The organism is Acetobacterium sp., assembly GCF_039830195.1.
GTDB lineage: Bacteria > Bacillota > Clostridia > Eubacteriales > Eubacteriaceae > Acetobacterium.
Window position 1 is genome coordinate 1 of record NZ_JBDODG010000044.1, and the last position, 57,671, is coordinate 57,671.

General features: G+C 43.4%; 46 protein-coding genes (1 of these 46 running past the window's edge). 8 read left to right on the plus strand and 38 right to left on the minus strand.

What is annotated here, in order from left to right; translation table 11 throughout:
- Positions 1-15: 15 nt before the first annotated feature.
- The 4 genes from ABGU93_RS13820 to modA all read right to left on the minus strand — a co-directional run bounded on the left by ABGU93_RS13820 (position 16) and on the right by modA (position 3,571).
- Positions 16-654 (minus strand): CHAD domain-containing protein, encoded by a 639-nt coding sequence (locus tag ABGU93_RS13820; RefSeq protein ID WP_347414021.1) that lies wholly within the window; start codon positions 652-654, stop codon positions 16-18.
- A 162-nt stretch (positions 655-816) separates the two neighbouring features.
- Positions 817-1,890, minus strand: coding sequence for a sulfate/molybdate ABC transporter ATP-binding protein (locus tag ABGU93_RS13825; protein ID WP_347414022.1), 1,074 nt, complete (start codon positions 1,888-1,890; stop codon positions 817-819).
- A gap of 3 nt (positions 1,891-1,893) precedes the next feature.
- The gene (gene modB, locus ABGU93_RS13830) at positions 1,894-2,577 is read right to left on the minus strand and encodes a molybdate ABC transporter permease subunit (RefSeq protein WP_347414091.1); all 684 of its coding nucleotides are present in this window, start codon (positions 2,575-2,577) and stop codon (positions 1,894-1,896) included.
- Between the two features lie 211 nt (positions 2,578-2,788).
- Entirely contained in the window at positions 2,789-3,571 is a 783-nt protein-coding gene (gene modA, locus ABGU93_RS13835) for a molybdate ABC transporter substrate-binding protein (protein WP_347414023.1), read from the minus strand.
- 314 nt (positions 3,572-3,885) lie between these two features.
- On the opposite strand from modA, the gene ABGU93_RS13840 reads away from it, so the two are divergent.
- Positions 3,886-4,407, plus strand: a complete 522-nt coding sequence (locus ABGU93_RS13840; RefSeq protein ID WP_347414024.1) for an excisionase family DNA-binding protein — start codon at positions 3,886-3,888, stop codon at positions 4,405-4,407.
- A 76-nt stretch (positions 4,408-4,483) separates the two neighbouring features.
- On the opposite strand, the gene dxs is transcribed toward ABGU93_RS13840, so the two are convergent.
- From dxs to ABGU93_RS13900, 12 genes are all read right to left on the minus strand, one after another.
- Entirely contained in the window at positions 4,484-6,370 is a 1,887-nt protein-coding gene (dxs, locus tag ABGU93_RS13845; RefSeq protein ID WP_347414025.1) for a 1-deoxy-D-xylulose-5-phosphate synthase, read from the minus strand.
- A 152-nt stretch (positions 6,371-6,522) separates the two neighbouring features.
- Positions 6,523-9,240 (minus strand): EAL domain-containing protein, encoded by a 2,718-nt coding sequence (locus ABGU93_RS13850; protein ID WP_347414026.1) that lies wholly within the window; start codon positions 9,238-9,240, stop codon positions 6,523-6,525.
- A 227-nt stretch (positions 9,241-9,467) separates the two neighbouring features.
- Positions 9,468-10,862 carry an APC family permease gene (locus ABGU93_RS13855; protein ID WP_347414027.1) on the minus strand — a complete coding sequence of 465 codons (1,395 nt, stop codon included), beginning with the start codon at positions 10,860-10,862 and terminating at the stop codon, positions 9,468-9,470.
- Between the two features lie 366 nt (positions 10,863-11,228).
- On the minus strand, positions 11,229-11,759 hold the full coding sequence (locus ABGU93_RS13860) for a hypothetical protein (RefSeq protein ID WP_347414028.1): 531 nt from the start codon (positions 11,757-11,759) through the stop codon (positions 11,229-11,231).
- A 74-nt stretch (positions 11,760-11,833) separates the two neighbouring features.
- A complete protein-coding gene (locus tag ABGU93_RS13865; protein WP_347414029.1) occupies positions 11,834-12,640 on the minus strand; it encodes a methyltetrahydrofolate cobalamin methyltransferase in 807 nt (268 codons plus the stop codon).
- A gap of 54 nt (positions 12,641-12,694) precedes the next feature.
- Positions 12,695-13,612, minus strand: a complete 918-nt coding sequence (locus ABGU93_RS13870) for a GTP-binding protein (protein WP_347414030.1) — start codon at positions 13,610-13,612, stop codon at positions 12,695-12,697.
- A 61-nt stretch (positions 13,613-13,673) separates the two neighbouring features.
- Positions 13,674-15,023 carry a uroporphyrinogen decarboxylase family protein gene (locus ABGU93_RS13875; protein WP_347414031.1) on the minus strand — a complete coding sequence of 450 codons (1,350 nt, stop codon included), beginning with the start codon at positions 15,021-15,023 and terminating at the stop codon, positions 13,674-13,676.
- Between the two features lie 106 nt (positions 15,024-15,129).
- Entirely contained in the window at positions 15,130-16,014 is an 885-nt protein-coding gene (locus ABGU93_RS13880) for a DMT family transporter (protein WP_347414032.1), read from the minus strand.
- 351 nt (positions 16,015-16,365) lie between these two features.
- A complete protein-coding gene (locus ABGU93_RS13885) occupies positions 16,366-16,989 on the minus strand; it encodes a corrinoid protein (protein ID WP_347414033.1) in 624 nt (207 codons plus the stop codon).
- 23 nt (positions 16,990-17,012) lie between these two features.
- Positions 17,013-17,867, minus strand: coding sequence for a 3-methyl-2-oxobutanoate hydroxymethyltransferase (gene panB / locus ABGU93_RS13890; RefSeq protein ID WP_347414034.1), 855 nt, complete (start codon positions 17,865-17,867; stop codon positions 17,013-17,015).
- Between the two features lie 149 nt (positions 17,868-18,016).
- On the minus strand, positions 18,017-19,234 hold the full coding sequence (locus ABGU93_RS13895; RefSeq protein WP_347414035.1) for an NAD/NADP octopine/nopaline dehydrogenase family protein: 1,218 nt from the start codon (positions 19,232-19,234) through the stop codon (positions 18,017-18,019).
- A gap of 440 nt (positions 19,235-19,674) precedes the next feature.
- Positions 19,675-21,315, minus strand: a complete 1,641-nt coding sequence (locus tag ABGU93_RS13900) for a BCCT family transporter (RefSeq protein WP_347414036.1) — start codon at positions 21,313-21,315, stop codon at positions 19,675-19,677.
- A 671-nt stretch (positions 21,316-21,986) separates the two neighbouring features.
- Here ABGU93_RS13900 and ABGU93_RS13905 point away from each other — a divergent pair.
- From ABGU93_RS13905 to ABGU93_RS13920, 4 genes are all read left to right on the plus strand, one after another.
- Positions 21,987-22,766: an aspartate/glutamate racemase family protein gene (locus ABGU93_RS13905; RefSeq protein ID WP_347414037.1), complete on the plus strand. Its 780-nt coding sequence runs from the start codon at positions 21,987-21,989 to the stop codon at positions 22,764-22,766.
- A gap of 40 nt (positions 22,767-22,806) precedes the next feature.
- On the plus strand, positions 22,807-24,255 hold the full coding sequence (locus ABGU93_RS13910; protein ID WP_347414092.1) for a trimethylamine methyltransferase family protein: 1,449 nt from the start codon (positions 22,807-22,809) through the stop codon (positions 24,253-24,255).
- Positions 24,256-24,283: 28 nt separating this feature from the next.
- Complete coding sequence (locus tag ABGU93_RS13915; RefSeq protein WP_347414038.1) at positions 24,284-25,699, plus strand: trimethylamine methyltransferase family protein; 1,416 nt, start codon at positions 24,284-24,286, stop codon at positions 25,697-25,699.
- A 123-nt stretch (positions 25,700-25,822) separates the two neighbouring features.
- Complete coding sequence (locus tag ABGU93_RS13920; RefSeq protein ID WP_347414039.1) at positions 25,823-27,277, plus strand: sigma 54-interacting transcriptional regulator; 1,455 nt, start codon at positions 25,823-25,825, stop codon at positions 27,275-27,277.
- A gap of 90 nt (positions 27,278-27,367) precedes the next feature.
- Here ABGU93_RS13920 and ABGU93_RS13925 read toward each other — a convergent pair whose 3' ends face one another.
- Both ABGU93_RS13925 and ABGU93_RS13930 read right to left on the minus strand, forming a co-directional pair.
- Positions 27,368-28,291 carry an alpha/beta hydrolase gene (locus ABGU93_RS13925; RefSeq protein ID WP_347414040.1) on the minus strand — a complete coding sequence of 308 codons (924 nt, stop codon included), beginning with the start codon at positions 28,289-28,291 and terminating at the stop codon, positions 27,368-27,370.
- Between the two features lie 7 nt (positions 28,292-28,298).
- Positions 28,299-28,919: a TetR/AcrR family transcriptional regulator gene (locus ABGU93_RS13930; protein ID WP_347414041.1), complete on the minus strand. Its 621-nt coding sequence runs from the start codon at positions 28,917-28,919 to the stop codon at positions 28,299-28,301.
- Between the two features lie 298 nt (positions 28,920-29,217).
- On the opposite strand from ABGU93_RS13930, the gene ABGU93_RS13935 reads away from it, so the two are divergent.
- Entirely contained in the window at positions 29,218-30,294 is a 1,077-nt protein-coding gene (locus tag ABGU93_RS13935; protein ID WP_347414042.1) for a DUF1611 domain-containing protein, read from the plus strand.
- A gap of 39 nt (positions 30,295-30,333) precedes the next feature.
- On the opposite strand, the gene ABGU93_RS13940 is transcribed toward ABGU93_RS13935, so the two are convergent.
- Positions 30,334-31,071 (minus strand): flavin reductase, encoded by a 738-nt coding sequence (locus tag ABGU93_RS13940; protein WP_347414043.1) that lies wholly within the window; start codon positions 31,069-31,071, stop codon positions 30,334-30,336.
- A gap of 222 nt (positions 31,072-31,293) precedes the next feature.
- Here ABGU93_RS13940 and ade point away from each other — a divergent pair, with 222 nt between their 5' ends.
- On the plus strand, positions 31,294-33,009 hold the full coding sequence (gene ade / locus ABGU93_RS13945; RefSeq protein WP_347414044.1) for an adenine deaminase: 1,716 nt from the start codon (positions 31,294-31,296) through the stop codon (positions 33,007-33,009).
- Positions 33,010-33,049: 40 nt separating this feature from the next.
- On the opposite strand, the gene ABGU93_RS13950 is transcribed toward ade, so the two are convergent.
- The 8 genes from ABGU93_RS13950 to raiA all read right to left on the minus strand — a co-directional run bounded on the left by ABGU93_RS13950 (position 33,050) and on the right by raiA (position 44,064).
- Positions 33,050-35,416, minus strand: coding sequence for a homocysteine S-methyltransferase family protein (locus ABGU93_RS13950; RefSeq protein WP_347414045.1), 2,367 nt, complete (start codon positions 35,414-35,416; stop codon positions 33,050-33,052).
- A 45-nt stretch (positions 35,417-35,461) separates the two neighbouring features.
- The gene (locus tag ABGU93_RS13955) at positions 35,462-36,193 is read right to left on the minus strand and encodes a UPF0280 family protein (RefSeq protein ID WP_347414046.1); all 732 of its coding nucleotides are present in this window, start codon (positions 36,191-36,193) and stop codon (positions 35,462-35,464) included.
- A gap of 2 nt (positions 36,194-36,195) precedes the next feature.
- Positions 36,196-36,597, minus strand: a complete 402-nt coding sequence (locus ABGU93_RS13960) for an NIL domain-containing protein (RefSeq protein ID WP_347414047.1) — start codon at positions 36,595-36,597, stop codon at positions 36,196-36,198.
- Positions 36,597-37,763: a homocysteine biosynthesis protein gene (locus ABGU93_RS13965; protein ID WP_347414048.1), complete on the minus strand. Its 1,167-nt coding sequence runs from the start codon at positions 37,761-37,763 to the stop codon at positions 36,597-36,599. The genes ABGU93_RS13960 and ABGU93_RS13965 overlap by 1 nt, the downstream gene beginning before the upstream one ends.
- A 53-nt stretch (positions 37,764-37,816) precedes the next feature.
- Positions 37,817-38,909, minus strand: a protein-coding gene (prfB, locus tag ABGU93_RS13970) for a peptide chain release factor 2 (RefSeq protein ID WP_347414049.1) whose coding sequence is annotated in 2 segments (ribosomal slippage) — positions 37,817-38,833 and positions 38,835-38,909 — 1,092 coding nt in all. Because the reading frame shifts where the segments join, the coding sequence is not laid out codon by codon here.
- A gap of 32 nt (positions 38,910-38,941) precedes the next feature.
- On the minus strand, positions 38,942-41,452 hold the full coding sequence (gene secA / locus ABGU93_RS13975; RefSeq protein WP_347414050.1) for a preprotein translocase subunit SecA: 2,511 nt from the start codon (positions 41,450-41,452) through the stop codon (positions 38,942-38,944).
- A gap of 148 nt (positions 41,453-41,600) precedes the next feature.
- On the minus strand, positions 41,601-43,286 hold the full coding sequence (locus ABGU93_RS13980; protein ID WP_347414051.1) for a DUF5317 family protein: 1,686 nt from the start codon (positions 43,284-43,286) through the stop codon (positions 41,601-41,603).
- Positions 43,287-43,533: 247 nt separating this feature from the next.
- On the minus strand, positions 43,534-44,064 hold the full coding sequence (gene raiA, locus ABGU93_RS13985; RefSeq protein ID WP_347414052.1) for a ribosome-associated translation inhibitor RaiA: 531 nt from the start codon (positions 44,062-44,064) through the stop codon (positions 43,534-43,536).
- Between the two features lie 492 nt (positions 44,065-44,556).
- Here raiA and cls point away from each other — a divergent pair, with 492 nt between their 5' ends.
- A complete protein-coding gene (cls, locus tag ABGU93_RS13990; protein ID WP_347414053.1) occupies positions 44,557-46,020 on the plus strand; it encodes a cardiolipin synthase in 1,464 nt (487 codons plus the stop codon).
- 36 nt (positions 46,021-46,056) lie between these two features.
- Here cls and hydG read toward each other — a convergent pair whose 3' ends face one another.
- The 11 genes from hydG to ABGU93_RS14045 all read right to left on the minus strand — a co-directional run.
- Positions 46,057-47,475 (minus strand): [FeFe] hydrogenase H-cluster radical SAM maturase HydG, encoded by a 1,419-nt coding sequence (gene hydG, locus ABGU93_RS13995; protein ID WP_347414054.1) that lies wholly within the window; start codon positions 47,473-47,475, stop codon positions 46,057-46,059.
- A gap of 51 nt (positions 47,476-47,526) precedes the next feature.
- On the minus strand, positions 47,527-48,567 hold the full coding sequence (gene hydE, locus ABGU93_RS14000; RefSeq protein ID WP_347414055.1) for a [FeFe] hydrogenase H-cluster radical SAM maturase HydE: 1,041 nt from the start codon (positions 48,565-48,567) through the stop codon (positions 47,527-47,529).
- Positions 48,560-48,838, minus strand: coding sequence for a TM1266 family iron-only hydrogenase system putative regulator (locus ABGU93_RS14005; RefSeq protein WP_347414056.1), 279 nt, complete (start codon positions 48,836-48,838; stop codon positions 48,560-48,562). Before ABGU93_RS14005 ends, hydE begins: the two co-directional genes overlap by 8 nt.
- 594 nt (positions 48,839-49,432) lie before the next feature.
- On the minus strand, positions 49,433-50,224 hold the full coding sequence (locus tag ABGU93_RS14010) for a DUF169 domain-containing protein (protein ID WP_347414057.1): 792 nt from the start codon (positions 50,222-50,224) through the stop codon (positions 49,433-49,435).
- A 13-nt stretch (positions 50,225-50,237) separates the two neighbouring features.
- Positions 50,238-50,831, minus strand: coding sequence for a methionine ABC transporter permease (locus tag ABGU93_RS14015; protein ID WP_347414093.1), 594 nt, complete (start codon positions 50,829-50,831; stop codon positions 50,238-50,240).
- 73 nt (positions 50,832-50,904) lie between these two features.
- A complete protein-coding gene (locus ABGU93_RS14020; protein ID WP_347414058.1) occupies positions 50,905-51,912 on the minus strand; it encodes a methionine ABC transporter ATP-binding protein in 1,008 nt (335 codons plus the stop codon).
- Between the two features lie 86 nt (positions 51,913-51,998).
- Positions 51,999-52,823 carry a MetQ/NlpA family ABC transporter substrate-binding protein gene (locus ABGU93_RS14025; protein WP_347414059.1) on the minus strand — a complete coding sequence of 275 codons (825 nt, stop codon included), beginning with the start codon at positions 52,821-52,823 and terminating at the stop codon, positions 51,999-52,001.
- Between the two features lie 400 nt (positions 52,824-53,223).
- On the minus strand, positions 53,224-54,465 hold the full coding sequence (locus ABGU93_RS14030) for a DUF1015 family protein (RefSeq protein ID WP_347414060.1): 1,242 nt from the start codon (positions 54,463-54,465) through the stop codon (positions 53,224-53,226).
- A 71-nt stretch (positions 54,466-54,536) separates the two neighbouring features.
- Entirely contained in the window at positions 54,537-55,706 is a 1,170-nt protein-coding gene (locus tag ABGU93_RS14035) for a phosphoglycerate dehydrogenase (protein ID WP_347414061.1), read from the minus strand.
- A 29-nt stretch (positions 55,707-55,735) separates the two neighbouring features.
- Positions 55,736-56,824: a 3-phosphoserine/phosphohydroxythreonine transaminase gene (serC, locus tag ABGU93_RS14040; protein ID WP_347414062.1), complete on the minus strand. Its 1,089-nt coding sequence runs from the start codon at positions 56,822-56,824 to the stop codon at positions 55,736-55,738.
- A gap of 144 nt (positions 56,825-56,968) precedes the next feature.
- A protein-coding gene (locus ABGU93_RS14045) for a CdaR family protein (RefSeq protein ID WP_347414063.1) crosses the window boundary here: on the minus strand, positions 56,969-57,671 show its 3' portion. The gene runs 512 nt beyond the window's last position; only the last 703 of its 1,215 coding nucleotides appear in the window; its start codon lies off the right edge, out of view — the gene reads right to left on this strand; its stop codon occupies positions 56,969-56,971.

Consider the following 57,671-nt stretch of genomic DNA (forward strand, 5'->3'; position numbering starts at 1 on the left):
GAAAAGTCTTTTGTATCAACGTTTTAAAGTGTTTTTAATGTGCGAAGTTTGAGTTGATAATTGTAAATCCGGTGCCCCCGCTTCCCAGGGATCATTGAGCATCCAGACCCAGATGTCCAGCAAATCCAGGGCAAAGGCATCGGTTTTAAGACTCGTCAATAAATGTTCAAAGGCGCTATCCCGTTTGCCTTGCAAATGGTCTCTAAGCTTCACGAAATCACTGATTTCAAAACTGCCGTTTTTTTCGATTTCAGAAATTCCGGAAAGCAGCACATCCAGTTGCCGGACTTCGCCAAATTGCTGTCCCATTTTCCGCAGCGTATCCTGTTGTCGCTGGTAGTTTTCAGCTTTGAATAGTGGTCTGAAAAAAGCCAGGATCGCCCGAAACTTACGGATTCGAACCCGTACCTGATGAACCCCTTCCGGATCACTGGGATTTTCGAAAAATCGATCGTAGGCGTTTAAGATTTCATTAAATCCGCTATTCATGATGATCTCGACCGCCACGGCCACCTTCTTTTTAGCTTTTATATTCAGGCTTGTTTGATTAATAACCCACACTGATTTTATCGGCGGTATCTGGGGCAACAGCAAACCTTTTTCATAGCGCCCCTGATTTTCCATTAATAAGATCGCCAGTTTTTCCATCATCATCACTTTTTCCAGCCTTTCAGATTTTATTATTCCATCGTTTTAATCTATATACCCATCGGTGCCTTAAACCCATGACTAAATCGATTGTTTTTATCGAAAACAAAAACAGGAAATCAACGATGCTGATTTCCTGTTAAACATTTTAAGACTACTCTTATTAATTTATTGATCAACAAAAAACACAAATTCCGGATTGATATAAATGATAAAGGGTTCACGCAGATTAGCTAAGTGATTGCGTTCTTCCCTGCTGATTTCGCATTGAATATGGAAATCGTCCCGACTTTTCGGGTGAGAACCTATTTTTAAATAAAGTGATGTTCGGAAAGGACCATCGCTTTCATCTGCGATCCAGACCTTAAAACAGTTATCCTGCTGACCATCCTGCTCGTCCACCAGTTTAACCTGATTGGCTCTGATCCCCAGAAAACCGTTATCGTGTTCTATTTTTATGACCGTGGTAAGCGAAATATTCCACTGTGGGACATGCAGGCGGTTTTCGGCCAGTCGGGTTGCTGCCACGATATTTTTGCAGCCGGTTATTTTAGCCGTTTCCAGCGATGCCGGCCATTTGAAGATGTCATCTTTCTGTCCATAGATCTCAACTTTGCCGGTGTTAAACACGGCGATATAGTCAGCCAGGCGGTATGCTTCCTCGCGATTATGGGTGACAAAGAGGGTCATTCCCTGAAAATCCTTTAATAACTCAGACATTTCCCGCATCATGTGATTACGGAGATGTACATCCAGGGCTGAAAATGGTTCATCCAGTAATAATATGTCGGGATCGACAGCAACTGCTCTGGCCAGAGCTACCCGTTGCTGTTGTCCCCCGGATATTTGAGTCGGGTAACGTTTCCCTATATCACCCAGATGATATTTTTCCATCAGCGCGTTGACCCGATTCTTTTTTTCATTCTTAGGTATCTTATCAAGTCCAAAGGCAATGTTTTGTTCAATGGTCATATTGGGAAAAAGGGCGTAATTCTGAAAAAGGAACCCGACCTTTCGCTCCCGCATCGACAGGTTGATTTTTTTTTCGGAATCAAAAAATGTTTTACCATTAATAATAATCTGGCCTTCGTCGGGCTTTACCAGTCCGGCGATGCACCGCAGTAACATACTTTTCCCCGAACCGGATGCCCCTAAAATGCCAATGACTTCTTCGGTTGATTGAAGTTTTACGTCAAGTTGGAATTCATATAGTTTCTTTTTTATATCAATAAGGAACTCCATCGGTCAACCTCCAAATCCACGCTGCTGGTTTTTTTTGTAACTTTCCCAGTAATTATTAATGACTAGAACAGTAAGTGAAATTGCGAAAATAATCATAACCCAGATTAGCGCAATTTTCATTTCTCCGCTTTGCGTTGCAAAATAGATAGCAACAGGAATGGTTTCCGTTTTTCCCGGAATACTCCCAGCTACCATCAGGGTTGCACCAAATTCGCCAAGACATCGCGCAAAGGTTAATGCTGTAGCAGCGGCGATCCCCGGCCTGGCGACGGGAACTGCCACCTGCCAAAAAACCTTTCTTTCTGATGCACCAAGGGTACGCGCGGCACTGAGGATGTTTGGATCGATTTGCTCAAATGCACCCATAGTCGTTTTGTACATCAGTGGGAATGCCACTACAATGGCGGCTATCACTGCCGCATACCAGGAAAAAATAATATTAACCCCAAAGATTGATAAGAAATTGCCAACTGGTCCATTTTTTCCAATCAAAAGGAGGATAGCAAATCCTGCTACTGTTGGCGGCAAGACCAGCGGAAGTGTTAAAATACCATCAATCAACCCTCTCCATCGGCCTTTATAATTTGTCATCAACCATGCAACAGTGATCCCAAGAAAAAAATTAATCGTTGTCGCTGTTAAGGTGACTTTGATTGAAATCAAAGCTGGCGTAAAATCAAAATTGATACCTATCACTCCCTTCCTTGTTATTAATTAAAATAATTTCTAACCAAATGTTATTGCTTTGATTTTATCAAACAATTTTATAATATTAAAACGAACCATTTGATAAACGGCTCGTCTTCATCGATTTTTAAATGTTATTGGTTATTTTTCATTACTGGATATCGGTTCTTATTATAATAATCTTACCAATGTTGTCTGTTATTTGTCAAATTTATAGTGTTTTAAACCCATATTTAACAAAAACTTCTTTAGCTGCATCGGTACTTAAAAAATCAATGAACGCTTGTGCCGCTTCTGGATTTTTACTAGTCTTGATCACAGCTGTTGGGTAAATAATAGCCTTATGCGATTCATCCGAAGCTACTGCAATGGTCTTAACCGAATCGGAAACTTCCGCATCGGTCGAGTAAACAACACCGGCATCCACATTTCCCGTTTCAACCCATGTTAATACTTCCTTAACATCTTTTCCATATACAAGTTTATCGGTAATTTTATCCATTACATTATAGAAAGTAAAAACATCAACTGCATATTGACCAGCTGGTACTGTTGAAGGCTCTCCAATTGCGACTTTTGTAATGGAGGGATCAACAACTTGGGCAAAATCTGTAATTGTTGTTGTTGAATCTTTCGGGACAATCAAAACAACGTCATTCTCAAGCAACTCTTTGATCGTATCGTTGTTTAATAATTCGGCATCTTTTAAATTATTCATATACTTTGTCGATGCTGATAAAAAGACATCCACATCAGCACCTTGTTGAATTTGTTCTGCCAGTGACCCAGAACTTCCAAACGTAATCGCTAGTGTGGCATCGGGTTCCTCCTTCGCATATAAATCTTGAATTTCTGTCATCGCATCTTTTAAACTTGCAGCCGCAGAAATAGTTAATGCTACCGGTTCTGATTTGGTAGTTGTCTGACAACCAGCCAAAGCAAAGACCATTGACAATAATGCAACCACTACAATTCCTCTTTTAAACAATTTCATCTCACTTCTCCTTTTTCTTTCTTTAGTTATGTTTTGTTTCGTTTGACTATTTTTCATTATACAAAACAGGATTGTTCAAGTCAAATTATTCTGCTGTTTTTTTTTAGTACATTCAGATCACACTTTTTCTAAATTAACCTCTTCAGCGTGTTTAATTCCTTTTACATTCAGCCAAGATTGGTTATAATAGATAGTGCAATCAATTGCGAGAAGGCAGTCAGTTTCACTGTCTAGATTAATATGCAATAATTTACTGAAGCTTTTATAGTATCGCAATTAGTCAATAAAACATAAATCAGGAGGAGGCGATCACAGTGAATGACGAACTTTTATTCACCCCAGAAGAAATCAGCAAAAAACTTAAAATAACAAAAAATACGGTTTACGAGATGATCAAACGGGGGGATCTTGATGCGCATCGTTTGGGTAAACATCTGCGCATTTCCCAGTCTCAGTTCGAGAACTATTTATTAAAATCAAAGGGTTCCGCCAATCAGTATCAGGGGTCGGTGTTTGTGGAACAGGATGAGCAATTCGTCAAAATTGATGATGTCAAGATCCATGTTCATACCGATTTGACCGGAGACGTGAGGCTTTCCATCCGGCCGGAAGATATTATTCTCAGTCTTGAACCATTTACCAGCAGTGCCCGGAATATTTTTAAAGGCACCGTGGTGGATCTCATTGAAAATGATGATGGCGTCAGAGTTGTCCTGGACATCGGTATTCCATTGATGTCAATGATCACTAAAAAGTCAATGGAAAGCATGAACATTTCCAAAGGCTGCGAGCTTTATGCGGTTTTTAAAACCATGTCCATTAATGTCTACAAATAGCAAATTCCATCGCGTTGCTGATGTTATTTGATGACTAACAAATTATAGCAATAAAAAACGGCTTGCGCCGTTTTTTTTATGCATTGCCTGATAGCTCAACAATCTCTTTAGCAATCTGCGCTGGCGAAAACCCACAGTAATCATATAAAGACGGGAGATCCCCCTGTTCCATCAAGGGGTTTTCAATAGCGTGAATGCGCACCTTGCCGGGCTTAAATTCCTCATTCTGAGCGATTGCAGCCGCCAGCTTTTCACCGATTCCGCCGCTTCTGATCCCTTCTTCCAGCACGTAAACCAGCTTTGGCTGCCCCATTAGGGCCAGAATTCTTTCCATCTTTAACGGGTAAACCTTGACCAGTTTGATTAACCGGATCCGGTTGTCTGCCTTTAAAAATTGAATTGCCTCATAGGCATTTTTTGTAATTCGGCCATAGGTCAGAATTACAATATCCGGATGCGCAGCGTCTTTACCCGCTTCTGAAAAATCCTGATAGCTGAGATCCCCATCATCAATAAAACCGCTGCGGTCATATTGCTGCTGGGCTCCTTTGGGGTAACGGATGACGGCCAGATTTTTATTCTCTAAGCACTGCTTAAAACTCAGTTTCATTTCGTCATAGGTTTCCGGACTGAAAATTTCCATTCCCGGGATGGACGACAGATAGGAACAGTCGTAAATACCCTGATGGGTAATCCCGTCTCCAGGCACCAGCCCGCACCGATCCAGAGCCATAATCAGCGGCAGCTTTTGAATCGCAGCATCATGAATCAGTTGATCATAGACCCGTTGGACAAAGGTTGAATAAATAGCGCAGACCGGGGTCTTGCCATTGGCCGAAAGACCGACCGCAAAGGTAACGGCATGTTCTTCGGCAATCCCCACATCGTAAAAACGCCCTGAATGCGTCTGGCTGAATTGTTCCAGTCCGGTGCCGCCGGTCATGGCAGCGGTAATGGCACAAATGGAATCGTTGGTGTTGGCCGCTTCAACCATAATTTTCCCAAACACGGCTGAATAACTGTCTTCTGATTCTTTTTTTTCAATCCCTTTGACCCGATCAAAGGGACCTGACGAATGATACATTTCTGGATGTTCCTCAGCGTGAGGATAGCCCTTTCCTTTGATACTGTGGATATGAACCAGACAGCAGTTGGTTTTGCTTTTTGCTTCATTGAGCACCGATTCCAGTTTTTTGAGATCGCAGCCATCAACCGGCCCCAGGTAGTCCAGGCCCAGATGTTCAAAAAAGTTCTCGGCAACTAACCGTTTTTTAATGTGTTTTTTAAGTTTTCGGGTACCTTCAACCAGACCATCCCCGACTAAGGGTATTTTGTGAAAAAACGACTGGGTCTGATGTTTTAAATTAAAATAATTCTGACTGTTTCTGATTTTTGATAAATAATTTGACAGTCCGCCGACATTTTCCGAGATCGACATTTCATTATCATTCAGAATAATAATCAGTTTCAAATTTTTTTTATTGCAATTATTTAAGGCTTCATAAATCATTCCATTGGTGAATGATCCATCCCCCACCACAGCAATGACATAATTTTCCTTACTGTCCAGTTGATTGGCCATAGCCAGACCCAGCGCCGCCGAGATCGAAGTCCCACTATGGCCGGCCCCAAATGCGTCTTTGTCGCTCTCTTTGCGATTGGTAAAGCCGGAGATTCCGTTCCACTGACGGAGAGTATCAAATTCCTGTTGTCGCCCGGTTAATAATTTATGGGCATAGCATTGGTGACCCACATCAAAGACAATTTGATCGTCGGGGTTATTAAAAACCCGGTGGATCGCCAGGGTTGTTTCAACGATACCCAGATTTGAAGCCAGATGACCGCCATTCTTTGATACCGTTTCTAAAATTCTCTGGCGTAACTCCCCTGCCAGATTTTGAAGATCGCCATACGATAGATTTTTTAAATCCGCGGGGGACAAAATATTTTTTAATAAAGTCACTTTGAATCCTTTCACTGTTTCTTTCCCTCGATAATATAACAACAGGGATTATCGAAACTATTGCCATCAATCACAGCATTTTTTATTTGGCAGATTCCTTATTGCGAATCCGACTTAATTGTTAATCATATCACATCAATAGTTATTTTTCTTTAATCCTCGGAAAACGGAATCTTATCTGTTATCAACATTTCAAAGTCCTTTGTCAATAGCGGTTTATGAAAATAATACCCTTGAACTTCATGACATTTGTTTTCTTGTAAAAACAGAAATTGTTCATGGGTTTCAACTCCCTCGGCAATCACATTTAAGTCCATTTGATTAGCCAGATGAAGAATCGTTTTGGCAATGTTTCCAGTATCATTTTCCGGATAATCTTTAATAAACTCCCGATCAATTTTCAGTTTGTCAAAATTGAGATTCTGCAGGTATTTTAAAGATGAATAACCGGTTCCGAAATCGTCAATGGCGACCTTCACCCCCAGCGCTTTGAGCTCCTCCAGCTGACTGCTGGTTCCTTCCATATTTTCCACCAGAATACCTTCAGTAATCTCAACTTCTAATAATTCTGCCGGCATATCATATTTTTCCAGAAGGCCTTTGATAATTTGTGGTAGATCTGATTTTTTGAATTGAATGGGGGATAGGTTAACCGCAACGCCGAGTTGACGTTTGGTCAGTTGCAGCCATTTTTTGTTTTGCTTAATTGCTTCCTCTAAAACCCAATTCCCAATCGGGATGATCAGCTCGGTTCTTTCCGCCACCGGGATAAATTGCCCCGGGCTTACCTGTCCCAAATTCTGATTATTCCATCGTAGCAGCGCCTCACTGGCGATGATTTCTCTCGTGTCAACCTGAACTTGCGGCTGGTAAGCTAAACTGAGTTCATTTTTTTCAAGCGCACTCCGTAATTCCGTTTCCAGCTTCAGATTATTGAGATAATTCTCCTTGATTTCTTTCTCGTAATAAACATAGGTATTGTCTCCGGTTTGAAGGGCATAGTTTTTAGCAATATTTCCGTATTCAATGAGTTTTTCCAGATCTGCACTGTCCTCCTGAAAAACGGCGATACCAATAGATACATTTAAATAAACCTTCTCTTCATCAATTTCAACCGGTTCTTTAAGATAGGTCATCATTTTATTCATTAAGTGTCCCATTTCCAATTTGTCATTACTGTTGATTCGGGCGATGATGAATTGGTCTTTATGAAGAATCCCTAAAAGATCCTCATCTCTCAAAAATGTTTGAATCCGTCGGGATACTTCGTTGATTAAAATAGTCCCTGATTTTTTACCTAAATTATCATACAGAGCATTAAGATTTGTAACCTGAAGGACAATAATAGCCATGTGATCATATTGTTTAATGAATTCCCGGGTTTTAAGTTCAAAAAGCGCCTGGGTCGGCAATCCGGTGACCTCATCGTAATGTTTGATTTTATTAATGGCCTCTTCGGTAATTTTCGCATTGGTTAAGTCTTCAAAAACCTCCAGATAATTGCTCAAGGTATCGCTTTTGCTGTCAAATATTTTCGAGATGGTAATATATTTGGGATAGGTGGTTCCGTCTTTTTTTGCATCTACAATTTCGCCCTGCCAATTGCCTTCTTCATTTACGGTTTTCCAGATATTACCGTAAACCCTTCTCAGATCTTCCCCTGACTTAAAATCGATGGGTTTTCTGCCCATGACTTCATCCTCGGGATAGCCGGTGATGGTCGAGAACGCCTTGTTGATATAGACAATCCGCATTTCGGCATCCATAATCATGATCCCTTCTTTGGAATTTTTGAAAATGCCGTCGGTTATTTTTTCTCTCGAGCTGGCTTCTTTTTTGATCAGCAGCAACCAGGAAACAACCAGGCTGATGATACCTAAAATCAGAATCAATAAGGCTGAAATGAACACGATGGTCCGGTTATCCTCATTGGTAAAAACACCCAAAACATTTAATGGCGCCGCTCCGACCAATACCCAATGCAGGTTCCGATACCCTTCCAGAGGATAAATGGGGGTATACGAGTAGATATCTTTCCCATCATCGTAATAGCCATTCACATTATTCGAGATGGCCTGCCAGATTTCCGGATTTTCCTGACTGAATGAGACCCCCTTTTGATCGTCGTACATAAACGAAAAGTCCTTGTTACTGTTCTCGCTTAGTAAATAATAGCCATCCTCATTTAACAACAGAATTTTCATTTCCATGTTGCTTTTCGAATCATTTTCGATTTGATCCAACATATTTTTCGCCAGATAGTTTAAAATCAGGATTCCCTGTCGTTCATTTTTATCATTAAATACTGGCAATACCAATCGCATCACCGGTTTGATCGGTGTTTCAACTTCATCGCCATTCATGCTCAAATCCATGGGCGAAATAAAAATTTCGTCCGAATTAAGCATCATCCCTTCCGTAAAATAAGTCTGATCACCTTTGTATTCTAATTCACTGTCGGCTACAGCTGTAGTGCCATTGTCAGCATCATTGACCCGAACTTTCTCATAGCCATCAACGCCAACAAAGCGGATCGAATCATAGATTTTTTTATTGGTCATCATATTAGCGAATATTCGTTTTAATTCGTCCCGACTGAGAGCCGCTGCCGAATTACCAACATAGGCCTTTATTTCACTGGAGTTCAGGATAATATTTCCGTCTGACTTGATATCTTCAAAGATCGAATTGACATTGACGCTGACAATTTCACTGTTGTTCATCTGTCTGATTTTGATAATGTTTTTTCCGTTTTCAATATTAATATTAATAAAGATCCCGGCCAAAACCACCACTATCAGTAATCCCGGCAAAAATATCATGACAAAATTCTTGAGCATTTGTTTTATTCGTTTATTTTTGGAATCCATCATAACCACCCTTCCAGTTTTACTTACAAATCATTATACTAAACTAACTGAAGTGATGCAATTAAATACAAATCCGCACGTTCAATTTAAGATTCTGAAGTAATAAACCAAATACAAATAGCCTCCTCTCATTTTGAAAGGTGGCTATTTGTATTTGATTTATTTTTTATATTGTGATAAGTCTAAATAATCTAGATTTGTAGAGGTTCAATGAACACATTGATATTTTAAACACTCATTCCAGCTTCGGTTTTACATCTTAAATTCATTTCATGAACATCTGCCGTTTGGAATAACGATATTTTTTTGATCACTTTTACCCAAACCACTGAGTAGGCAATCAGGACGGCAAACAGTCCAAAGAATATTTTGTAGACCAGGATTCTGGCATCACCTTCGGCAATATTCCAGATCATATAGATATTGCCAACAATACAAAGGAGCTGCGGTATCCCAAAGAAGGTCAGCTTTTTATTACGCCCAGGCATGTCCGGATATTTTTTTCGTAGTACCAGTACTGAAATATTGACTAGAATATATGAGGTTAACCAGAAACATGATGCTGCCAACAAAATCGTCGCCAAACCTGAAGACTGGGTAAATCCAGTGATCAACATGGCCAGATCGCCAACAAAAATCAACACCAGACCGGCTACCGGGATATTATTCTTATTCTTTTTGGCAAAAATCTTTGGCATCATATCATCTTGTGCCATTCCCGACAGTATTTTACTCACACTGCCCAGTACCGTATTGGCAGTACTGATCCCTGCCAGCAGGGTCACAATCCCCATCCAGTAAAGTCCGACATCGCCCAACAGGTTTTCGGCAAATAGCATATGAGGCATCGCTGAACTGGCCAAGGCTTCCAGGGTAACATAATGGGTCATCCCAACACCGAGCATCGCTTGGACGCAGAATAATAAGATCAAGCCCAAAATCATCGACAGAGTCACATCCCGTTTGGGATTTTTTAAATCTTTAGCCATCGGGATAACAAATTCAATACCGATGAACAACCAGAATGCTAACGCGGCCAGAGAAGCATAACCACTGATCCCGGTTACCGGCGGTGGTGTTTGCTGGGCAGCAGTGATCACAGTTCCGGTCCCCAGATTAAAGAAACTGATAACCCCCAGGGCAATCAATGAACCAATCAGTAACACGACCACCACATTCTGGACTTTGGCAAAAATATCCACCCCTTTGTAATTAACTAAAAACAACACGGCCAGCAACAGCGCACTGAGAATTGGGGCTGGGATCATTGGTAAAAAGATCTGATTGATCACCATCCCGCACATCGCCATTTCTACCGAAGATGCCAGAATCATGGTAATCACATAAGCTGACAAGTTAGAAATAATTGAAGCCACCGGACCAAGTCCCGCCAGGGTATATTGACCAAGGCCGCCTTCCACATCTGGCATGATCGCATGAAGTTCGCCAAATGTCAGCGATAGCATCACATTTAAAAAAAGTACAATTCCTAACGAAATAATAAATCCCGAACCTGCTAGACCCATTCCCTGACCCAGTAAAAGCAAACAGCTTGTTGCCACAATCAAACCCACACAGACTGATACCGCACTGCCTAATCCTAATTTTTTTTGATTTTCCATAATAATCTCCTTCTAATGTTTCTTCGCACTTTACTTCTTCATTGAAAAAAGTGCCTTGATGGTGTGTTGTTAACTATATAAAAAGATGCCCAAATATCACATCAGGATATCTGAGCATCTTTGCTCCCGTTATTATTCCGTTAACACTATACTAAAACATGATGAGAAACACCTAGTTGCATTTCTCATCGCTCCCGGAAAAACGATGCCCACACGCAAGCTTAGCTTTCCGATAAAATTAAAAAGACAAAACAGTTGATTTCCCATCGGGAAATCAGACTACTTTGTCTTTCTGATCTTACTATACTCTACTTCTTTCTGCTTTGATTGTAAAAATCGGAACTCTTTAAAATTTTTTCAGGCTTTTTATTCGATCGGTATGGTAATCTGCGCAATCTCTCTGCCTTTTCCTCTGACAAAGGTAACGGTGAGTTTTTTACTATCCGTTTCCAAACCATAAGCAATGCTTGCTGAGCAGCTTCCGCCAATGGGTGTTTCCTCGATCATCCGGTTGGGATCTTTAATATTATAAGCTTCCAGGACATGTCCTGCTTCATCGGTAAGCACAAAATCCCCCTGGGCTAAAAAGAAATCCATATCATTTCTTTTTTCGTAACTGAAATTTTCGTATGTATAATCCAGAAAGACCACCTGCCTGGGATCAGACTCAGAGTTTGGATTTCTTTCCGTGGTTGTTCGCGCCCCGTTGATGGTGAGACCGTAATCACCACTGACGGTGGTTACTGTAAAAGGTTCGTTTAATACCATTTCCGGTAGCTTTTGAGCTTCGCTTCCGGCAGTGTTTCCTTGATTATCGAAATACGCTGCTATTCCGCAGCCAGTCAGTCCCAAAACCACTAAACTCAAAACCAAAAGTATTATACCTGTCTTTTTCATCCTCGCCCTCCGTATGCTTAAATTATAGCCCCGTTACATAGGGAAGGCAAGGATAATTCAAATAAGTGATTTTCTTACTTTGTCAGCGCTCCGATTTTTCCAGCCCGGTATGCTTTACTGTACTTTCGGCAATGTTTATCCAGTCCTAACAATGCCTCGGTTGCAAAAATGGTCCCTATCATGTCGCGGTTCAGGGGGTCCATCACAGCTGAGTCCATCCCGGCCTGAATGGCAAAAGCCAAAGCATTTCGATTAATCAGCGGCCGAATTGGCAACCCGAAAGAAATGTTACTGATAGCACCGGTGACATGAATGGTCGAAAACAGTGTTTTGATGGCGCGGATCTCTTCAACAAAATTCAGCAGTGAATGATTGTCGGTTGACAAAGCCATTACGCAGGGATCAATATGAATACGATCCTGAGTAATTCCATATCTCGCTGCTTTATCGACCATCTTTTTGGTAATATCCAGCTTTGTCTGCAAATCGGCGGGGATGCCGTTGTTGTCGCAGGTCAGTCCCACCACTTCCCAGCTATTGCCTTCCATCAATGGCAGCAATACCTCGCACTTGTCGCCTTCTTCCGAAATCGAATTGAGCATTCCCGGTTTGTTGGCATATTTGAATACTGCTTCGATAACCCGGGGATTGGGACTGTCAATACATAAGGGGGTATCGGTAACATCCTGCACTACTTCAATCAACCATTTGAGAGTTTCAATTTCATATTCTGGTGCAGTACTGGCGCATACATCAATGTAATTGGCGCCGGCCTCGGTCTGTTTCACGGCCCGGTCGGCGATAAAGGCTGCATCTCTTTTTTCAATGGCTTCCTTCACGGTTGGGATGGTGCCATTGATTTTTTCTCCAATAATAATCATCTGTGTCTCCTTGTCTTTGTTGTATAAATCGATCTCTAAACTGAATCCTTGATTTTAAATACTGACCGGGGTATCTCCAAAATACTTTTTCCAGAGTCTCAGCAAATCACTGATCAACCGGATGCCCACTGCCGAAATCAGCACGATTTCGGTTTGTTCAACCGGTTTGTTCCAATGATTCAACACCGCAAAATCATTGACGCTGCTGACTTCAAACACCCCCTGATCGGTTTGAACAAACCCTTTGATCCGATGGGTTGACAGTTTTATTTCATTCAGAAATCTTTCGAATGTATGATAATCCAGGATTACGTCCGTTTTTAAAACATGGGTATGAGGACGACTTTCCCAGGTATTTACGGAAGGACTGGCTGTGAACGCTGTTCTTTTCATGGTCTTGACCAAATCAACCAATGGCACCGTACAAAAAGACGTCTGATAGACTTCCGCCGCCGGATTTATGCCATTGATTTTTTCTGCAATAACTTGAAGGGTTTCGGGATTTTGAAGATCGGCCTTATTGATGATAACCTTACTAGCATACATGATCTGTTTTTCCAGTGCGGCAATCACGTCAAACTGTTTAAGAAAATAGCGTCCATCCACAATACATATGGAACCGGCATAATCATAGACCTGACCGGAAATTTTTGAGACCGTTTCAAGAATAATCCCCATATTCGAAGGATCAGCCACTCCGGAGGATTCGACAAACACAATTTCCAATGGATGGTGTAAAAATTCCGCCAGTCCTTTGATGAAGTTTTCTTTCAGGCAGGCGCAGAAAACCGATCCGTTATTTAATTCAATCAGATCAAAAGCTTCGTTTTTGATCATTTTTCCGTCAATTCCGGTTTCCCCAAATTCGTTCATCAAAACGCCGATTTTACGGCCTTCGTATTCGGTTAACAATTTTTTCAACATCGTAGTTTTCCCGGCGCCCAAAAATCCGGTCAGTAAGATCAGCTTCATTCCATTTCTCCTCGTTTTCAGCAGGGCGGCATTGACAGCCGCCGCTTCAGACCGCTTTTGACTATAGATATTTGCCGACCACTTCAATTAATTCTTGCTTGCTGGGAATAATCGATGACCACTGAAGTTGGCCATTGATATAGGTGGATGGCAGGTGCTGAACGCCCATTTTTTTAGTCCGGGCAATATCTATTTTATTGGTGTATTTAAATTCTTTAATCTCAATCCGATCACCAAACTCTTCTTCGGCCAGCATGATTCCCTTGACCATGTAGGTACAGGCCGCACAGGTAGCCGAATCCAGAGTAAAGATTTCAATCAGTGGTTTTTCCAGCTTGTCATAATCTGGCAGTTCCACCGGGATATCTTCATCAACTGCCTCATAGTTTTCAATCATTTTGCGGACCGTTTCCGTTTGTTTTATCGCCTGAACAATCGCTACCGTATTATCAATGGGGACATTATAGGGCATATCACAGCCGGGACTGACAATCAGATTGTGATGGTCGATGTTATCCAGCATGTCGACAATAAATTTCATATTGTCCTGTTGATTGCCGAACAGCAGGGTGGTTGTCAGCGGAATATTTCCGCCAATGGTAATATTGTATTGGTCGGTGATTTTCTTGGCTTCATAAATATTGACATTCTCATCAATGGAGATCCCGTCGGGATTGGTTCGACACATCACCTCCATCTGAACAGTAGCATCGCCGCAGACAAAGAAACTGCTTAATGCCCCCTTGCTGCGAATAAAATCAAAGGCCGCCTGGAAGGGCTCCATAAACAAGGCCTCAATCGATTTCGGTGAAATCTGGCTGATTAGCGGATCAACCAATGCAATGACATCCATCCCGGCATCAATGTAGTAGCTTGACATGGCATTACACACTTCCACGCAGAATCCTACCAGTTCTTTGACATACTCCGGATACATGACAATATCCATAAAAAATTCGCTGCCGCGGATATGGGAGGCCAGGGTGACTGGCCCGCAAATTAAACCATAGAGAGCGGTGTCATCCCCCACTGACGCTTTCACCCGTTTCATCACATCCACTACCATCGGAATGCGACCGTCGGTAATTTTAGGAATCTTGCATTTGCACGGCACGGTCAATTCACCGGCATAGGGGTGACTCATTACCGATGGCGGATTATCTTCCGCCCATAACAACTCGCAGCCAAGTATTTCTGCTTCAATTTGAAGATCGAAGATTACCGGCATTCCGTCCGGGGCATAAAGCTTGTGGACTTCCATCAATGAATCAAATAATTTATCGCCGTCAGTTAATACCTCCCGAGCTGTATAGCTTTTCAGAAAGCCGGCATGGACACCGCTGAAAGGAATCCATGGTACCTCATTGACCGTTTCGTGTCTTAATGTCTTTAAAATTAGATCTTTTCCCATTTTTTACCTCATTATTGTATTTTCAATTTTTATTTTTTATTTCCGTAACTGTGATGCTGCTATTTGCTGATGATCGTCGTTATTCCGTTTTACCAAGCTCATTGCCTTAATCTCGAATAGATAAAGGATCGGCATCCGCTGTTTGACTGACCAGGATTACCGCAATCAGCATCAAACCGGCCCCGACAAAGGTATTACCATTCCATGGTTCGTTGTATACTAAAACGCCCAGCACTAAAGTTACCACCGCCTCAAAAGCAATAATCAGTGATGTTTGCGTCGATCCGATTCGCTTAATGGCAAAAGTGACCATCTGCAAAACAAAGATGGTAATCCCGCCCAATGCCAGAGTAAAGAGCACGCCTTTAACCGGTAACGCTAAAAATTCTGAATTACCCGAAATAATCCAACCCTGAATGCCAAAAAATATGGTGCAAATCCCACCCAGATAAAAGATAATCACCCGGTTTTCAAGCGTCTTAAGACTGCTTTGCTGGAGACTGACCAGGTAAATACCATATGCCAAGCCTGATCCCAGCGCTAATACACTCCCCATATTGATTAGATCGAAATTGAAATTCATCAGAAATAAGATCCCTGCACTGGCAATGATCAAAGCACTGATCTTCGTCTGGTTTGGTTTTTCTTTAAAAACCATGGCCATAATGACAACCACGAAAAGCGGATAAGAGAAATACAGCATGGTTGCCAATCCCATCGGCATATAATTAAAGGACCGGGCCAATAAAAAAGTGGATCCACCATATCCGACAGCTGAATAAATAAATAGTTCCAGGGCCTGTTTTTTTGTTACCCTGATCTTTTCTTTTTTTAAGATAAAGGTTAGCCCCAAGCCCATAAAAACAACAGCATACCGATAAAATAAAATGGTGGTGGCACCCAATCCATCCAGCATTAAAGCCTTGGTTAATACCGGAATGAGACCTGCGGCCAATGCGGCTGCAACGGCTGCAATGATTCCAATTGACATGTTTGCCTCTTTTTCTTAATTTTTAAAAAGCACTCCTGAGTCGGAGTGCTTCAGACTGTCAAAAAAGATAACCTAGTACCGACAATTGTTACATCATGTTGTACGCATCGGAGCGGACACGGCAAAGCCTGTCCGATTCTGCGCGAAGGTAACGAGCCAATCACAAGCTTGCTTGTAGTTGGCGACTGCCCGCGACCAATGCGAAAGGAGCAAAGCGGATTTCGCATGGCGCGGCGAACAACAGATTAACAATTGGTCGGTACGGCAGTTAATCGATAACCTCAAGCACTCCCGATTCGGAGTGCTTTATTTGTCATAATCTTTAGTGTCTCCGTCTATTTTAATGCTTAGCTATGCTGTTAATGCTTTGGCGGTATCCACTGCTCCCGATGCATCGGCAGCGTAAATGGCTCCTAATTTTTCGCTGTATGCAGGTGATAACGGTGCTCCGCCAACCAGATATTGTACGGTTAATCCTTCATCCTGGCAGGCTTTGATGACTTCCTGCATATAGGTCATGGTCGTCGTCAGCATCGCTGACATCCCGACGATGTCGGCGTTATGTTCTTTGACTGCCGCCACAAATTGCTCAACTTTGGCATCAATCCCCAGATCGATAACCTTGAAACCAGCGCTTTCCAGCATCATCACAACCAGGTTTTTACCAATGTCATGCAAATCTCCTTTGACGGTTCCAATCACGATGGTACCCAGGCTGGGCATGTCTTTATCGGCGATCAGCGGCTTGACAATATCCATTCCGGCATTCATCGCCCGGGCTGCCATCAGCACCTCGGGAACAAACATATCTCCGGCTTTAAATTTTTCACCGACAACATTCATCCCACTTAACAAACCTTCATTGATAATCGCAATGGGATCGGCTTTGGCTTCAACCAGAAGATTAACATTTTCAATAATCCCCGGTTCGTTTCCATCGATGACAAATTGTCCTAAATCTGCTATATTAAACATTTTTTTCACCCTTTTCCGTTTTTTTATTTAATTTCTGCTAACAGTTTTTCCAGTTCTGCGGCTTCTTCATCAGCGATTACATAGGTGTGCACCCCATCATCTGGAAACGCGCCATTTCTCACTTCGTCGCAAAATGCGGTAAATCCTTTTAATAACTCAGCTCCCACATTGGCGTATTTTTTTACAAATTTAGGGGTGAAATCATCATAATATCCAACCATATCGGCATAGATCAGTAACTGACCGTCGGTAAATGAACCGGCTCCAATGCCCAGAACGGGAATACTCAGCCGCTCGGTGATGGCTTTACCAACTACCGCAGGAACCCCTTCAACCAGAATAAAGGATGCGCCGGCGGCTTCAATTGCCAGCGCCTGTCGCAATAGTTCCATCGCTGCCCCGGCGCTTTTACCCTGGGCCTTATAGCCACCCATTTGAGCAGCAAACTGTGGTGTCAGGCCGATATGACCCATGACCAGGATCCCAACATCAGCGATGGCTCTAATCCGCTCGCAAACCGATTCGGTGCCGCCTTCCAGTTTAATGGCATCCACCAGTGATTCTTTAGTAAACCGACCGGCATTGAAAACCGCTTCTTCATTGGAAATCTGATAAGACATATAAGGCATATCACCAACAATAAAGGTATTGGGGGCGCCCCGTCTGACAGCAGATGAATGGGCGATCATATCATCCATGGTTACCGGGAAGGTGGTTTCATAACCCAAGGTTACCATCCCCAGGGAATCACCAACCAGGATCATATCGACGCCGGCCCGTTCTTCATATTTGGCAGTTAAATAATCATAGCCGGTAATGTATACAATTTTCTCTTTCTTCTCTGCCATTTCTCTAAAATTAATAATACTTTTTTTCATCATTTGCTCCTTAGTGTTTTTATTATTTTATCTTCAGACCAGTCTTCATATCAGACCATCCACCATCGCACGCTCGTAAAGCGTGCGAAAGGTTGAGGGTCTTGGTTTATCTTATTTTAAGGGGTGGCTGAGGACTATTAAGGGGGAAACTATTTCAGTTGTCCGGTTCTTAAATAATCGTTTAATTCTTCTTTGGTCATGTTGTCAATACCAATGTATTCCAGGGTATAGCCATTGGCGGTCAGGTCTCGGCCCAGAATGGCACAGGCCAGACTGATCATTGAGTCGACAACCGGGGTATTGACGCCATAAACATCACCCAGTTGCTGATACACATAACAGCCGACGGGAATATCTTCAGTAATGTAACGGTTTTCCATCGTAAATGGACCAGTACCGTATTGGATCGGATCCTGTTTGTCAAAGGGAATCAGGTAATCCAGTCCCATGTATTCCTGTCCCAATACATTTTCCCGGGAGAAGAAATGCTCTTTTTCATAGGGTTGAATGCCGACCCCAATGGTATCTGCCAGGGTACATTCTTCCTGATAGAAGGTGTATTGAACCTGGGAAATCGATGGACAATAGGCGTGGGAATAAATTGAGAATTTAAATTTATCTTCGCCGAAAATGGTACCGAAGTTTTCCATCGTCGAAACACCGAGAATTGCTCCGGGACAATGGAGCACGGGATTAACATTTGAGAACCCGGTATCTAAAACGGTGTCTCCAGCAACGGCGCCTTCGCCTTCGGTGACGGCATCCATTGATGGCAGATATTTTGAACTTTCAATAAAGGCTTCGGTATCTGTAGCTGGCATTGCGGCCCCACGCAGGGTAATCGCCCGGTAATAGACCCGAATTTTATGGGTAATGACGCCACCCGGCATTTCCACCCGGCTGCCGTAGGTTGAGCTTGACCAGCCGCCAATGATGACATTTTTGGTACAGCCGGCTTCCCGCATCATTTTGCGCAGGATTAAGGTACCAAAATTGTCGGGAAAAATATGAATAACCTGTCCATCTTCCAGACAGGAAATCAGTTTTTCAAAAAAAGGTTTGTGTCCAAACGTCGGCGTCGCGATGACAATAATACCGGCACCTTTGACGGCTTCAGCCACATCGGTGGTAACCTTGTCCATTTTGGCAAAGCCTTCCCGTTCAAAACCATAAAGATTGACTTGCTCGCCAAAAAATTTGATGCCAACTTTTTCAACATTTTTTAATGTTTTTTCGGCGAAAGGTTCAAAATCACAAATTCTGACCTTTGCTCCGCCTAAGGCACAGTCTCCGGCAATTGCCTTACCAACTGCACCAGCCCCTAATACTGCAATGGGCTTGTCTTTTAAATAACTCATGTCTGCCATATTTTTTCTCCTTTTAGTCATCTCAATTTGGAATAATTGATCGTTTATTTACTCACTGCTGATTTAAAGCAAAGAACGTGCCAACTAGTTTTCACAGATCGGAATTGCATCAACCACTCATTTATCCTTTTAAAAATATATTTAACAAAAATCAAGGTGCAAAATTACGTAACACCTTCCTCTTGTTTCACGGTTATTTTAATCATTTTTTGTCCTTAAATCAGCTTCTATCAGTATTTTCTCAGTATGCTTTATTTTTTTGCATGGTATCTATTTTTGCATATGAAATCGATTATTTTCATATTTGATCAACTGTCAGCACCGCCGCGAAGTTATCTTTATTTATATTCTTAAACAAAAACTTTTGAGCATCAGATATCGTCCCAAAAAAAGAAAGTGGCGGCTTAAAACCACACACTCTCTTTCCTGAATACTAATTTTTATTTTTTTCCGTTGCCGTTCAGATTAAACCATTTTTTATGAATTTTAGGATCAGCCAACTCGGCAGCGGCTTCCTCAGCAGCAGCAACTGCCTCCTGTTCCATAAAATCGGCATATTCTACTTCATCCCGTTTGAGCTTGCCTGAGAACAGATGATACAGGAAGCCAAGTATCATCGCTAATTCAATAAAGAGAATTGGAAAACCGGCAATGGTTTTAACGATCTTGATCCCGTCAATTCCACCACTAATTACAAATACCAGAGAAATCAAACCAATGAAGATGCCCCAGAATACTTTAATTGGCAGGGGCGCTTCCTTAACACCTTTGGATTGTTTTAATGACATGGTTGCAATGGTTGATGTCATTGAATCTGCCAGGGTAATGAATGATAAGCCAATGGTGACGAGCATGATAATCCGAATTAATTCAGTAAATGGCAGGAATTCAAAGATATACATCATAAACGCCTGAGCACCATTATCAGCCAGGAACCCTGACATATCGGCTACGCCTCGCAGTTGCAGGTCTAAGGCCAGTCCGCCAAAAACGCTGAACCAGAGAATCCCGAACATCGCTGGCAGAATGATATTTACCGTAATAAACTGGCGAATGGTTCGGCCATAGGATAATTTTACCAGGAACAAACCAACAATTGGTCCAAACGACAACCAGTCAACCATCCAATACATATCCCACCATTGTGGCCATAAATCACTTTCAAGTACAGGTTGGGTGAATAGACTTGAATCAACAAAGGTATTAAGAAAATATCCAAATGATTGGGTAAACAGATTGAAAACATAGGCCGTAGGTCCGGTGATCAAGACAAAGATCATCAGGGCAATGAAAATCCAGGCATTTTTATCACTGAGCCAGGAAATCCCACGATCCAAACCAGTTGCACTGGAAATTGTATAGGAGGCAATAATCACACAGGCGATTACGGTCCAGACAAATGGTCCTGGTTCAATCCCAAAGACAAAATTCAGGCCACTACCGATCTGCAGTAATCCGTAACCCAGCGAACCGGCAACTCCACCACAGATAGCAAATAAGATAATACCATCAATAATTGTATTGATTTTGGAGTTTAACTCTTTTCCATCATTTAAATAAACAAGGCCGGCACTGGCAGTGTAGCTTTTGTTCATATTATAGTAAGCATAACCAATCGTGATTCCCGCTACTGCATAGATCGCATAAGGTGAAAATGACCAATGTAAAAAGGATTTGCTCATCCCCCAGATAATGGCATCCAGACTGCCTGCTTCCAGACCGGTGGATGGCGGTGGCCCAAATGCATGCATTAATGGCTCGGTGGCACCCCAGAAAACAATCCCGGTACCGATCCCGGCACAAAGTGAGATGGCCCACCAGATCCAGGTTTTATACTTGGGTTTGGCATTTTGTCCTCCAAATTTAATGCTGCCAAAAGGATGAATGAATAACAAAACCATACAAGCGACAAAAATCAATACCCCGATGGAAACCATCCAGCCGGCATTTGCCATTAACGCGATAAAGAAATCGGTCATAATGGTAGTAAATTCATCGGGACTGATAAATCCAATAATGAGAATAATTCCCATTATCACGATTGGAATCGCAATTGGAACAATACGTAATCTTTTTAACATAAATTCTCTCCTTCTAAAATTTTTCTGTTTCTAAACCTGTAAGCACATAAAAATAATGATTTCCTGATAATTACATTTTTTGCCATAAGCACGTCTTCTTTCTTTACACCTCCTATAGAAATTCAGGTCTTGTTTATGATAACTATGTAAAGCAAGCTTTGTGCCAATTCGTAAAATGTAAGAATATTTAAATTTCTTTGGTTTTAAGCCGGTTTTAAGATGTCGTTTCTAATCTTGACCGAAAGAACTGCAAAACATTATGCACCATTTAAAATCTAATTTTGAAAACCATTACAAAAACCTCTTTAAAACAGGGCTTTTTATTTATCGACTCCTATTTTTGCATGACATTTTTTTTTGCATGGTATTCTGTATTTCTCACAAAATAGATACTTCATTCTTTCGGATCGATCTCTTTTATTGAACTTTACTTTTTTTATCTTCTATTATAATGTCAATTCCTCTTTTTTTCATTAGTATGACTGGATAAAAGACCATGGCTGCTCATCCCGATAAATTAGCACCGGTTGATCTTTTATCAGCTATGGATGACGCGAATCATTTCTTTAGATACCTGAAAAAAGATCAAATCTTGGCACAATACTTGCTTGATATAAAATAACAAATAGCAAAACTCTATTAAATAATTATTAACTATTCAGGAGGAAGATATGCAAAGAGATTTAGGAATTAACTACATGACCACTCGGAAAAATCACACCTGTTATGGAATGGGTATTGGCATTATGGTATTGGATGATGCCTATCCCGGTTTTCCTGGCGATGTCCGTAATGCCAGTGCCTGGGGTTTTCCAATCCAGTATGAAATCGCTCATGGGGTAGACAACTACACCCTGGTATGGGAACAAGATAAAACCCCCTGTCGCGCCCCGATTGTACAAGCCGCAAAAAACCTGGAACGAATGGGTTGTAAAGCGATTGCTGCCGAATGCGGCTATTTTGCTTATTTCCAACAGGATGTTGCCGCTGCCGTGGACATTCCTGTTTTCATGTCGAGCCTGCTACAAGTTCCTTTTATACAACAACTGATCGGACCCACCAATGCCGTTGGCATTATCTGCGCCCAAAAACGATTCCTGACCGATACTCATTTGGAAAAGGTTGGCATTGATCTGAACAGTAATTTCCATATTGCTGGTGCCCAGGATGAATACGGCTGTCCTCAGTTTGACACCCTGTGGGATCATGAAAAACGACCTGAGATTCCAGAAAGTTATTACGATGAGTCGGAAAAGGATATGATTCGCATTACCAAAGAATTTATCGCCAAACACCCTGATATTAAGGCGATTATGTTAGAATGTACCGGAATGCAGCCATTTGCCCGGGCCATTCAGCGGGCTGTCGATTTACCAGTATTCAGCTGGGGAACCTTACTGGATTATGCCTACTCCTGTGTTTCTCATCGTGATTACTATGGTGACATCTAAACCGCGTCCGAAATGCTGAATCCGTAAAGAAAAAAACTTAATTAAGGGGATTAAAATAATGAAGCCATATGAAAAATATGTATCAGAAGAAGATGTCCAAATCATCCACGCCGAATCACTAAAAATTCTCAACGAAATTGGTATTAAATTCGAACACCCGGAAATACTGGATGTTTTCAAAAGTCACGGTGCCCGGATTGATGGCGACACCGTCTTTCTCGACGAAAAATTAATCATGGATGCCATTTCAACCATTCCGGAAACTTTCACGATTGAAAACTCCAAAGGAAACCATACCCTTGGCGGCGGTAGCCTGATTTTAATGCCTGGGATCGGAAACATTTTCCGCCTGGAACAAGGTCATTTGCACAAAATGACCAATGATGATGCCGTGGATCAGTTTAAACTGTCCGATACCAGTGATGTCATCAATTGTAACTATTTTAATATTTTCCTGGATGACAAAGGGCTGACCCTGGATGAACGGGTCTTCAGTCCCATCGCCATGATTTTGAAATACTCCAATAAAACGGCCTTGCATTTACAGGCCAACACCTTCCCGTTAAAATCAAACATGCGCGAATCCTTTAGAAAAGGTCTGGAACTCATTCAAAAATTTGAAGGTCGCAGTGGTGTTTACAATAATATTGTCCATGTCAATTCCCTATCTCCGTTATGTTTTGACCATGATCCACTGGAAAAATTCCTGATTGCTGCTGAAATGAATCAGCCAGTCTGGTTCAGCCCCTGTGCCATGCCAGTCCTCACCGGCCCGCCTTCAGTGGCCGGGCTGATTGCGATGACCAATGCTGAAGTTTTGGCTGGAATGGTCATGTCTCAGTTGGTCAAGCCCGGTTTACCAGTGGTTTATGGCCAGACCTCAGCTTCCACCAACCTGCGCACCGTCCAGCTCAGCATTGGCGCACCGGAAACTGCTTTGATTTCCTATGCAACTCGGGGACTGGCAGATTTTTACAAGCTTCCCTGCCGTACCGGCGGCGGCTTAAGCGATGCCAAAGATTTTGATATCCAGGCCGGGATTGAATCGGATATGATGATTCGCTCAACCCTGGAAGCGGCTCCTGATCTGGTTCTTCATTCCTGCGGGATTATGGGCAGCTTTAACATTTTAAGCTTTGAGAAATTCCTGATGGATGAAGACACTTATCGGATGAATCGCCGACTCTTAAAAGGCATTAATACCGAAGAAAACTATCTATGTCATGATTTGATAGCTAAAATTGGCCCCCGGGGTAACTTTTTACAAGGGCGGACACCAAAGATGTTCAAAGAGGAATTCTTTGTTCCCAAATATTTCAACAAAGAAGATCCCAACCAGTGGCAGGAAAATGGTAGCACACCGGTTCTCAGCAGCGTCCAATCTGCTGTTAAAGAACGTTTGGCCTCCTACACTCCCCCTGATATTACCCAAGAACAATCTGACTTGCTAAATGAATATATCCCTGTTTGTTACCGGGAACGAATTTAACTCAAATTATTTAAAACAAGGAGAAACTATGGAAACGACACAAAGAAATATTGAATTTAACGTTCTGAATAAAAATAAAATCGAGACGATTCACGAAAAGAGCATGGATCTGCTTGAAAACTTCGGCATGCGAATTGTTGGGGCACGAACCATCGATTTGCTGAAAAAATATGGCTGTACCGTTGATGGCGATATGGTTAAATTCCCAAAAGCAGTTGTGGATAAGGCCCTGAATACCATTCCCAAAGAATTAACCTTATACACCCGGGATGGCAAACCCAATATGGTCATCAATAGCAAAAACAATGTCTACTTTGGAACCCATTCCGATCAGCTGGAAATCCTTGATCACAAAACCAATATGGCCCGACCCTACCTGAAAGCGGATATTAAAAACATGTGTAAACTGGGCAGTTACCTATCCAATATCAGTTTTATACTGTCAGTGGGCATGTGTGCCGATGTCGATCCATTGGTCCAATCTCAGGTTACCTTTATTGAAACCCTTAAAAACTTTGATAAAACCATCAATTTTTCCACCAATGATATCGAATCCCTTCAGGAAATCATTGACATTGCTGCCGTTGTTGCCGGCGGGCACAAAGAACTGGCTGAAAAACCCTTTATCTTTAACTACTGTGAGCCGATTCCGCCACTGACCCATCCGATTGAAAGCACGGAAAAACTTTTTATCAGTGCCACCAATAAAATCCCGGTCGTTTACATGCCATACAGCATGATGGGTGGCACCTCTCCGATTACCATCGCCGGTGCGCTAACCCAGAATAACGCTGAAATTTTAGCGGGTGTGGTCATTACCCAGGCTGTTAACGAAGGTGCTCCGCTGATTTACGGCTCGATGCCAACCGTTTTTGACATGCAAACCACCATCGGTTCGTATGGCGCCCCTGAATTCCATAAGTCGGTGGCGGCTGCTTCAGAGCTGGCTGACTATTACAACCTGCCCTTCTATGGTACGGCTGGCTGCAGCGATGCCAAAACCATCGATCCCCAGTCGGTTGCCGAGGTCCAGATGGAACTTTTCTCTTCCATTTTAAGTAAGGCCAACATTGTACACGATATTGGCGTTCTCGATCACTGTAACTCGGTGGCCCCCGCGATGGTGGTATTGGCCAATGAAATGATCAATGAGCTGTCGGCCTACTCCAGCGGTGTCGAAGTGAATGAAGAAACCCTGGCTATGGATGTTATCAAGGGTGTTGGCCACGGCGGTCACTACCTTAATGAAATGCACACCCTCAGTAATTTCAGAAGCGTCTGGTATCCCGAATTCTTTAAACGGCGAATGGTCAATCCTGATCAGTCAGATATTCTCGAAATGGTCAATGCCAAAATCGATACCATTCTGGAAACCCACGAGGTCCCTCCACTGGAAGCTTCAATCCTGGCAGAGATTGAAAAAATCGAAAAAAATTACCAGTAATCTGTTGTTCAATCCCCTTTATCAATCAGACAGGCAACCCGTTCTCAGGGTTGTCTCTATGATTTTTTTGGAATTCATGTTATCATACTGTCTTAGTCAGTAAACCCGAAACGGAGAATACCAGTGAAAGTAAAAAACGAGCACATTTTGGAAGCTTTTGGCGAAAATTCTTTCCCGATTCAGGATGTTGAGCGGATCGAAGATGTGTGCATTCATGTTGTTGATGCCAATGGAAAAATTGTCTGCTACTCCAAGGGCTGCGAAATTATCGAGAACATGAAGCATGAAGATGTTATCGGTAAAAACATGTCTGATATTTATGATTATCTTGAAAACGAATCCATGGAATCTCTCGTCTTGAAAACCGGAAAAAAAGTTCAGGATGTCCATGTCAAATATACATCCCCTTCCGGAAAGGTTGCCGATGTCATCAGCAGTACTTACCCGGTTTTTTCTAAAACAGATCCCCTGAAGGTTGAAGCGGCCATCTGTATCTACCGGGATATTTCCGACTATATTCATATGGCCAACACCATTAATAAACTGCAGAACGATCTGAAATCCCAGCAATTGAAAAACAATGGTACCCAATTTACCTTTAAAGATATTATCGGTACCAGCGCCCATATGGCTGAATGTGTTCGCCATGCGGAAATCGCTGCACAAACGACCGCACCGATCCTGATCGCCGGGCCCACCGGTACCGGTAAAGAAGTTTTTGCCCAAAGCATTCATAATGCCAGTCCCCAGGCCAACAAACATTTTGTGGCCATCAATTGCAGCGCAATCCCTGAAAACCTTCTGGAAAGCACCTTGTTTGGCACCGTCAAAGGTTCTTTTACCGGTGCGGTGGATTCCGTGGGGCTATTGGAAACCGCTGAGGGTGGCACCATTTTTCTCGATGAAATCAACTCCATGCACATGGGGCTGCAATCGAAGCTGTTACGGGTGCTGGAAACCGGCAAATATCGGAAGGTTGGTGGCCATAAAGAAATAACGGCCAATATTCGCCTGCTCAGCGCCTTAAACCAGGATCCGCTAAAAGCCATTGAAGAAAAACGGCTGCGGTCTGATTTATATTACCGGCTGGCCGTCTTCTCCATTCACTTACCACCACTAAAAGACCGAAAACAGGATATTCTGGATCTGGTACCGGCATTCCTTTCCACCGAAGGGTCGGCCATGGGAAAGCAGCTGTTTAAGGTATCGGACGAAGCCCAGGAAATTCTGCTCAGCCATGACTGGCCAGGAAATATCCGTGAGTTAAAGCACGCCGTAACTCACGCTATTTATATTGCCCAATATCAGGATACCATTCTGACACCAGACTTACTGCCGGCTTATTTACGGAAAAATATTTCAGATAAGAAAATCTATGAAAGATATTTATCCGCCAGTATCGATGACAAAAATTTAAAAAACACCCTGAATAAGATTGAGAAACAGATGATCATCGACGTTTTGCAGGCCAATGATCATAACATCTCAAAAAGTTCCCGTGACCTGGGGATCTCACGGCAGAATCTACAATATAAGATCCGCTTGCATGGTATTAAAGATGTCGATGATGAATTATAAAAAATGGTTTCCGTCTGAAATTTGGCGGAAACCATTTTTTCTGCTTAGATAACCCTCATTCGGTAACCTAATAATTATTTGATATAAAACTCAGTTGTTCAGATTTTTTCCAATAAACTGACAAACCTCTTCCAGGGCCTCGGTGGCCTCCGGAAACATCGGTGCCAGCAAGGGAAAACAATGAAACATCCCCTTCCATATCTTCAATTGCACATCAACCCCGGCTTCGTTTGCTTTTTCGCCAAAACGGGTTGAATCATCCCTTAATGTTTCGTTATCGCCAACCTGAATAATCGTTGGTGGCAAACCACTTAAATCCCCAAACAATGGCGAGGCATAAGGATGTTTCCGATCTCCGCTGCCAACGTAGTAGCCAAGATAGGTTTCATTGGCGCCTTTGGGTGTACAGGGATCGGCCTTGGCCCTTGTGTTATGGGACTCTCCCGAAAGCGTCATATCGGTACAGGGTGAAAATACTGCACAGACCCCCGGCAGCGGTATGCCATCATCCTTGCATTTTAGCAGGGTGGCCAAAGCAATCCCGCCACCAGCCGAATCTCCGGCAAAAGCGATATTTTCTGGTTGATAACCTTGTTCCAGCAGCCAGCTGTAAACTGCTGCTGAATCATCGACTGCTGCCGGGGCCGGATTTTCCGGGGCCAGCCGATAATCAAATACCAGGGCTTTAATACCCAGATGTTTGACAAAATTCCCCACAATATTTCTATGCGATCGGGCATTGCCCATGACAAAACCGCCACCATGAAAGTACAAGACGACCTTTTCTGCGGGGGCTTCTTCACTTTCAACCCATTCCGTATAAAAATTCGGATAGTCACCCGGTTTAAAACTGATTCCCGGGATTGTTTTAAAAAATCGTTCGGCAGTCTCATCACAGTCCCGCCGCAACTTTTCTATTGATGTGTTTTTATCAATCACTTCCGGACGCAATTGCCCTTTAAAAAGATGACGATATTTCAACGTATAGTGCATCATTTTTGCTTTAGTACTCATGTAAACTCTATTTCTCCTTTTCTCTTTCAATCAAAAACATCGATGCGATCACCCGATAATCCAGTTTGACGTCCTGATTATTATTGGTTGAAAAGTATATTGCCAGACCATTGATACTGGTCCAGAATAAAACCGACAGCATTTTGGGGTCACCAGCTACAATGGTTCCTTCTTTTTGTCCCGCTGCCATTATTTGCTCAATCACCTGATAGGGAGTACTCCTTTTTTCCCGAATCAGATCCTGAGCTTCCACTGGAATTGCCGTTGAATTGGTTGCCTGGGTAATCAAGCGACAGGTGTCTAAAAAAGTCTGGCTATGCTCAATGGTCTCAATAAGTTTTTCCAAAGCATAGCGAATTTTTTCACCTGGGCTGGTCGCCATATCGCGTACCGAATAGGATGCCGCAATGGTCTTGTCCAGTGCATCATTGATGAGGTCCACAAAAATTTCGTCTTTTGATGAGTAATAATGATATAACAGTCCCTGGGCGATTCCAGCTTCGGCAGCAATATCCTGGATTCGGGTGGCAAACAGCCCCTGTTTAACAAATTGCTGCAGGGCTGCATTGCGAATCTTTTCTTTGCGTGATTCCCTCATTCTTTCGTTTTGTTCTTTTGATCGAGCCATGATCCCTCCCGGATGATATATTGAATTTATATTCAATATATCATCCGGGTCATCTTTTGTCAAGTCGCAGGTTCTATTTTATATCCATCGGGCAGCAGCAGAGCCTGGAATTTTCTCAGGTAATGAGTCTGTATTTCAGGTTTTTCTTAAGGAACCGTTTATTTACCATTTTCTGTGGTATGATTAAAAGAGTGCATATCGAACTGCTTTTATTCTCAAACACATTAAGAAAATTTAATTGAATCGTTTGTCTTGTAAAGAACTTGTTCTTGTCCACGTGAAAGGAGTGTTACACTCTATGAAAGAAAAAGCTTTACTCTACTGTGAAGGTCAATTTGGTGAATCTGATGGAAAAACTGCCAATGGTTTAATCCGACGTTCTCAAAAATACCATATAACATGTGTAATAGACAGCACGAAAACAGGCATGGATGCCGGAAAAATATTGGAAGGGGTTGACAATGGGATCCCCATCTATCGCGATTTATCCGAAGCCATGGATCAATTAAACGAGGTGCCCAAATATTTTATTTATGGCATCGCCCCAAAGGATGCCATCTTATCTACCAAAGAACGTCGTATTTTTCTCAAGGCCATGTCTTTGGGAATGGATATCGTCAATGGTCTCCATGAATTTATTTCGGAAGATTCTGAATTTAAACAACAGGCCAAGCGCTATCGGGTTAAGTTATATGACATCCGAAAGCCACTTGCTAATCGCTATCTCCATCTTTTTACCGGCGATATTTTAAATGTCAAAACACCAAAGATTGCCATTCTCGGCACTGATTGTGCCGTCGGTAAACGAACCACCGCGATGATGTTGATTGCCGCCTTGAAAGAACGGGGACTTCGGGCCAGTTTTATCGGCACCGGTCAGACTTCATTAATTCAGGGTGAAAAATACGGAATTGCCCTTGATGCTATTCCTTCGGAATTTATGACCGGCGAATTGGAAAATGCCGTGATGGAAGCAAACATCCACGAAAAACCGGATGTGATTATTCTGGAAGGACAGGGTGCCCTCAGTCATCCGGCTTTTATCAGCTCCTGTGCCATCATCCGTGGTGGAAAACCGGATGCCATTATTGTTCAGCATCCCCCCAAACGAAAACGACGGGTAGATTTTGATTATCTGCAAATGCCCACCCTCTCCAGCGAAATTGAGCTTCTCGAACAGTTCTCCCAGTCCAAGGTCATTGCGATTACGCTCAATCATGAAGAAATGAGTGAAAGTGAAGTGCATGATACCATCAAAACCTATGAACACAAATATCATCTCCCCACCACTGATGCTCTAACCTACGGCTGCAACAAACTGGTGAAAGCTGTTTTAAAAACCTTCCCGGATTTAAAGGAAAAAGTCATCAACTAAAAAAAGCCCATGCGATTTTTCGCATGGGCTTTTTATTATCTAGCGGGTAGCGTGATAATAAGCGTAGGTCATTGGTTCGTCTTTGCTGAAGCCGTCGCCGTCAACAACCTTGCCGATGAACATATAGTGGGTTCCCAAATCGATGGTCTGTTCCACTTCACATTCGACAAAACATAAGGTTTCCAGTAATCCGGGACATCCGGTTTTTCCGGTAATATAGCTGAGGCTTTTGAATTTTTCAACATCTCTGCCGCTCTGGTAGCCAAAATGTTTGATCAGATCGTGATTATCCTTGCCCAGAATGGAGACCCCAAAGACGCCGGATTCGCGGACATATTCGGATGTCAAGGTTCCTTTTCCGAGACAGACGCTGGCTTTTAAAGGGGTGCTGGTGACCTGAATAAAGGTATTGGATACCATCCCATTCAGCTTTTCATCTTTGATTGATGAAATAATATATAAACCATAACTGACATTAAATAATAAGGTCTGTAAGGCTTCTCTTTCTTTATCAGTTAAACCGTCCTCGACTTCTTCAACCAAAACAAATTTTTCGGGTCCGACGCCACAAACCGGGCAAACATCGGGAGGAGTTTCACCCACATGGATATAATTACAAACGGTACAGCGCCATTTTTTTTCTTTAACCACTTCAATGACTTCTGACTCTTCGATTAAAACAAACTTATCCGGTCCCACTCCACAAATCGGGCATTTGTCTGGCGGGGTATCACCTTCATGTACATAATTGCATACTGTGCAGCGCCATTTTTTCATTTTGTTCACCACTTTCTTAGAATTACCATCTACTTTATAATTATTATAATTTATAAGCAAATTGAAGTACAGAAAAAATTTGATGTTCTGATTGTCATTATAACCCTTTTTCGATGAGATTCATATAAAAAATGCATTTTTTTGTAAAAAAAGGGCATATATCAGGTTATAATTATTCATCACATTATTTGAAAAAATCGCTGTTTAAAGATAGGATAGAATATGAGAAAATATAAAGAAGACCTTAAAAATAATATTGCTGTCGCCAACGGTTTTGAAAAAGCTGAGCTGGTTTTTAAAAACGCCAGGATTCTCAACGTGTTTTCTGAAGAAATCTGTCTCGGTGATGTGGCTGTTAATAGTGGCACCATTGTGGGGATTGGATCTTATGAGGGGATCGAAGAAATAGACCTGGATGAAAAATATCTGGTGCCCGGATTCATTGATGCCCATATGCACATCGAGTCCACCATGGTTACACCCTTTGAGTTGGCCCGGGCGATTGTTCCCACCGGCACCACGACGATTATTGCCGATCCCCATGAGCTGGTCAATGTGGCCGGGACAACCGGACTCGACTATCTGTTAAACGCCACCGAGCATATCCCCTTAAACGTTTTTGTGATGCTGCCCTCTTCGGTGCCGGCCACCCCCTTCGAAACAAATGGGGCCGGACCTTTTTTGGCCGCTGATATGCAGCCCTATCTGGATCATCCACGGATATTGGGTCTCGGTGAAGTGATGTGTTTTCCGGCTGTTCTGGGCGCTGATCCGGTGATTCTTGATAAGCTGACCCTATGCCGACACAAGCTTGCTGATGGCCATGCCCCGGGGCTGGCGGGCAAATCGCTGCAGGCTTATGCCTGCGCCGGGATCAATAGTGAACATGAATCGACCACCTGGTCCGAAGCCCTTGAAAAACTGCGAGCTGGTTTTTGCATTCTGGTTCGGGAAGGTTCTGCGGCCAAAAACCTTCATGCCATCATCAGCGAATTATTAGAAAAGAATTTACCAATCGACCGATTCCTTTTCTGTACCGATGACAAACATTTAGAAGACATCCATCAGGATGGCCATATCCGCTGGAACATCAAACAGGCTATTGATCTGGGGCTGTGCCCGATCAAGGCGATCAAGATGGCCACCATTAACACGGCCCAGGCTTATGGGCTAAAAAAGCTGGGGGCTATCGCACCCGGTTACCGGGCCGATCTGGTGATCATTACCGACCTGGGTACCATGAATGTGGAGCAGGTTTATCAGAATGGCCGCCTGGTGAACGACCGTCGCTGGGAAGATAAAGCCCACCACGAAATTGATCCCCGGCTGCTCAATTCGGTCCATCTTCAGGCCCTCACCCCGGAAAAACTGCAGTTACCCATTGGCGCAAAAGATCATGTCATTGAAATTATCAACGATCAGATTGAAACCCATCATCTGCTTGAACCCCTGCCCGGGAGAGATGGTTTTTTTAGCCCCGATGACAGCTATGACAAGCTGTGCGTCATTGAACGCCATCGCCATACCGGTAATGTCGGCGTGGCGGCCATCAAGGGCTTTGGGATCCGCAACGGCGCCATTGCCACCACCGTCGCCCATGACTCCCACAATATTATTGTGGTGGGTGATAATGATGAGGATATCCTGCTGGCAGTCAATCATCTCGCTGAAATTGGTGGCGGCTATGTGGTGGTCGGCAATCATAAAATAATCGGGTCCGTCCCCTTGTCCCTGGCTGGTCTGATCAGTCTTGAGACCGGCGATGTGGTTCAGAAAAAGGTGGCTTCGCTGATTTCAAGTGCCCACGGCTTAGGGGTAGCTCCCGGGGTCGACCCCTTTATCACCCTTTCCTTTATGGCCCTGCCGGTGATCCCTTCCCTGCGCCTGACCGATATGGGGCTCTTTGATGTGGATGCCTTTCAATTAATTAACGACTGACCAACAAAAAAAGACAGCCATCAGCTGTCTTTTTTTCACTTTATTCAAATACGCGTTTGGCAATGCCGGCGCCTTCCCGGGCGTCTTTGCCGTAATAATCGGCACCGATAGTCTTGGCATATTCGGGGTTTAATACCGCCCCGCCGACCATGATGGTGGTGGCCGGACAGCTGGCTTTGATTTCGGTAATGATTTTTTGCATATTTTTAACGGTAGTTGTCATCAGGGCGCTGAGACCCACCAGTTTGATGTCTTCATCTTGAATGGTCTCGATTATCGTTCCCGCCTTAACATCCTTGCCCAGATCGAGTATTTCGTAACCATAATTCTCGAGAATCACCTTGAGAATGTTTTTACCGATATCGTGGACATCGCCTTCAACCGTGGCCAACACAATTTTTCCTTTGGCCACCTGAACCTGGCCATCTTTGGCCATGGTTTCTTTGATGACTTCAAAGGCTTTTTGGGCCGTCTCCGCCGCAAAAATCAGATGGGGTAAAAAGCATTCGCCAGTTTCAAAGGCATCACCCACAGCATCAAGAGCCGGGACGATCTCGTTATTGACAATATCCAGTGGTTCTCTGGTTTCTAATAAAATCGCGGTAGCTCCCGCCGCCTGATCAGTCAGTCCCTCTTCGATGATTTCCTTAAGGCCCAGAGCAGCTCGCTCCGTTTCTGATTTAACTGCGCCAAAGCTGCTGTCTTTATAGGTGTTGGCGTAAGCAATGCATTGGCCATCCAAACCCCAGAGCGCCCGGAATGCGGTGATGGTGTCCATCATTTCCCGATCACTGGGGTTCATAATCGGGGTGGTCAGGCCGGCTTCCAGGGCCATGGCTAAAAAGGTCCGGTTTAACAGCTCGCGGTTGGGTAGACCAAAGGATATATTAGAAACCCCCAGTACCGTTGGCACCCCCAGCTCCGCCCGGAGTTTTTCCAGGGTTTTGATGGTTTCCCGAACTTCCGCCTGTTGGGCCGAGGCGGTTAACACCAGGGCATCAATGAGGATATTTTTTTTGCTGATGCCGTAAGACTCTGCGGTTTTAATGATTTTCTCAGCAATGGCAAAACGATCGGCCGCCAGACTGGGAATGCCGGTTTCGTCCATAGTCAGTCCCAGTACCAGGGCGCCGTATTTCTGGGCGATCGGAAAGATCGCTGCCATTGAGGATTTTTTGCCATTAACCGAATTGATGATCGCCTTGCCGGGATAACTTCGCAGCACCGCTGCGATAACTTCCGGGTTCGATGAATCAATCTGCAGCGGAGAATCTACCAGACGGCTGACCGTATCCACCGCCTCTTGCATCATCATCAGTTCATCAATATCCGGCAATCCTAAATTGATGTCCAGAATATGAGCACCATCTTTTTTCTGATCACTGGCCAATTGGGTCACCACTGAGAGTTCGCCCTGACGCAGCGATGCCTTTAGCACCGGATTGGTGGTGGGATTGATGCATTCGCCAATAATATGGATATCCGCTCCCAAAATAATGGTCTTGGTGCTTGAAGATACAGCAGTAAAACTTTTTTTGGTTACCTGATAAAGGGGCAGGTCTTTGGTAGCCCCTTTCATTTTGGCAATATAGGCCGGGGTTGTGCCACAACAGCCGCCCAAGATTAACGCGCCCATTTCGGCAATTTGCACCATATAGTCGGTAAACTGATCGATGGTGATGTCATAGACGGTTTTGCCGTCTTTCATGTGGGGCAAGCCGGCGTTGGGTTCCACCATGATCGGCACCGAGGCATAGCGAACTAGCTCGGCGATAATCGGCAGCATTGCATCCGGTCCGGTAGAACAATTAATACCGATGGCATCGACACCGAGTCCTTCTAAAATGTTTACGACGGTTAAGGCATCGCTGCCAGTGAGGGTTCGGCTATTTTCCTCATAGGTCATCGAAACAATCACCGGCAGTTCCGACACTTCTTTGGCGGCAATCAACGCTGCCCGGGCCTCGCAGATATCGGTCATCGTTTCAATGATGATCAAATCAGCCCCGGCTTTGTCGCCGGCAGCTACCACCTCTTTAAAATAATCCACCGCCTGATCAAAGGATACTTCTCCCAGGGCGCCAATCAGCGTTCCCAGCGGCCCGACATCCAGCGCCGTAAAATCAGGATTCAATGATTTTGCATTCTTAACCCCGGCCGTGACCAATTGTTCCACGGTGTAGCCGCTACCCTGGAGTTTATAGCCGTTAACCCCAAAGGTATTGGAAAGAATGATATCGGCTCCGGCATCGATGTATAATTGATGAATCTCTTTAATCAATTCCGGATGGGTCAGGTTTAACGCCTCTGGAACCGCTCCAATTGATTCCAATTTATTCTGAAGCAGGCTCCCCATGGCGCCATCGAGATACAGCCGTTTACTTCCTAGTATTTCGCTTAGTTTCACTGGTGCTCCTTTCCTTTAGACAGGTTGCGTAATAAATAAAAACATCTAACATAGTTCAATCTCACCCCAGGCGCCCAGTTGATCTTCAATGATAATCAGCGCGCCCAGGATCCCTGTTATGTTTTTTACCCAGGCCAGACCTTTTTCAACATCTTGCGGTTTTTTAATGCGATTGCATAGCGCCGTCGCCACGGCATCCGCCAGGGGAATATCGGCACTGATGACAGTTACCGCATCGGCCTTCCCGAAACTCAGGGAATGGCCCATCACGCCTGAAGAGGTGCAGACCCCCAGCGGATTTTTCCGGGGTTTAATGGTTAAACCCAGATCAGCAAAATGTGAATTTCCGGTATGGAGGGCAATTCGTCGTTCTTTTTTGGTGAAGACCAGCAGGTCTCCGCCGTTTTCCACCACCATCTCTTGCGTATACGATGCCAGCATTTTGCCGACATATTTTGAGACAGCTCCGGCCACGGCGGCCATCGGTCCCACGCCGGCTGTTTTTCCGGCTTTCAGCATATCCACAACAATCGGGGCGGCCTCAGGGTTTAATGGCAGCGGTGTCAGTGATTTGATGAAATCCGGATAGTCATTATTGTAGTCGACGATGGTTTTGCGCAGCATCTGCAACTCGGTTTTAACCTGCTCGGCCAGCTGCGGGGTCATGCTGCCATGATCCACGCCAATAAAAAGGTCGGATTCGAATTCGAGGACCTGGAAATAATCCAGATCCTCGGCTTTCATTATTTTTCGATAGGTTCGCGGTTCATAGATCATCTTCAGATTACGGCATGAATAGCCCGCATCGGGCAAGCTTTAACGCACAGCATGCACTCCAGGCATTTGTCGTCGTGATGTACTAAAGACCAGTCGGCTGTCATTTCGAGGGCACCAACGGCACAGACCGCAGTACAGGCACCACAAGAAACACATTTATTTTCATCGACCTCAACCACCGATTGGATATCTTTTACGCCAATCTGGTGTTCTCTTAAAAAGACAATCCCCGCTTCAATATCGGCTTCTTCACCTTTAATTTCAAGCAGCAGGGTGCCTTTAATATTGTCATCGATAAAAGCTTTGAGAATATTAAAATCGAGATGGTAGGTTTTAATGAGTTCCATCGCCATCGGTTGACCCGCTGACTTTTGCGGGAAGGACAATAGTATTTTTTTTGTCATCATCGGGATTCTCCTTCCTTGATTTCCAGACCCTTAAGCGAATTTCCCATGGGGAAGCTCTGGATCGGTTCCTGCAGGAAAAAATCACCTTTTTTAATCCATGTGCTTAGTTCCTCAGCAATTTCTCTGGCCATTTTCAAACTGGAAAGCGGTGAGGTCTTAATACTTTTGCCATTAATATCCACCGATCCGCTTCTGAGCTCAGCATAAGAGACTTTTTTCAGGGAGGGCTTGGCTTTTTTAGGAACGCTGTAGTCAATCACATTGGTGTAAAGGTCCTTATTTTCCACTGCGACAAAGGCCATGATTTCCTCATTGAGGATTGGAATCGGAATACCCACGCCGACAAACATCGAGGTGCCATAGCCCTCATAAACAGCGCCGCGAATATATTTGGGATCCATTTCTTTCATGTTTCCGATTAACGCCAGCGTTGCGCCGGGGGTCTGGGGATAGCCCTTGTCATCCCGGGGACAGGCAGTATTAAACTGGGTTCCCATCCAGGATACATGACCCTGGGCGCCACCAAAAAAGATCCGGGTTCCCATGCCGATAGTCTTAAGCAGTGGATCATTGAGGAGGGGGCTTAATTCGCCAGCGGTGCTATAGGTGATATTGCCCATATTCGGCTGCAATATCCCCATATAGGTATAAAGCCGTTGACTGGAGCCATTGATGGCCGCATTATAATTCTGATATACATTTCTAGGGTTAAACAGATAGGCTTCATTTAAATCTTCCAGTTTTACCCAGGTATCCAGTTCTTTTCTGGGGTAACAATCAGTACCCTGGGATTTTGCCACCAGATGGACTTCTTTTCCGGCGATCAGATCATGAATCACGTGGGCCCCGCCATATTCAATGCCCCAGTCCTGGGATGGCTGGGTCGCACCCAGATAGGTATCCACGGCAGCCAGACCGCCGTAGGCTTCAACCCCATTCATGGTGATCTCACCCATCCGGATTGGTGGATCTGAGTGTCCAAAATTCAAAAAGGCCCCGGATGAGCACATCGGTCCGAAGGTGGCAGTTGTGACCACGTCCACATATTCGGCGGCCTCTTTAACGCCTCGCTCTTTCACAATACCGATGACTTCTTCTGCGGTAACAACCACCGCCTCGCCTCTGGCGATTTTTTCGTTAATTTCCTGATAGGTTTTTGCCATTTTCCCCTCCAACTATTCTTCTGATTTAGTTAACTGATTTATGACGTGTCAATTTACACCATGGTATTGAGATAGGCATTCATAAAGCCGTCCAGATCGCCATCCATGACGCTGCCGACATTGCCCACCTCGACATTGGTACGGTGGTCTTTGACCATATTATAAGGATGGAAGACGTAGGAACGGATTTGGCTGCCCCAGGCAATCTGGCTGTAGTCACCCTTGATGTCTTCAATGTGATCCATCTTTTCCTGTTCCATGATTTCCACCAGCTTGCCTTTAAGCATGTTCATGGCCACCTCTTTGTTCTGATGCTGGGAGCGTTCGTTTTGACATTGAACCACAATCCCGGTTTTTAAATGGGTAATCCGAATGGCCGAGTCGGTGGTATTGACGTGCTGGCCACCGGCGCCGCTGGAGCGGAAGGTATCAATCCGGATGTCTTCCGGCAATATTTCAATTTCCACCGATTCATCCACCTCGGGCATCACATCCAGGGATGCAAAAGAGGTATGACGGCGGCCCGATGAATCAAAGGGCGAAATCCGGACCAGCCGGTGTACGCCCCGCTCGGTTTTTAAATAGCCGTAGGCGTTAATCCCTTCAATCAATAGGGTAACACTTTTGATGCCAGCCACATCACCAGGCTGGAGATCCAGGGTTTTTACCTTGTATTTTTTCTTCTCCGCCCACCGGGTATACATTCGCAACAGCATTGAGGCCCAGTCCTGAGACTCAGTTCCGCCAGCTCCGGGATGGAGTGAAATGATCGCATTATTGCTGTCAAATTCGCCAGAAAGCAGGGTCTCAGTCCGGAAATTATCCAACTTTTCGTCAAGATCCCGGATCGCTGCGCTGAACCCTTCCAGTAACTCCCCTTCTTCGGCCAGCTCCAGCATCACCATAATATCATCCAGCGCTTCAGCCAGCTCATTAAAATGATCGACCTTGATTTTAATCAATTTCTGCTCTTTTAAAACAATTTGCGCACTTTTCTGATCATTCCAGAATTCGGGATTCTCGGTTTTCTTTTCTAACGCTTCCAATTCTTTGACAAGCCGTGGCAAGTCAAAGTGAATTCCCCATTTCCTTCAGTTTTGTCTCCATTGCATTGATGATCTGTTTTTCTTCATACAAATCTATCATCAATATCACACCCCTTCTATTTTAACTTTTACTTATGCGCCACAGCATTTCTTGTATTTTTTTCCGCTGCCACAGGGACAAAGATCATTGCGGCCGACCTTATCATGAGCGCTGGCCGGTCCGGCCGGTTTTCCCTCAATTTGATTTTCGTTGGTCCGAAGCTGACTGAAGTCCACCACTTTTGCCTGTTCTTCTTCCGCTGGAACCACCTGGATATTGAGGTTGAACAGGTATTTGACGGTGTCTTCCTGAATCCGCATGATCATGTCATCAAACATGTCAAAGCCCTCTTTGGTGTATTCTTTAACGGGATCATTCTGGCCATAGGCCCGTAGCCCGATCCCCTGTTTTAATTGTTCCATGTTGTCGATATGTTCCATCCAGGCCGCATCGACGCTTCGTAATAGAATCATCCGTTCAATATTCTGAAGCTGTTCCAGACCCAGTTTTTCTTTTTTATCTTCCAGCACTTTTCGGCATTCGCCCAGAATTGCTTCTACCAATACTTCGGTACTTTCCGGTTTTTCCGGTAAGGTTAAGTTTTCCTTAGGCAGAACGTTGGCCTCCAGATGCTTGTGTAAACCTTCCAGATCCCAATCATCATAATATTGGCCATCGCCGGTATACATGCTGACATAAGCATTAATCAGGGTTTCGGTCATACTCCATATTTCATTTTCCATGTCTTTGCCATCAATAACCTGTTGCCGCTGTTCGTAAATCAGTTCACGTTGGCGGTTCATGACGTTATCATATTGCAGGACATGTTTCCGGATATCAAAGTTACGGCCTTCCACCCGTTTCTGGGAATTCTCGATGCCGCGGGTGAGCATTTTATTCTCGATGGGGGTTTCTTCGTCCAGACCAATGGATTCGACCAGACCCTGAATTTTTTCCGATCCGAATACCCGCATCAGATCATCTTCCAATGATACAAAGAATTGGGATGAACCGGGATCGCCCTGACGGCCGGCCCGACCACGGAGCTGGTTATCAATCCGGCGACTCTCATGGCGTTCGGTGCCGAGAATATGTAGACCGCCGAGTTCTCTGACGCCTTCACCAAGAACAATATCGGTCCCACGACCAGCCATGTTGGTGGAAATGGTAACGGCGTCTTTTTGACCGGCATTGGCGACTATTTCAGCTTCTTTTTCCAGAAATTTGGCATTTAGGACATTGTGCTTAACGCCGGATCGTTTCAGATAAGTGCTGAGCAGTTCCGACTTTTCAATCGAAATGGTCCCGATCAAAATTGGCTGACCCGTAGCATGACGACGTTTGACCTCTTCGGTTACAGCTAGAAACTTTCCTTGCTCACTTTTATAGATCAAGTCATTGAGATCTTCCCGAATCAATGGTTTATTGGTGGGAATCGACAAAACATTGAGGTTGTAGATCGTCTGGAATTCATCTTCTTCAGTTTTGGCAGTCCCGGTCATCCCCGATAACTTATTAAACATTCTAAAATAGTTCTGGAAGGTGACGGTTGCCAGGGTTTTGGATTCCCGATTAACTTTGACATTTTCCTTGGCTTCAATGGCCTGGTGAAGACCATTGGAATAACGTCGGCCCGGCATTAACCGTCCGGTGAATTCATCGACAATAATAATTTCACCATCCTTGATGACATAATCCCGATCTTTGAACATCAGCGTATTGGCATGAAGGGCCTGGTTGATATGATGGGAAATTTCCATGTTTTCCATATCTGCCAGATTGGTAAGATTAAAATACTTTTCTGCTTTGATGACCCCTTCATCTGATAACATGACTGATTTTGCTTTTTCGTCTTTAATATAATCATCGGCCTTCAGGCTTTTGGCAAAGCTGTTGGCTAAAGCGTAAAGCTTGGTACTTTTGTCACCGCTGCCGGAAATAATCAGTGGCGTTCTGGCTTCATCCACCAACACGCTATCGACTTCATCGATAATGGCATAATTAAGTTCCCGCTGGACCTGCTGAGCCTTGACCGAGGCCATATTATCTCTCAGGTAGTCAAAACCGAATTCATTGTTGGTACCGTAGGTAATATCACAGGCATAGGCATTCTGCTTTTCCTGAAAAGATAAGCCATGGACAACCAGACCCACTCGCAATCCCAGGAACTCATGAATTTTTCCCATCCACTCACTATCACGTCGGGCCAGATAGTCGTTGACCGTGACGATATAGACACCGCGGCCATCCAGAGCATTCAGATAAGCAGGCAGGGTTGATACCAGGGTTTTACCTTCCCCAGTTTTCATCTCGGCAATATTCCCTTCATGGAGAGCCATGCCCCCCAGTAACTGCACCGGGAAATGTTTCATGCCCAGGACCCGGGCGCCGGTTTCACGAACGGTGGCAAATGCATCTACCAATAAATCATCAAGGGTTTCCCCTTGAGCGAGTCGTTCTTTTAAGATAAGGGTTTGACCTTTTAACTCGTCGTCACTCATCGCCGCGAAACGGCTGTCCAACTCCAGAATCTGGTCCACCTTTTTTTGCATGCGTTTTAATTCTTTTCTATTACTATCAAATATCTGATCTAAAATTCCCAATACTTTCACTCCTTTGCAGCTTTCTTGCTATAGTTATTTATTGAATTTGTACACTAAACTTTATTATAGCATACTCTCTTTAATGAAACTTTATATAATTTAAAAGGGACTGTATTTTTTTATACAGTCCCTCTTACTTAACTATTATTTATTTTTTTTTGCGCCAAAAGGCCACATCTTTACCATCCAGTTTAAGTTCAACCAGCTCATAGCCGGCCCGCTTTCTTTCATCGACCGTTTCCTGAAAGTCTTTTCGTTCATCATCATCCATACTTGCCAGCATTTTTTCCTTGTCTTCGCTGGTGCTTTCGTATACCCGACCAACAACCGGTTCAGTAACTTCTTCTATTTCTTTCAAGGGAATGCCCACATCATCTCGGGGTGTTCCACTGATCAGGGATTCCGCTTCTTTACTGGTTTCTCGCATCAGTTGTTTACGTCGATCCGCTTTGCGTTTTTCATCTTCGAGATTCAGTCGCTGCCAGACATTGAGCATCTCATCTTCTGAAAACTCGACATCATCTTCGTCTTTATCTTTAACACCGCTATCATAGGTGCTGGTTTCACTGCGCAAAACAAAGGGCTGGTCGAGGTCGGTCAGTTTAAAACTTTCCACAATTCGCAAATCAGATTCCGGTACCGGATGAGGTTCGCCATCAGGATCGCTGAGGGATTTAGCCACCTTGTTCAGTTCCATTTCCCGCATTTGCAGAATCAGCCGCTCTTTTTCAACTGCCAGTTTTTCCTCATAATACTTCTTGGTAAAGAATCCGGCATCATCGCTATTGAGAATCTCTTCCATATCGGCTGCTTCCAGTTCTTTATCACCCTTCACATAGGCGCCAACCTCCTGGATATTGCTGATAATTTTGGTGCTACCGTCATCTACCGGTTCCATAACCCGGGTTTCCTGACTATCATTATTACTGATAATAATTTCTTCGGTTTCAGTTCCGATTTCTGAGTCCACTCCATCAAGAGCGGCTGGAATCAGTCTGGTTTCAAAGCTATCTTGAGATCCGCTTCGATCATCGTTTTTAAAACCTTCTGCTGGGATAACAATTGTAGCATTTTCTTCCCGATCACCGCGAATACCGCCGGTTGCGGCCATGTCCCGATAGTAATCTTCGATATCTTCCGGTTCATCATAACCTTCCTGATAACTGTTTTGGATTGATACGCCATCAAATCCATTATCTTCATCATCGCCAAAAATACCTTCGTCTTCGCCATGATCGTTTCTTTCGTCATGCATGATTGAGGCTTTTTTGTTCATCACATATTGGATAAAACCGATTAAACCGATGAGCGTTACAATAGTACCAACCGTAACACCGGCGACAGATCCGTAAAGACTCATAACCAGGGGCACATAGGGAACTGGAATCGGTAGATTGATCCCCAAAAACCATAACAGCGTATTGGGCTGAATCAGGGAAAACAGAGGATTCAGTCCCTGGGTGATCTGTTCACCAAAGGCTGCCGGTAAAATATCAATGACCCCCTGGGCAACCGGCATGTGACCGCCATTAATAAAGATCACCACAAAATTCGAGGTAATCCCGACAGCCATCAAAATAACCCAGAAGTCATCGAGATTAAACACCAGCATCACTAATATCAGGATATAACTGGCAAAGTTGACAATTTCCAGATAAGGTTCAACCACTGAAATACCGCCAGTGTAAATGTATAGATGCAAGGCAATTTGCAACACCAACCCTAAAATTCCTACAGGTAACAAGGAAATTTTTCTGACTTTGAAGCCATGCAGGCTTCCCCTTCGAATTTTTCCAATTAAAAAACCTAAAATAATCGCAATTAGTATTAACATATTTGTTTTAACCCCACTATTTATTTATAATCATTTCTTAGGTGTTATCATCTATATCGATGCTTAGATAATAATGCATATAGATCTATTTTAAAACAAAAGAAAAGTTCTGTCAAAACTTTATGCCTAAATTATGTATAAATTTGAAAATAAATTGAATTTATAAAATACCACCATCAAAAACACCCCTTAAAACTATTATTCAAGGGGTGTCTGTCGTGCTTTTCAGTTTTTTCTTAAGAATTTTTTAGAAAGTTGGTTCGATCAGACCATAATTTCCGTCTTTTCTCATATAAACAACATTGACATCATCGGTATCTCCATTGAGAAATACGAAGAAATCATGTCCCAGTAATTCCATTTGCAAGGTTGCTTCATCGACATTCATGGGTTTGACTGCAAATTTCTTGGTTCGGACAACTTTAGGCTGGAATACATCGTCTTCGAACCCTTCGATCCCTTCCAGGTTGAATTTGGCAGTTTCGTCCTGATTGCGTTTCTGCAATTTGGTTTTATGTTTTCTGAGCTGACCTTCAAGTTTATTAACAACATCCTCAATGGATGTCACCATATCCTCAGATCTCTCTTCCGCTCTTAAAATGGTTTTTCCAACAGGAATGGTTACTTCCAGCATCTGGAAATTTTTCTCTTTGCTGAAGGTGGCATACACTTCTGTTTCCTGACCAAAGTAACGATCAAATTTTCCCAGTTTCTTTTTTAATGTTTCTTTTAAACCTTCTGATACATGCATATTTTTTCCGTAAATTGTGAATCTCATAACGACAACTCCTTTCAAAAGGTCAACCTTACTCGTTTACACTCAATATGAAGTGCTTTTAAGTATATTCTTATTATACCCAATACAATCCCCTTTAGTCAAAATCATTTGTGTCAAATTCTTGTCACAAAATATCATCTAAAAAGGCATTTTCGTTTCTTAAAAAAAGCTGTCTCAGTTGACCTGGTCTTTTCCCCCACACTCGCCAGCTGGAAGTTTAGCTCAGTGTTCGCATCACAACTCCTTCTCTCGGTGTACCCGGCTGGACTTACTTCTAAGACGCACCATGATCAACAACTCTCTATTGAATTGTCTTACGTGGATCGCTTCGCCTGCATCTGGCATCGACTTTCAACCACAAACCTGAGACAACGTCTATTATAAGATCACGATCCCGAAAATGTCAAGCGAAATCACTGCTTCACCTATCATGACTATTCCATTTGATGCCTTTTATGCTATAATAGAAGAAATATACTTTCGGAGGTTTTCATGTTATTGGGTATTACCGCAATTTTTACGGCAATTTTTTTCATCATCAATATTACACTGACCTTTACTATTATTTTTCTGGAACGTAAAAACCCTCAAAGTACCTATGCCTGGTTATTGTTTTTATGGATGGTGCCCATTATCGGCTTTTTATTTTATATTCTATTCTCCCAGAATTTAACCAAACGAAAAATTTTCCGGTACAACACCCCAGAGAATATTCAGTATCACCATTTATTAAGACAGCAGCAACGGTCGCTATCGCGGATTATCGCCATCGATCCGGATAGTCCCATTGAAAAATATCGTCATTCCATCGAATTTCATTTAAATGTCAGTGAATCTCTTTATACCAACAATAATGAGGTTACGATTTTTACCGATGGCTATAAAAAATTTGATGCCCTTTTTCACGCCATGGAACAAGCCCGCTCATCCATTCATGTGGAATACTATATCATTAAAAATGATACCCTGACTGCTAAACTATTCGATATTCTGACCCGCAAAGCGCTGGAGGGGGTCGAGGTCAGACTACTTTTTGATGCCATGGGTGGCCGTTATCTGCCCCGCTCGATCCTTGATGGCTTTGAGTCCGCCGGGGGGAAAATTGGCGTTTTTTTTCCATCCCGATTTAAGATGCTTAATCTCCGGGTTAATTACCGGAACCACCGCAAGATTGTTGTCATCGACGGTGTCACCGGGTTTGTGGGCGGCTTTAACATCGGCAACGAATATCTGGGCCTGGAGAAAAAAATGGGCTATTGGCGGGATACCCATCTAAAAATAGTCGGTTCGGCCGCCTATGAACTTCAGCATCGCTTTCTGCTCGACTGGCGGGCCAGTTCCAATGAGGAACTGCTGATTGATAATACCAAACTCAACCATTACTTTCCCACGATCCCCCAAAAAACCGGTGCCGGTATTCAGATTGTGTCGAGTGGTCCGGACAACATCAATCAGCAGATTAAACAGGGATTTTTACGGATGATTAATACGGCTGAGGATTATATTTTAATTCAGTCACCCTATTTTGTACCCGACGAAAGTATTCTGGAGGCGCTGAAGATCGCCCTGTTGTCCGGCATCGATGTTCGGATTATGATCCCCAATAAACCAGATCATATTTTTATCTACTGGGTCACCCTGGCCTATGTCGGCGAGCTGATTGAATATGGCGCCAAGATCTTTATCTATGAAAATGGTTTCCTCCATGCCAAAACCATTGTCGTCGACGATTCGGTCTGTTCAGTGGGATCCTGTAATTTTGATATCCGCAGCTTCCGGCTGAATTTTGAAACCAATGCCTTTATTTATGATCGTAAGGTTGCCATTCAACTCAAAAATATTTTTGTTGAAGATATAAAAAAATGTACTTATTATAACAAAGAACTCTATCGCAACCGGAGCCGGCGGGTCAAGATCAAAGAATCGATCTCCCGGCTGTTTTCACCGTTATTATAAAACCCAAAAGCCTCCCTTACGGGAGGCTTAAGCAAGTTAGAATCTAAAATCTCGCTTGCCGGAATTAAGCTCGGTTAGATGGGCCGTGGCAATCCCGCGGACCTTGTCGTTGGGAATCGAAGCCAGTTCCCGGGCAATGGTTTTTTCGCCATTTAATTTGGTCTCCGGAGCGGCATAGTCTTCCAGATATTCTTTCAATGTCATGATCGCGTTAGGCTGACAGCAGTTGGCAATCTGGCCGGATTTGACCAGTTGCATAAAGCGGTCGCCGGTGCGACCTTCCCGGTAACAGGCGGTGCAGAAACTGGGAATATGGCCCATTTCCAACAGCCAGTTGACAATTTCATCCAGTTTCCTCGTATCATTGAGTTCAAATTGGGCTGAGTTTTCATCTTCCGGTTCTGGCGTATCATAACCGCCGACGCTGGTGCTGGAGCCCCCGCTGATCTGCGATATCCCCAGTTTTAGGACCCGCTCCCGAGACGCTTTGGATTCCCGGGTCGAAATGATCATCCCAGTATAAGGTACCGCAATTCGCAGCACGGTGACAATTTTCTCAAAGATTTCATCAGAAATGGCATTGGAAAAATCGCCGGTGTCAATATCATCTGCCGGACAGATTCGCGGCACCGAAATGGTATGCGGGCCAACTCCCATGGCGGCTTCTAAATGCTCGGCATGCATCAGCATCCCGACAAAATCGTAGCGATACATATTTAGTCCGAACAGTACTCCAATCCCGACATCATCGATGCCGCCTTCCATGGCCCGGTCCATGGCTTCGGTATGCCAGGCGTAATCGTGCTTGGGACCAGTAGGATGGAGCATTTCGTAATTTTCTTTATGATAGGTTTCCTGAAATAAGATATAGGTTCCTATTCCGGCTTCTTTTAACTGTCGGTAGTCATCCACCGTGGTAGCGGCAATATTGACATTGACCCGACGGATATCGCCGTTTTTATGTTTGATACTGTAAATGGTCTTAATGCTTTCTAAGATATATTCCAGCGGATTATTTTTAGGATCTTCGCCGGCTTCCAGCGCCAGCCGCTTATGGCCCATATCCTGCAGTGCGATGACCTCTTTGACAATTTCTTCCTGGGTCAGTTTCTTACGGCTGATCTTTTTATTTTTGGCATGATAAGGACAGTAGATACAGCCATTGACGCAATAATTTGACAGATAAAGAGGCGCAAACATGACGATGCGATTGCCATAAAACTTATTTTTGATATCCATCGCCAGTTTGACCAGCCGGTCATTCTGTTCTTTCAACTCACAGGCCAGTAAAACGGCCGCCTCCCGATGACTCAACCCCTTATAGGTGCCCGCTTTTTCAATAATTTCATTAATCAGGACGGCATTGGTTTTATTTTGTTCCGCATAGGCCAGGGTATCCAGAATTTCCTGGTCATCAATAAATTCGACTGCTTTTTTTGACATTACATTATACATTTTACGCTCCTAAAGTTTTTATTTTGGTTTATTTATACAAGTACCTGAATTTTATTTTTGGGGGTAATCGCCCCGGTGGGTTAAAATTTCGTAGCCAATTCCTTCCATCCGCTTACTTAAGCAAACCCGGCATTCGGCCGCTTCGTCGCCGGTACAGATTTTATTATCATAAAGGCTGTAATCTTTTCGCACGGACACTGGTGACAAATTCGGCATGACCACATTGGCCCCGGCCAAAATGCCCAATTCACGACCGTTGGGATCAATCGTTCCCAGCGCCGTAGTGGCTGGAATCAGGGCTTTGGGCAGCATCAGCCGCAGAATTGAAATAAGCAGCAGGGTTTCTTCCAACGTTCCAGCCCTGGCGTCTTTGTAAGGGGTGTGCTGGTGGGGAATAAAGGGGCCGATCCCAATCATCTGGGGGTTCAATTCTTTAATAAAGACCAGGTCCGCCACCAGATTTTCCACCGTCTGCTGGGGTGATCCCACCATAAAGCCGGTGCCGACCTGAAATCCAATTTCTTTGAGATGTTGGAGACATGCGGTTCGATTTTCCAGCAGTAGTTCCTTGGGATGAAGTTTTTGATAGTGCTCCTCCGTGGCGGTCTCGTGACGGAGTAAATAACGATTGGCACCGGCGGCAAAAAATGCTTCATAAACAGCGCGGGGCCGCTCCCCCAACGACAGGGTAATGGCACAGTCGTTGTAGCTGCTCCTTATTTTGCCGATCAGTTCAACCATCATTTGATCAGAAAAATCCGGATCTTCCCCGCCCTGCAGCACAAAGGTACGGAAGCCTAAATCGTAGCCGATGGCACAGCAGTCAAGAATTTCTTGCTCACTTAAGCGATAGCGATGAGCCTGTTCGTTTCCACAGCGAATGCCGCAGTAATAGCAATCATTTTTGCAATAATTGCTGAATTCGATGAGCCCCCGGACATAGACCCCCTTACCAAAGGTTTCTCCGGCCACTCTTTGTGCCCGGTTGGCAAGATCCGCCCGCAACTCGGGGGTATTATTCTCCAGCAACCATCTGAACTCGTCTTTTTCCAGAAACTGTTCTTTTTCCAGCTTTTCAGTTATTTCATTCATTGTTATCATCCGCTTCTTCACCTTTGGGCAATTTTGAATATACCGTTTTAATGCTTACGCCGTCGATCATTCCCAGCTTTCCGGACAGCGAGCTAATAATATTGGTGGATGCATCCACCACGACACTGATCACCGAAACATTGCGCTGATGGTAGGGAATTCCCATTCTCCCAACAATATGCTCGCCATAATCATGAAGTACCATATTCAGTTTTTCCACCGCTTCTTTTTTTTCAACCACAATCGCAATCAGCCCAATTCTCTTTTCCATCTTAATCTCCTCGTTCACCTTCTTTTTAACCAGCTACCCTTAGCCAAAAAATTAACCTCAATTCCGCTTCGCTCCATTTCGGTCGCGGGCAGTCGCCAACTGCAAGCAAGCTTGCGATTGGCTCGTTGCCTTAACGCGAAAAATCCCTGTACCGAGATGGCACAGGGAAAAATACGCAAATAGCCAAACCATTTATAAAAAATGATATGGATGAATGACACATGATTCTCTCGCCTTTCCATTAGGGACGAACCCGGATGGCATCAGTACGATAGCTTTGTATTATTTTAATAAATGCTTGCATTGTTTATCAATGCTTGTGATGTTGTCCAGTTTGCTGTCAGAATCATACGCTTCATCATCTTTCAGTTCACTGTTGTTGAAAAGGATATCACAAACTTTTGGATTCTTCAATAATTATTTAAGGGAAATTTTTGTCCCAATTGAAGTCCCTGATTGAACTTTTGCTCATCTGTTTTCAAGCATCACATCTTACGGGTGCTATTTTCATGATATTCTCAATAACTGTTGGTGCTAATTTCTAAATTTTTCATCCGAGTTCACAGGTTGCAATTCATATTTTAAGAATTATTATCATACTGAAATATCGTCATAATAATTATGATTGTATCTTATTTCTAATTCTTGGATATGATTCAAAACGAGTTTTTCTTCGATCGTTTTCTTTTTATCATTATTATCCATAATATTGATGGTCTCCATCACACCTTTGGTAATGGTTTCAAAGCGGTTATACGGAAATGCCACCGCCAGTTCATCATCCTTCCAACCAGCTTCATGTCGAGTGCCGATACACATCATCGATACGTTGATATCGTTGCTCAGGTAAGGGGTAGCTGTCGCCTCCGAACAGATTGCCTGATTTCCAGTCATTTTAAAATTCGATTGCAACCCATAATAATAGGAATACCCCTGAAGGATCCGCATGATATTATAGGGATTCGACACCATCATCACCACATCGGGCTCCTGATTATATTCTTCCAACGGTTTAACCATGATGCCGTAAGCATGATGATCACAGATGCCGATGCCATCACGGACACTTTTCGCCGTGGTCATATCTCGATATAATCCCAATTTTTTTGAATGTTGTCCACTATTATTATAATCATCAGCCGCTTTTAAACCTGTCGCACGGGCACCTCCCAGACACGTCAAATCATCGCCCGTTGCTTTAAAACCGGTTCCCGCCATCGCTGCTTTAACCATGACACAATAGTGTATTCTTTTTTTTACCGGTTGCACATCCGCCGCTTCATAGTCTGATTCTGTAAAGAGAAATTTAACTCCGACAATCTTCTTATCCATTGCCAATGCGCAGTTCATCTTTATTACCGACTGTTTAAGATTTTCTGTATTCATATCGTTATCTTCCTTATTTTACTTTTTTATAAATGAAATTTCCGGTTCCCTGGATAATTTGTGCCATGATACAGAGGATAATTACCGCCGTGTATAGGATCGTATTATTAAAGCTCTGATAACCATAATTTAAAGCAACTGCACCTAATCCACCGGCACCAACGGCTCCGGCGATGGTGGTAGCGGCAAGATAGGAAATAGTGGTGAGTGTCATCCCCGCCACAAGCGAAGGTACCGCTTCCTTGACCATGACCCTAAACACAATTTGCATATTGGAAGCACCAAACGAACGGGCGGCTTCGATTAGCTGTTTATCAACCTGAGCAAAAGCATTTTCGAAAATACGAGCAATAAATGGGGTTGCTGCAATGGTTAGCGGCAATATTGCAGCTTTTTCGCCAATGGTTGTACCAACGATAGTGCGTGTAAGTGGGGATATTGCCACAATCAATATAATAATTGGAAAGGAACGGATCATGTTCACAAAAAAATCAACCACCTTGTAAAGACGTTTGTGGGGATCCAGACCATCTGGTCTGATAATAATCAATGCGATCGATAAAGCAAAACCAAATACAAATGCTAAAACCATCGTTGCCGTAAGCATCCGCAACGTGGAGAATATTGACGGGCCGATAATTCCATTGAAATATTTCAACCATTCTGTCCAAAATTGTTCGTTATTCACGTTTGTCCTCCTCTAACTCATCTAATGGATTATTTTCGTCTTCAATCATTTTCCAAACAACATGATGACGATCCAGGTAATCTGTGATTTTTGTAAAAGAGTCGACTGTGACATTAATGTTCAGCGACCCCAAGACACTATTTCGATAGCGCTCTGTTTCGCCTCCCAGAATCATAAAGTCCGTATCCAGCTCTCTGGACATCTGTGTCACGATCGGTTTTTCTGCCGTTTCTCGCGACAACAAAACTTTTATATTGATCCCATTTGGCGGAAAGATCAGATTCTTATTTCCGATTATATTGCTTAAAGCCCTGGGCTGGTTGAGAAAAATACTTTCCACCGGTCCACTTTCGACAATCATACCATGCTCCATGATCGATATCTCTTCACAAGCACTTCTAAGCACTGACATTTGATGAGTCACTACCACGATGGTTAAACCAAGTTGGTCATTGATTTCATTGAGCAGGGTTATGATCGATTTAGCGGTATTCGGATCAAGAGCCGAGGTGGCTTCGTCACAAAGCAAGATCTTAGGATCCATTGATAGTGCTCGCGCAATGGCAACCCGTTGTTTTTGTCCCCCTGAGAGCTCATGTGGTCTGGCGTCTAGTTTGTCGGGGATTCCCACCATTTCTACCAGCTCTTTTATTTTTTTATCAATGTGGTTTTTTTTATAGTTCCAGCATTTCATCGGTAGCGCGATATTTTCATATACTGATAGCCGGTTTAATAACGAAAATTGTTGAAAAATCATGCCGATCCCACGCTTGAATTCCCGTGCTTCTTTATCCGACAAAGTGTTAACCTCAATTCCATCGACATTTAATGAGCCGCTGTCATAACTTTCCAGCCCATTGATACACCGTAGCAGGGTCGATTTTCCAGCACCACTGCGCCCAATCAGCCCATATACCTGACCTGGCTGGATGGTTAGATTGATATCATTGAGTACCTTAAGGGTATCGAAACTTTTTTTTAGATTCGTCGCTTTTATCATGGTCTTACCTTTCTCTTCTTGACAAAAATATGCGAAAGACAGCTAAAAATAGCTTCCTTTCGCATATTAAGATCAGGTTTTGCTGACTAATTCGTTTTTGGGTATTGTGTCAAAGAGCCCGCATATATTTCTTCAAATTTGGCTCTCATTTCGTCAGAAGTAATAATCGTCATTGCATCTTTTACCCAGGCCTCGTCCACCGATTTAGAATCGATGGTTAAGCCGACTGGACAATCCTTGGATGTTTTGTCCTCGGCGATGTATGATTTGGGGTCAATTCCAACAGCCCTGATTCGTGTTGCTGACGTTACAACGGCATCCGCATCATTAATACTTCTGGCTGTTGTGGTAATCTCTGCCGGAATTAGTTGGATATTCTTAAAATTTTCAGCAATATCCAGGGTCGAATAAAATTCACCGGTTTTGGGATTCAAGGTGATCAGGCCGGATTCCTTCAGCATAATCAAACTGCTTTCCATATTGCTGGGGTCATCTGGAATAACGATAGTCGCTTGTTCTGGAATTTCAGCAACACTTTTGTACTTGGCTGAATACATCGCCATTGGGTAATAGAAAATATAAGGCTCGACCATAACCAGATCGGTATTATTTTCTTTGTTGAAGGTATTAATCCAGTGGATATGATTATGGATAAAACCATCAATGGAACCATCCGAAGTCGCTGTCGCCGGCATATTATTGGCATCAAACATCACCACTTCCACTTGATAACCTTTTTTAACCAACTCGTCTTTTAGCACCGTCGTATATGGCTCAATGGTTGACATTGTTCCCAATTTAATCACCTTATCTGCTTGGGTAGCGCTGGCTTGTTGGGTGCATCCCACCATCGACAGGATTGCTAATAATGCGAGTGAAACAGAGATAAGTCTAAATATTTTTGTTTTCAATTAGTATTCTCCTCTTTCAGTAATCTTCAATTCTGGCAAATTATAGTAAATAATCCTAGCTGAACATCATGTTTTAACGCTATCTTCTGAATTTTTCCATAACAAGTCTCCTTCTCTTTCATATGTTTAAATTTTAACACATGCTTAGTCAAATATCGACGTATATGTAACCTGATGCGTATGAATATAACTTAACGGAATAACCATGTCTGGCATTATAACTACTTGTTATAACAGTTGCGTATTCTTAGTACTATACTGCTGTAAATAAGTAGTTTGCAGAACTAATTCCCAGAGTTGGATTGGTAAAAAAATCATAAAAAAAAGCTCAAGCAATGAATTGCAGGAGCTTTTTTAGCTGTAGACTTTTTAGGGCCCACACCATTAAAATTTTATTTTACTAGAGATTATGAATAAACAACCCACTTCTTAGTTTTGGTTCAAACCAGGTGGATTTTGGCGGCATCACCATGCCAGCATCGGCAATGTTCATCAACTCTTCAATCGAGGTGGGATACATCGAGATCGCTAGTACCATATCTTCATTGACCCGGCGCTCCAGTTCTTTTAAGCCCCGGATACCACCAACAAAGTCGATCCGTTTATCAGTGCGGATATCGCCGATCCCGAGGATAGGGACCAGGATATTGTTTTGCAGAATGGCCACATCCAGTGAATTAACCGGATCAGCGGGATCATAAACACCTTCTTTGACAGTCAGCAGATACCATTTGCCATCGACATATAAGCCAAAACTCCCTTTTTGTGGCGGAGTCACTGGTTCTTTGTCCTTAGGTGTTACATCAAATTTTTCTGACAGTGCCGTTAAGAACTCCTCTACGCTAAGTCCGTTGAGATCCTTGACAACCCGGTTATAGTCCATGATGTACAGTTGTTCATCAGGAAATAGCACCGACAGGAAGTAATTAAACTCCTCTTCGCCGGTATAATCAGGGTTAGCTTCGCGACGCATCAGACCAACTTTAACAGCCGATGCCGACCGGTGATGTCCGTCAGCAATGTACAGACTTTCAACCTCGCCAAACTTTTCAACTAAACCGTTAATCACCGTCTCATCATCAACAACCCAGGCCCGGTGAGTTATCCCATCTTCAGCGACAAAATCATAAACCGGTTGATGCTCTTTACGCCAACTGTCTACCATCTCATTGATGGCATCCTGGGCCCGGTAGGTCAGAAAAATCGGTCCGGTATTGGCATTACAGGCGTCCACATGTTTAATTCGGTCTTCTTCTTTGTCAGCCCTGGTCAGCTCATGTTTTTTGATGGTATTATCGAGATACTCGTCAATGGCGGTACAGACAACCAGCCCGACCTGGCTGCGGCCATCCATGATCAGTTCATAAATATATAGGCAGTCTTTGGTATCTTGAGTCAAGGCTTTCCGATGAAACAGTTTTTCCAGATTTTTTCTGGCGGTTTCATAAACAAAGGGATCATTGATTTTCATGCGCGGGTCCAGCGTTGTTTCTGGTCGGTCGACCCGTAAAAAAGAATCCAGTTTACCCCGGGCTGCTATTGCCGCTTCTTCCCGGTTATAGACATCATAAGGCAGGGCAGCCACATCCTGAGCTTTTTCAGGAACCGGACGAACCGCTTTAAAGGGTTTGATTGTTGCCATTTTTTTCCTCCTGTTTTTAATAAAGAAGTGGCTTCGGATTGACGAAGACCACTTCTTTGGATGGTTTGCACTTATTTTAGAATACGGACCCGGGTGACACCTTGAATGCCTTTTAAAGCTGTTTTCACGTCTTCGCCAACATTGCTGTCAACGTCGATCATCGTGTACGCCCAGGCGCCTCTGTTTTTGTTGGTCATAACAGAGATATTGAGATCGTGATCGGCCAGAATTTTGGTGATTTGTCCCAACATGTTTGGCACATTGGCATGGTTCACGGTAATGCGGTTTTCGGCTTCGCAAACACCCATGTTACAATCCGGATAATTGACGGAATTAATAATATTTCCGTTTTCCAGATATTCTTTTAAAGAATGAATGGCCATTTCGGCACAGTTTTCTTCGCTTTCTGGGGTTGATGCACCTAAATGAGGAATGTTGATCACATTTTTCATTTTCAGCAATCGTTCATTTGGGAAATCGGTAATATAGGTGGCAATGGTGCCTTCTTCAATGGCATTTTCCAAAGCATCGTAATTAACCAGTCCACCCCGGGCAAAGTTAAGTAGTCGCAGCCCTTCTTTGGTATCTTTTAACAACTCTGCATTGACGTAGTCTTTGGTTTCATCCATATAAGGAATATGAAGTGAAATGTAATCGCAGTTCTTAAAGATTTCTTCTTTACTGACGGCACGTTTAACTTTTCGACTTAATCCCCAGGCATTGTCGATGGAAATGAAGGGATCAAAACCGTAAACCTTCATCCCAAAATCAACAGCCATATTGGCAACCAGGACGCCAATGGCACCTAAACCGATAACGCCCATTTTTTTACCGTATAGCTCCGGACCACCAAAAGTGCCCTTACCCTTTTCAACCAGAGCAGGAACTTCGTCGCCCTTATCGACCAACGTGCTTGACCACTGGATCCCATCAATCACCTTACGTGAAGAAATCAGCATCCCAGCGATGACCAGTTCTTTTACGGCATTGGCATTGGCTCCAGGCGAGTTGCAGACAACAATGCCCTGTTCTGAACATTTATCCAGGGGAATGTTGTTGACCCCGGCACCAGCCCGGCCCACAAATTTAACTGACGCTGGAATATCCATATCGTGCATTTTATAGCTTCGCAGTAAAATCGCATCGGGGTTTTCCGGCTGATCTAAAACCGTATAATTTTCACCTAATAATTTTAGCCCTTTTTTAGAAATATTATTAAGGGTCTGAACTTTATAATTCAATATCGTCATTCCTTTCTTAGCGAAAACGCCTAGGCGTTTTCTTTTTCAAATTTCTGCATGAAATCAATGAGGGTATCAATACCCGCCATTGGCATGGCATTATAAATGCTTGCTCGCATTCCGCCAACGCTGCGGTGACCTTTAAGGTTTTCCATTCCGGCTTTTTTACTTTCTTTAACGAATAGCGCATCTAATTCGTCAGATCCGGTAATAAAAGGCACATTCATGAGTGAACGGTCTTCAGGTACAACTGTCCCTTTATAAAGCTTGCTGTTATCAATAAAATCGTAGAGCTTTTGAGCCTTTTCCTTGTTGACCGCTTCCATCCCGGCAACGCCGCCGTTTGCTTTAACCCATTCAAAAACAAGTTTGCAAATATAAATGCTGTAGCATGGTGGGGTATTGTAGCAAGAATCGTTATCGGTATGGGTTTTATAATCCAGCATGGTTGGTGTGAAGTCTTTGGCATGACCCAGTAAGTCTTTACGAATGATCACGACGGTTACACCAGCAGGTCCCATGTTTTTCTGCGCTCCGGCATAAATCAGACCAAATTTTGAAACATCATATACTTCTGATAAAATATTGGAAGACATGTCCCCAATTAATGGCACATTTCCGGTATCAGGAATATTTTCAGGTTTAAATCGCGTTCCGTAAATGGTGTTATTAACGCAAATATGGAAGAAATCAGCATCAGGTGTAAAATCCTTGGGATCCACCTTGGGGATGTAGGAAAAGGTTTTATCCTGGGATGATGCAATAACCTTTGCTTCTCCATAACGGGCTGACTCTTGATAAGCCTTTTTTGCCCAACTGCCAGTAATCATAAAATCGGCTTTATTGGTTTTTGAATAAAGATTCAATGGAACCATGGCAAACTGAGTTGATGCTCCACCTTGTAAAAACAGGATCTCATAATTATCTGGTACATTCATCAGCTCTCGGTAAAGATTTTTTGCTGCTTGCAGAATATCGTCAAAATAAGATGATCGATGACTCATTTCCATCACGGACATGCCTGCATCTCCATAGGATACCATTTCAGACCCAGCTTTTTCCAGGACTTCGAGCGGTAAACAAGATGGTCCAGCTGAAAAATTATAAACTCTTTTCACTTTTAATTTCCTCCTTTAAATAGTGTTTTTGGTGTGAATGTAATTCTCTGAAAAAATTACTTCTTGCTATTATATGTTAAATTATTGTCAAATGCAAGATTTTGTATTGAATTTTATGGATATTTTATTTTTTGCTTAAATTATTCACTCAATTATTACTGTTGTTTTTGCCGGAGTGATTGATTTAACTAAAGCCTGCGATAAATTGGTCTGAATTGGCAATTCATATTCCCCCGGTCCCAAATTAGCACAATCGACAAAGGCTTCAATTTGAGCTGTATTTAAACTGTTTAAAATGCTGCTGGCGCCTTCCAGTTTAATTACCACCCGAGCATCTTTGACTTTTGAAGCAACTAGACCGGTGCCAAGATTTCGGGTACTTATCTTATCAATGGTAAAGCTTTTTTCGACCGGACTTTCAATGGAAACTGTCGCTTTGACTTTTCCGCTGTCATCAAGGAAATAACATCCCACCGGTGGTGTCAGATTAATGTCTTTGGTAAATGTTTTTGACTGTCCCGAGACATCGATAGGGTCCATGGGAATCGTCTCAATCGTATTTAGCAATGCTTCTTTAGCGCCAATCATAACCTTGGATGGCTCAACCTGGACGCCGGTGACAATATAGCCATTAGCCGGATTTCCGGTTGTTGAGGGAATAATCCCAATCGATTTGGTTTTGCCGAGGATAATCTCAACTTCGACAACGTTTGGAAAGATTTCCAAATCGGTAATCGGGTTACCGGTCGCATCGTAAGCGGCGACTTCCAGGTGCCGGGTCGTGTCGGATTCCAGACCGCTCACATCGGCGGTGGTGGAGATTTTATCAATTCGGGCGATGGACGCT

Excerpts from the sequence above, each read along its gene's own strand:
- ABGU93_RS13820 (WP_347414021.1), bottom strand. The coding sequence starts at position 654 with ATGATGATGGAAAAACTGGCGATCTTATTAATGGAAAATCAGGGGCGC.
- ABGU93_RS13825 (WP_347414022.1), bottom strand. The coding sequence starts at position 1,890 with ATGGAGTTCCTTATTGATATAAAAAAGAAACTATATGAATTCCAACTT.
- modA (WP_347414023.1), bottom strand. The coding sequence starts at position 3,571 with ATGAAATTGTTTAAAAGAGGAATTGTAGTGGTTGCATTATTGTCAATG.
- ABGU93_RS13850 (WP_347414026.1), bottom strand. The coding sequence starts at position 9,240 with ATGGATTCCAAAAATAAACGAATAAAACAAATGCTCAAGAATTTTGTC.
- ABGU93_RS13855 (WP_347414027.1), bottom strand. The coding sequence starts at position 10,862 with ATGGAAAATCAAAAAAAATTAGGATTAGGCAGTGCGGTATCAGTCTGT.
- ABGU93_RS13860 (WP_347414028.1), bottom strand. The coding sequence starts at position 11,759 with ATGAAAAAGACAGGTATAATACTTTTGGTTTTGAGTTTAGTGGTTTTG.
- ABGU93_RS13865 (WP_347414029.1), bottom strand. The coding sequence starts at position 12,640 with ATGATTATTATTGGAGAAAAAATCAATGGCACCATCCCAACCGTGAAG.
- ABGU93_RS13870 (WP_347414030.1), bottom strand. The coding sequence starts at position 13,612 with ATGAAGCTGATCTTACTGACCGGATTTTTGGGCGCCGGGAAAACTACG.
- ABGU93_RS13875 (WP_347414031.1), bottom strand. The coding sequence starts at position 15,023 with ATGGGAAAAGATCTAATTTTAAAGACATTAAGACACGAAACGGTCAAT.
- ABGU93_RS13880 (WP_347414032.1), bottom strand. The coding sequence starts at position 16,014 with ATGTCAATTGGAATCATTGCAGCCGTTGCAGCCGCATTGGCCGCAGGT.
- ABGU93_RS13885 (WP_347414033.1), bottom strand. The coding sequence starts at position 16,989 with ATGTTTAATATAGCAGATTTAGGACAATTTGTCATCGATGGAAACGAA.
- panB (WP_347414034.1), bottom strand. The coding sequence starts at position 17,867 with ATGAAAAAAAGTATTATTAATTTTAGAGAAATGGCAGAGAAGAAAGAG.
- ABGU93_RS13895 (WP_347414035.1), bottom strand. The coding sequence starts at position 19,234 with ATGGCAGACATGAGTTATTTAAAAGACAAGCCCATTGCAGTATTAGGG.
- ABGU93_RS13900 (WP_347414036.1), bottom strand. The coding sequence starts at position 21,315 with ATGTTAAAAAGATTACGTATTGTTCCAATTGCGATTCCAATCGTGATA.
- ABGU93_RS13905 (WP_347414037.1), top strand. The coding sequence starts at position 21,987 with ATGCAAAGAGATTTAGGAATTAACTACATGACCACTCGGAAAAATCAC.
- ABGU93_RS13915 (WP_347414038.1), top strand. The coding sequence starts at position 24,284 with ATGGAAACGACACAAAGAAATATTGAATTTAACGTTCTGAATAAAAAT.
- ABGU93_RS13925 (WP_347414040.1), bottom strand. The coding sequence starts at position 28,291 with ATGAGTACTAAAGCAAAAATGATGCACTATACGTTGAAATATCGTCAT.
- ABGU93_RS13930 (WP_347414041.1), bottom strand. The coding sequence starts at position 28,919 with ATGGCTCGATCAAAAGAACAAAACGAAAGAATGAGGGAATCACGCAAA.
- ABGU93_RS13935 (WP_347414042.1), top strand. The coding sequence starts at position 29,218 with ATGAAAGAAAAAGCTTTACTCTACTGTGAAGGTCAATTTGGTGAATCT.
- ABGU93_RS13940 (WP_347414043.1), bottom strand. The coding sequence starts at position 31,071 with ATGAAAAAATGGCGCTGCACAGTATGCAATTATGTACATGAAGGTGAT.
- ade (WP_347414044.1), top strand. The coding sequence starts at position 31,294 with ATGAGAAAATATAAAGAAGACCTTAAAAATAATATTGCTGTCGCCAAC.
- ABGU93_RS13955 (WP_347414046.1), bottom strand. The coding sequence starts at position 36,193 with ATGATCTATGAACCGCGAACCTATCGAAAAATAATGAAAGCCGAGGAT.
- ABGU93_RS13960 (WP_347414047.1), bottom strand. The coding sequence starts at position 36,597 with ATGACAAAAAAAATACTATTGTCCTTCCCGCAAAAGTCAGCGGGTCAA.
- ABGU93_RS13965 (WP_347414048.1), bottom strand. The coding sequence starts at position 37,763 with ATGGCAAAAACCTATCAGGAAATTAACGAAAAAATCGCCAGAGGCGAG.
- ABGU93_RS13980 (WP_347414051.1), bottom strand. The coding sequence starts at position 43,286 with ATGTTAATACTAATTGCGATTATTTTAGGTTTTTTAATTGGAAAAATT.
- raiA (WP_347414052.1), bottom strand. The coding sequence starts at position 44,064 with ATGAGATTCACAATTTACGGAAAAAATATGCATGTATCAGAAGGTTTA.
- cls (WP_347414053.1), top strand. The coding sequence starts at position 44,557 with ATGTTATTGGGTATTACCGCAATTTTTACGGCAATTTTTTTCATCATC.
- hydG (WP_347414054.1), bottom strand. The coding sequence starts at position 47,475 with ATGTATAATGTAATGTCAAAAAAAGCAGTCGAATTTATTGATGACCAG.
- hydE (WP_347414055.1), bottom strand. The coding sequence starts at position 48,567 with ATGAATGAAATAACTGAAAAGCTGGAAAAAGAACAGTTTCTGGAAAAA.
- ABGU93_RS14005 (WP_347414056.1), bottom strand. The coding sequence starts at position 48,838 with ATGGAAAAGAGAATTGGGCTGATTGCGATTGTGGTTGAAAAAAAAGAA.
- ABGU93_RS14010 (WP_347414057.1), bottom strand. The coding sequence starts at position 50,224 with ATGAATACAGAAAATCTTAAACAGTCGGTAATAAAGATGAACTGCGCA.
- ABGU93_RS14015 (WP_347414093.1), bottom strand. The coding sequence starts at position 50,831 with ATGCTTACGGCAACGATGGTTTTAGCATTTGTATTTGGTTTTGCTTTA.
- ABGU93_RS14020 (WP_347414058.1), bottom strand. The coding sequence starts at position 51,912 with ATGATAAAAGCGACGAATCTAAAAAAAAGTTTCGATACCCTTAAGGTA.
- ABGU93_RS14030 (WP_347414060.1), bottom strand. The coding sequence starts at position 54,465 with ATGGCAACAATCAAACCCTTTAAAGCGGTTCGTCCGGTTCCTGAAAAA.